Consider the following 56,550-nt stretch of genomic DNA (forward strand, 5'->3'; position numbering starts at 1 on the left):
TGGTCGAGCGAGTAGACGACCAGATCGGCCGCCATGCCGGGCGCCAGCGTGCCGGTCTGCGAGAGGCCGAGCACCGTGGCGCCGCCGGCCGTGCCCCACCGGATCACGTCCTCGACCGTGACGGCCGCGGCGCCGTCGCGGACGCGGTGCACGAGCCAGGCCATGTGGCTCTCGCAGATCATGTCGGCCGCCTCGTTGGAGCCGGCGCCGTCGACGCCGAGCGAGACGCGGCCGCCGAGTCGGGCCAGCTCCGGGGCGAACGCGATCCCCGAGCCGAGCCGGCAGTTCGACTGCGGGCAGTGCGCCATGCCGGTACCGGTCTGCGCCATCAGCCGGATCTCCTCGGGCTGCATGTGGCACAGATGAGCGAAGAACACGTCCGGCCCGACCCAGTCGTGGCGCCGCACGAACTCGAGCGGCGTGCAGCCGTGCACGTCGCGGCAGAAGTCGATGTAGTCGAGCGATTCCGACAGATGGCTGTGCAGCCCGATCCCCATCTTCCGCGCCGCCGCGGCGAACTCCGGGAGCTCGTGGGCATGGACCGACCAGGTCGGCGTGGTCGGTGCGAGAATCACCTTGCGCATCGCGTCGCCGCCCGCCTGATGAAAGCGGCCGACGTCGGTCTCGACGCTCGCCAGCATGTCGTCGAGCGTCTCGGGCCGTGCCTCCGGCGGCGGGTTCTTGTCGATCTCGCGCACCTTGGTGGCGCCGCCGCGCATCAGCACGAAGCGCACGCCGAATTGTTCGGCGAGCTCGAACAGCAGGGCCGAGCCGTCGAAGCCCATGCCGGGCCAGTAGGCGTAGTGATGGTCGGCGATGGTCGTGCAGCCGGACAGCACCAGCTCGGCGATGCCGATGGTGGCGGCGATGCGCAGCGTCTCGTCGTTCACGAAGCGGCGATAGGCGACCGGCACGGCCGAGAGCCACGGCGCGAGCTGCAGGTCGATGCCGGCCGGAATCCCCTTCATCAGCGACTGGAAGAGATGATGGTGGGTGTTGATCCAGCCCGGATAGACGACGCAATCGGTGGCGTCGAGCACGCGCTCGCCGGGCTCCGGCACGAGTGCGCCGATCGCCGCGATGCGGTCGCCGCGCAGGCGGATGTCGGGACCGGCCGCGCGGGCGGCCGGTCCCGCGCCACCGGTCATGATCGCGGTGGCATTGCGGATGACGAGGTCCATCAGGTCTCCGGAACGAGCTCGCTCTCGTGCCAGTCGCCGAGCGCCAGCTTGGAGAGCGTGACCATGATCAGGAACAACGCGACGCCGGTCAGCGTGATCAGGAGCAGCGCCGCGAACAGCAGCGGGATGTCGAGCTGGAAACCGGCCTGGAGGATCTGATAGGCGAGCCCCGCCGAGGTGCCGCCTGTGCCGGCGACGAACTCGGCGACCACGGCGCCGATCAGCGCGAGACCCGACGAGATGCGCAGGCCCCCGAAGAAGTAGGGCGCGGCGCTCGGGATGCGCAGCCGAACCAGCTCCTGCAACCGCGTCGCCTTGTTCATCCGGAAGAGGTTCAAGAGACCCGGATTGACGCTGCGCAGTCCCAGAATCGTGTTGGAGATGATCGGGAACAGCGCCACGATGGTGGCGCAGACGACGAGCGCCGCGGTCGGCTCCTTCACCCAGATGATGATCAGCGGGGCGATGGCGACCACGGGCGTCACCTGCAGCAGCACCGCATAGGGGAAGAACGACATCTCGATCAGCTTGCTCTGCGCGAACGCGAAGGCGATCAGCGTGCCGATCAGGACGGCGAAGAAGAACGCCATGAACGTCACCTTCAAGGTGACGAGCAGCGAGGCGAGCAGCATCGGCCCCTGCTCCCACAACGTCTGGGCGACCAGGATCGGCGAGGGCACCAGATATTTGGGCACCTGGAACCACCAGACGGCGCCCTGCCAGACGACCAGCATGACGACGCCGACCAGGACGGGGAGGACGACGCCCAGGGTTCTGTTGTTGGAATCGAGTGCCATGGTGGGTCTCGGTCGAGATGAAAACACGTCGTAAGCGGGGCGCGAAGGTTCAGGCTCGTCCTGGCCGGGCTCGTCCCGGCCATCCACGCCCTTCGTCTCGGGTCGGGTGAAAGACGTGGATGCCCGCGACGAGCGCGGGCATGACGGAGCTGGGTGTCACGCGTCTCACGGATGCGCCGCGCCGGCGCGGCTCGCCTCGGCGAGCAGGAGCTGAAGGTCGCGCGCATAGGCGGCGAATTTCTGCGACACCCGCCAGGCGTCGTCGCGCGGATAGGGCTCGTCGATGACGACCTCGCGCAGCACGCGGCCCGGCCGCGCCGCCATCACGACGACGCGGGTGGAGAGAAACACCGACTCGTAGATCGAGTGGGTGACGAACACCACGGTGAGCTTCTTCTCGAACCACAGATCCAGCAGATCCTGGTCGAGCTTGTTGCGGGTGATCTCGTCGAGCGCGCCGAACGGCTCGTCCATCAGGAGGAGGTTCGGCTCGGTGACCAGCGCGCGAGCGATCGAGACGCGCATCTGCATGCCGCCGGAGAGCTGGCGCGGATAGCTCGCGTCGAACCTCTCGAGCCCCACCATGGCCAGCGCCCGATCGACGCGGCTGTTTCCTTCGGACTTCGGCACGCCGGCGAGGTCGAGCGGCAGCCGCACATTGGCGCGCACCCGCGCCCACGGCATCAGGGTCGGATCCTGGAAGACGAACACGAGCTTCTTGCCGGGCTCGCCGACGTGATCGTAGTCGCGGCCCCACCACATCAGGCCGCCCGAGGTCGGCTCGATCAGGTTGGCGACCATCTTCAGGAGCGTCGACTTTCCGCAACCGGACGGGCCGAGCAGGGTGACGAACTCGCCCTGGTTCACGGTGAGCTCGATCGGCGTCAGCGCGCGCACGCCGTTGCTGAACACCTTCTCGGCGCCCAGCACCTCGATGGCGGGCGGGCCGGCGGGGGCGGGCGGTGCGTCGGTCACGTCGGCTCGCAGGGCCTGAACGGTGGTCATGAAGCGGTTTCCGGTTGCGACGGGCCCGCCGGAGCCGCGGACCCGCCCTCGCGAGGTGCCCTCGCAGGTCGGCCGGGCGGACGGCGTCGCCGCCCGCCGCCGGCTCACGGCATGATCTTGAGGTCTTTCACGAACTGCAGCGTGTAGGCGGCCTTCATGTCGACCTCGGGCTTCAGCAGCTTTTCCTTCACCATGAAGTCGTAGGTCGCCTTCCAGCGCGCGTCGGTCATGATGCCGATGCCCTGCGTCGCCGCGTCGCCGCCGACCAGCACCTTGCTCTCGCGCAGCTTGCCGATCGCGTAGGCGATCTGCTCGTCGCTCATCTTCGGGTTGTCCTTCTTGATGAGCGCGTTCGCCGGCGACGGATCGCCGTAGAGATAGCTCTTCCAGCCCTCCATCGACGCCTTGACGAAACGCTGCACCATGTCGGGCTTCTCGTCGACGATCTTCTTCAGCGTCACGATCGTGGTGCCGTAGGGTGGGTAGCCGTCGTTGGCGAAGAGGAAGAAGTTGACCTTGGCGCCGCTCTGCTGCGCGGCGAACGGCTCCGACGACATGTAGGCCTGCATGGCGGCGTTCGGGTCCGCCAGGAACGGCTGCAGGTTGAACGTGTAGGTGCGGGTCTGGTCGTCCGTGTAGCCGAACTTGGTCTTCATCCACGGCCACCAGTTGGAGCGGCCGGCGGTGGCGACGTAGATGGTCTTGCCCTTCAGATCGGCGAGGCTCTTCACGTCCGGATGGGTCATCAGGCCCTGCAGGTCGGACTGGAACGAGGTCGCGACCGTGACGGCCGGGACGCCCTGCTCCAACGCCTTGTAGACCGAGAAGTCGTAGCTCATCAGGAACTCGGTCTGGCCGGCGCCGAGGATCTGCATGCCGTTGACCTGCGGCCCGCCCATCCGGATCGTCACGTCGAGGCCGTACTTCTTGTAGATGCCGGTGGCGACCGCCTGATAGAAGCCGCCGTGCTCGGCCTGAGCGTACCAGCTCGTGAGCATCGAGACCTTGTCCTCGGCCCGCGCCGGGGCGGCGCCGAGCGCGACGGCGGCCGTGCCGGCGAGGCAGGCGAGAACGGCATACGGACGCGCGAAAGCAAGCATGGAGACCTCATCCTCTGGCGGATGTCGGGGGGCGACATCGGGTGGCGATCGGGACGGACGATGACGGGCGATGCGGACGTTACGGCGACGGGGGGTTCCGACGTGACGGCGTGACTGGGTCTGGCGGCGTGTATGGACGTGCGTTGCACCCGGCTCGACGATCCGCGCATCCTTGCCATCCCGCCAGCGCCGCTCGCCGTGAAAGGCCGGGCGCGACCGACATGCGGTGTGCCGCATGCCCCGGATGACGCGGCTTGCGAGGCTCGCAAGCTGTCGAGTGCACACGATTAGGGACACTGCCCGAAGCATTGTCAATCGAGAGGCTCGTCCAGAATCTAAGCAGCTGCCTGATTTTGCGGCGCAAATGGTCGGCCCGGACCGGCCGGAGCCGTTGCGGTCGTCGCCGTGCCCTTCCCGTATCATGTTGCCTTTTCAGGCGGTCCACCGTTCGGCGGCGGAGCCGGGCTGCTCGGCCGACGGCCTCGATCTGCAGCGGCATGTCGCACACGCCGGCCCTGCATGGCTCGCGGCGGCGAGCCCACGAGCCGGCCGGCAGTTGGGTTGCCGCGGACGGCGCGCGCGGATCCTCCCGGCCGATCCGGTGACGTCACCGGGGATCCGGCAAGTCGACCGGTCCCGTGTAGATTCCATTTACCAAGCAAGGCTTTATCCGATCGATCGGGGCGCTGCCGCGGCGTGATCCGGGCGCGGCGCTTGACATTTGCGAAGAACTGACGATTTTTGATATTCGTCAATTGTCATTCATCAGTGGTCCTCGCATGCGCCGGTTCGCAACCCCCGCCCCCCTGCTGTCCGGACGTGTCGGATCCCTGCTCGGCGCCCGAAAGGGTGCCGTCGAGACCGCCGCCGTCGCTCCCGCCGTCCAACCGTCCCCAACGGGCGGCGTGCGGGCGGCGGCGGTGGTGCCTCTTCTGCTGGTGTTGGGTGGCGCTTTCGGGCTCGCCGGCTGCGACGCGAGCAATGGCGGCACCGGCAAGGACGCGCGGGTGCTCGACCGCCCGGTGCTCAGCGAGACGGTCCGGTTCGAGGATCTCACCGAGACCCGCACCTTCGCGGCGACCATCAAGCCCCGCATCGAGAGCGATCTCGGGTTTCGGGTGAACGGCAAGGTGGCGAAGCGCCTCGTGCAGAACGGCGACCGTGTCGCGAAGGGCCAGCCGCTCCTGGTGCTCGACACCAACGATCTCGAGTTGCAGCTCCAGCAGGCCGAGGCCGAGGTGCGGGCCGCGCGCACCAACCTGGTGCAGGCCGAGGCCGACGAGGCGCGCGCGACCGAATTGCAGAAGAAGGGCTGGACGGCCGCGGCGACGCTCGAAAAGTCGCGCGCCACCGCCGAGGAGGCGCGCGGCCGCCTGACCCGGGCCCAGCGCTCGCTCGACCTCGCCAAGAACTCGCTCGACTACGCGACCCTGGAGGCCGACGCCGACGGCGTCATCACGGCGACTCCGGTCGAGCCCGGCCAGGTCGTCGCCTCCGGCCAGGCGGCGGTGCGGCTCGCGCGGCTCGCCGAGGTGGAGGCGCTGGTCGCCCTGCCCGAGACCTTCGTGGAGCGCGCCCGCCGGGCGACCGGAACCTTGTCGCTGTGGTCGCTGCCCGACCGCACCTACGAGGTGCGGCTGCGCGAATTGTCGCCGGCCGCCGACGCGGCGACCCGCACCTATGCGGCCCGCTACAGCATCCCGAAGGCCGACGAGGCGGTGCGGCTCGGCATGAGCGCGACGCTGACGCTGCGCGAAGGCACCGGCACGCAGGCGGCCCGCCTGCCGCTCACCGCACTGCTCAATCAGGGCCACGGCCCGATCGTCTGGGTGGTCGACCGCGACGGCAAGCTCGAGCCGCGTCCGGTCGAGATCGCCCGCTACGAGGGCAAGAGCGTGCTGATCGCCGCCGGCGTGAAGGAGGGCGAGACCGTCGTCACGCTCGGCGCCCAGAAGCTCGATCCCGGCCTGATCGTCCGCCCGGTCGCGTCGCTGGCGTTCTGACCGGAGCCTCCGATGCGCCGCTTCAACGTCTCGGCCTGGGCGGTCGCCCATCCGACTCTCGTGCTGTTCCTGATCGTCATGCTCGGGGCGATCGGGGCGATGTCGTACCTGAAGCTCGGGCGCGACGAGGATCCCTCCTTCACGATCAAGATCGCCGTGGTGACGGCGGCCTGGCCGGGCGCGACCACCGAGGAGATGCAGTATCAGGTCGCCGACCGCATCGAGAAGAAGCTGCAGGAGCTGCCCTGGTTCGAGAAGGTGACGACCTACTCGAAGCCGGGCTTTTCGGCCGCCCTGATGGAGTTCCGCGACACCACGCCGCCCGGGCAGGTGCCGTATCTGTTCTACCTGGTCCGTCGCAAGATGGCGGATCTGAAGTCGGACCTGCCGACCGGCGTGATCGGCCCGAACATCAACGACGAGTACGGCGACGTCGACTCGATCCTCTACACCTTGCGCTCCGACGGCGCCGACTACGCCCAGATGAAGCGCATCGCCGAATCGATGCGCCAGCGCCTCCTCAAGGTGAAGGACGTCACCAAGGTGACGATCTACGGCACCCAGGAGGAGCGCATCTTCGTCGACTTCGACCACGTCAAGCTCGCCAATCTCGGCATCTCGACCCAGTCGATCTTCGACAGCCTGGCGAAGCAGAACGACCTGACGCCGGCCGGCACCGTGCAGTCGACGGCGCGCATTCCGCTGCGCGTCACCGGCGCCTTCGACGGCGTCGAGACCGTCAAGGAGACGCCGGTCGCGGCGTCGAACGGCACCGTGGTCCGGCTCGGTGACATCGCCACGGTGACGCGCGGCTACGTCGATCCGCCCGACTACCTGGTCCGCCAGCGCGGCGCGCCGGCGCTCGCCATCGGCGTCGTCATGCAGAAAGGCGCCAACATCCTGCATCTCGGCGAGGCGGTCGACGCCGCGATGGCCGAGATCGAGCGCGCGACGCCGGTCGGCTTCGTCTACGAGCGCATCGCCAATCAGCCGAAGATCGTCGAGGAGGCGGTCGGCGACTTCATGCGGTCGTTCGTCGAGGCGCTCGCCATCGTGCTCGGCGTCTCGTTCCTGTCGCTCGGCTGGCGCACCGGCATCGTCGTCGCGCTCTCGGTGCCGTTGGTGCTCGCCATCGTGTTCGGCGTCATGCTGACGATGGGGCTCGATCTGCACCGCGTCACGCTCGGCGCCCTGATCATCGCGCTCGGCCTGCTGGTCGACGACGCCATCATCGCGGTCGAGATGATGGTGGTGAAGATGGAGCAGGGCTGGGACCGCGCCCGCGCCGCCTCCTTCGCCTGGACCTCGACCGCCTTCCCGATGCTCACGGGCACGCTGGTGACGGCGGCGGGCTTCCTGCCGGTCGGCTTCGCCGCGTCGTCGACGGGCGAATATGCGGGCGGCATCTTCTGGGTGGTGTCGATCGCGCTCATCGCCTCGTGGGTCGTCGCGGTGCTGTTCACGCCCTATCTGGGCGTCAAGCTGCTGCCGACCATCGCGGTGCATCACGACGGCGACCTGAACGCCGTCTATCAAGGGCCGATCTATCGATGGCTGCGCGCCGTGGTCGGCTGGTGCGTGCGCCGGCGCGGGCTCGTCGTCGCCGTGACGGCCGTGCTGTTCGTCGCCGCCGTGCTCGGCTTCGGCAAGGTGTCGCAGCAGTTCTTCCCGCTGTCCGACCGCACCGAGCTGTTCGTCGCGATCAGGATGCCGGAGGGCACCGCGATCGCGACGACGCTCGACGCCGCCCGCGAGGCGGAGCGCCTGATCGACGGCGATCCGGACGTCGCCACCGCCACCACCTATGTGGGCCAGGGGCCGCCCCGCTTCTGGCTCGGCATCAGCCCGGCGCTGCCCAACGAGGCCTATGCCGAGCTCGTCGTCATCGCCAAGGACGTGCCGGCGCGCGAACGCCTGAAGGCGAAGTTCGAGGGCGCCCTCGCCAAAGGCGCGCTCGCCGCGGCCCGCGTGCGGGTGAGCCGGCTCGACTTCGGCCCGCCGGTCGGCTTCCCGGTCCAGTTCCGGGTGATCGGCACGGATCCGAACACCGTGCGGGAGATCGCCTATCAGGTCCGCGACATCATGCGGACCAGCCCCGACGCCGTCGATCCCCAGCTCGACTGGAACGAGCAGATGCCGTCGGTGCGTCTGGTGCTCGACCAGGACCGCGCCCGCGCGCTCGGCCTCGACCCGCAGACCGTCGCCCAGACGCTGCAGACGTTGGTCACCGGCCTCACCGTGACGACGGTGCGGGATCGCACCGAGAAGGTCGCCGTGGTGGCGCGTGCCATCGCGCCCCAGCGCGGTGACCTCGGCGCCATCGGGGATCTGACCGTGATGTCGCGAAACGGCGTGCCGGTGCCGCTCTCCCAGGTCGCCCGCATCGAGCAGGGTCACGAGGAGGCGATCCTGTGGCGGCGCAGCCGCGACATGGCGATCACGGTGCGCACCGACATCCGCGACGGCGTTCAGGCGCCGGACGTGTCGACCGCGATCTGGGGCAAGCTCGCGGAGCTGCGCGGCGGCCTGCCCGCCGGCTATCGCATCGAGATGGGCGGCGCCATCGAGGAGTCGTCCAAGGCCAACGCCTCGCTGTTCGCCGTCTTCCCGTTCATGCTGGCCGCCATGCTGACCATCCTGATGGTGCAGCTCCAGAGTTTCTCGCGGTTGTGGCTGGTGCTCCTCACCGCGCCGCTCGGGCTGATCGGGGCGACGCTGGGACTTCTCGTGTCCGGCATGCCGTTCGGCTTCGTGGCGTTGCTCGGGCTGATCGCGCTCGCCGGGATGATCATCCGCAACACCGTCATCCTGGTCGACCAGATCGAGCAGGACGTGGCGGCCGGCTCGACCCGGGCGACCGCCATCGTCGACGCCACGGTGCGGCGTGCCCGGCCCGTGGTGCTCACGGCGCTCGCCGCCGTGCTGGCCATGATCCCGCTGTCGCGCTCCGGCTTCTGGGGCCCGATGGCCGTCACCATCATGGGCGGCCTCCTGGTCGCCACGGCGCTGACGCTGCTGTTCCTGCCCGCCCTCTACGCCTTGTGGTTCCGCCGCTCGCTCGACGCGTGCGGCCCGGGCCTGCCGGACGAGGCCGAGACGGAGACCGGGGCCGAGGCGCCCGTGACGCCCGATGCGCCGCGCCTCGCTCCGGCCGTGCCGGGCGGGCATCCGCAAGAACCATGAGACATCTGCGCAAGGTTTTCGATAAGCTGTGTCCCGAGGCAGGCGGACAACCGCCGCGCGAGGGAGGCGTGAAGGTGAGCGACGCGACGCGGGCCGAGGCGCGGGAGGCCGACACCCGCACCCGCATCATCACCACGGCGGACCGGCTGTACCGGCAGATGGGGTTCCAGAAGACCACGGTCGCCGACATCGCCCGCGAGCTCGGCATGTCGCCGGCCAACGTCTATCGGTTCTTCCGCTCCAAGGACGAGATCAACGAGGCGGTCGGCCGGCAGCTTCTCGGCGAGGTGCTGGCGGCCGGACTGGAGATCGCCGGCCGCGACGGCCCGGCGGCGGAGCGTCTGCACGCGCTGTTCACGACGGTCGAGCGGATGAACACCGAGCGCTTCACGGTCGAGAAGAAGCTGCACGACCTCGTCGCGCTCGCCCTAACCGAGAACTGGCAGATCGTGTTCGACTATGTCGAGCGGATGGACGCGGTGATCGCCCGGATCATCGCCGACGGCATGAACCGCGGCGAGTTCCGTGCCGGCGATCCGCAGCAGGCGGCGCGCTGCCTGCACACGGCGCTGATCCGCTACTCGCATCCGCGCCTGATGGTGGAATGCGCCGAGTTCGAGGATCCGACCCTCGAGCAGATGATCAAGTTCGGGATCGCAGCTCTGCGATGACCACGCGGGGTCGTCTCCCCGCGGGCGTCCGCGTCACCGGCGCGCAACTCGCGCGGCGCGACGGCCGTGCGGACGAGCAGGCGTTCGGACCGCCGGCACGCGGGCCTCTCACGTCGGCATTCTCGCATCCACGTGCTCACGTCCGCATGGCGTCGATGGCGCGGACGAGCTGCTCGACGAACACGGCGGCCGGGATCGGCAGGTTTCGGTTGCGGAGCTGGCCGACGACCAGGGCCGCGGTCGGCACGTCGCGTGGATCGAGCGGGCGGGCGACGACGCCGGGCGTCGCGCCGGGAACGGCGCCGTCGGTGTCGAGATCGGCACCGATCTCCACCTGGAACGAGAGGACGCCGTCGCGCCGCACCAGGCCGCGCAGCATCTCGAACGAGTTCGATTCGGCGACCACCCGCAGACCCACGCCGGTGCGGGCGCAGGCGGCGTCGAGGAGCTGACGGCCGCCGAGCGAACGGTCGGCGAGCGCACACGGGTGGCCGGCGCAATCGCGCAGCCGCAGCGTCGCCTGCGCGGCGAGCGGATGAGCGGCCGGCATCAGCACGACCAGGCGCTGCTCCACCGTCATCAGCGGCCGGAAGCTCGCGTGGAAGGACGGCCGGTAGACGGCGACCAGATCAACCTCGTAGGCCTCCAGCAGCGCCATCGCCTGGTCGTGGTCGGCGACCCGCACGTCGAACGTCACATAGGGGTGGCGGGCCCGGTAGGTGGCGATCTCGCGTGGCAGGAAGTCGTAGGCGAGCGCCTGGCTGCAGGCGATGCTGACGACACCGCGCTTGAGGCCGCGCAGATCCTCGATCTGCGACTTCATCCGCTCGACGTCGGCGGCCTGCTCGCGGACATAGCGCACGAACACCTCGCCGGCCGCGGTGAGGCGCACGCCGCGCGGCTTGCGCTCGAACAGTGTGGCGCCGAGCTCCTCCTCGAGATCCATGATCCGCCGGTTGACGGCCGAGGCCGTGACGGCGAGCCGCTCGGCCGCCTTGCGGATCGAGCCGGTGCGGGCGACCTCGTCGACGTAACGCAAAAGGCGGAGATGGCGCATGGGTGTCTTTCTGCGGCGCGATGCCTCGGCGGCCGTCGTTCCGGGGGCGGGCCGAGCCCCCTGCCCCTCCGAGCCCGTCATGCCCGGCCTCGTGCCGGGCATCCACGCTTTCGGCGCCGCGAGGGCTGCTGCGTGGATGGCCGGGACGAGCCGGCCACGACGAAGGCGGGGGACCGCGGCGGCGGAGAGTGAAGCCTTTTCGGCAACGATAGAGCAAAAAATCAGCAGCAGAAGTCAACGCCTGGTTTGGCTAGCGTGATCGAGCCGGACCGCGACCGGCCGGCCTCCGGCCCTGTCTCGGGACTGGACGTCGCCTCTGAACCTCTCTGTAGACGACAGAAACGCTTCGCCCGAACCCCGAGAGTGCCCCCGCCGATGCCCTTCGCCGCTTCCGGTCCGATTCCCGGCGCTCCATACACCTCCCTGGTGCGCCCGCGCCGGCCGGAGCGCATCGTCCGCTTTCCGGCCTCGGCCGGCGGAACCGTGGCGATCGACCTCGGCCGCACCGCGCTCGTGGTCGTCGACATGCAGAACGACTTCCTGCATCCCGACGGCTGGTTCCCACGGGCCGGCATCGACACGGCGCCGGCGCTCTCCATCGTGCCCGGCATCGTCGCGCTCGCGGCGGCGCTGCGCCGTGTCGGCGCGCCCGTGATCTTCGTCAACTGGGGCGTGCGGGCCGATGTCGCCAACCTCTCCGCCTCGCTGCTCGACAAGGGCCGGCGCGGCGGCACCCGCCCCGGCTATGCCGAGCCGGCGCCGAGCGGCCGGGGCCGCATCCTCGTCCAGGGCGACTGGGGGGCCGCGACCATCGCGGCGCTGCCGGTCGAGGCCGGCGACCTCGTCGTCCACAAGCACCGCTACTCGGGCTTCCACGACAACGAGCTCGACTCGATCCTTCGCGCCCGCGACGTGACGACGCTGCTGCTCGCCGGCATCAACACCGACCGCTGCGTGTTCGCGACGCTGACCGACGCGAGCTTTCGCGGCTACGACTGCGTGCTGCTCGCCGACCTGTGCGCCACCGTGGCGCGGCCGGGCGTCAGCGACATGATCCTCGAGCTCGTCGACCTGCTCTACGGCACGGTCGCGACCGGCGCCGCGCTGGTCGCCGCGCTCGACGGCACGCCGTCTGCGTCGTCCGCGTCCTCCGCCCCCTCCGCCCCCTCCGCTCCCCCCACCCGACAGGAGACTTCTCGATGAGGCTCGCCTCCCTGCGCACCGCTCTGATGGCGGCCGCCGCGCTCGCCGCCGCGGCGCTGCCCTCCGCCGCCTCGGCGGAGACCAAGCTGAAGATGGTGCTCAATTGGAAGTACCAGGGGCCGCAGGGCTTCTTCTTCGTCGCGGAGGACAAGGGGTACTTCAAGGCCGAGGGCCTCGACGTGACCATCGACCAGGGCGACGGCTCGGCCGCCGCGGTGCCGAAGGTGGCGAGCGGCGCCTACGACATCGGCTTCGGCGACCTCAACGCGCTGATCGAGTTCGCCGCCAAGAAGCCCGAGGAGGCGCCGGTCGCCGTCTATGTGATGTTCAACCGCCCGCCCTTCACGGTCGCCGTGAAGGCCGACAGCCCGATCAAGACCCCGAAGGACTTCGAGGGCAAGACGCTCGGCGGTGCGGCCAACGACGGGGCGTTGAAGCTGTTCCCGGCGCTGTGCAAGTCCGCCAAGATCGACTGCACGAAGGTGAACATCACCAACATGGCGCCGAACCTGCGCGAGCAGATGCTGATGCGCGGCCAGGTCGACGGCGTGTTCGGCTACGTCAACACGATCCGGTTCTCCGCCAAGCTGATCGGCGTGAAGGACGACCAGATCCGCTACATCAACTACGGCGACTACGGCATGGACCTCTACTCCAACGCCATCATCGTCTCCAAGAAGCTGATCAAGGAGAACCCGGCGGCCGTGAAGGGCTTCCTGCGCGCGCTCAACAAGGGCGTGATCGAGTCGCTGAAGGATCCGAAAGCCTCGGTCGCGAGCGTTGCCAAGCGCGAGCCGCTGATCAAGACCGACGTCGAGCTGGAGCGATTCGACGCCACCGTGAAGGACGAGATGAACCACCCGGAGATCGCCGAGATCGGGCTCGGCAGCATCGATCCGGCGCGGTTGAAGACGTCGATCGACATCCTGGTCGAGGCGAACGGCCTGCCGCGCACGCCGGCGACGAGCGAGATCTTCGACCCCTCGTTCCTGCCGCCGGCGTCCGAGCTGCCGAAGAAGCTGTTCTGAGGCCCGTGACTGCTGGTCATTCCCGGGCGTCGCACTCGGGTCGGCGCTTCGCGCCGCCCGAGCACAGGCTCCGCGACGAATCCGGACTCCGGCCGCGATTTACCCGTTTGCCGCCGGGTTCCGGGTCCGGCGCGATGCGCCGGCCCGGAACGAGGGCGGTGCCAGTTCCAGCCCAACAAGAAGAACCCGCATGAATCTCGATCTCGCCGGCCACGTCGTCCTCGTCACCGGACCCGCCAAGGGAATGGGCGCCGCCATCTCGCTCGCCTTCGCGGACGAAGGCTGCCGGCTCGCGCTGGTCGGCCGCGACACCGCCGCGATCGTACCGGTGGCGGCCGAGGCGAAGGAGCGCGGCGCCGACGCGATCGTGATCGCCTGCGACGTCACCGACGCGACGCAATGCGAGGCGGCGGTGGCCACGGCCTGCGAGACGTTCGGGCGGGTCGACGTGCTGGTCAACGTCGCCGGCGGCTCGGGGCCGATCGGCAAGACCGGTGCGCAGACGACGCCGCAAGAGTTCGACGAGATCGTGAAGCTCAACATGGGCGGCTGCTTCAATACCATCCGGGCCGTGCTGCCCGGCATGATGGCGCGGCGCTCCGGCAAGATCGTCAATGTGGGCGGCACGTTCGGGCTGCGCGGCCGCGCCGGGCGGCTCGCCTACTCGGCGTCCAAATGGGGACTGCGCGGCATCACCAAGAGCTTCGCGCTGGAGGCCGGTCCTTATAACATCAACGTCAACTGCGTCGCCCCCGGCATGGTCGAGGGGCCGCGCTTCCGTGAGAAAGTGTGCGCCGACATGGCCAAGACGCTCGGCATCTCGGTCGAGGAGGCGGCGACGCGCCATGCCGCGGACTATGCGCTGAAGCGCGTCTCGACCGACCAGGACGTCGCCAACGCCTGCCTGTTCCTGGCCAGCGACGTCTCCCGCCAGATCACCGGCGTCGACCTGCCGGTCGACGGTGGCTGGGCGATGCTGTGAGCGATCTCGTCAAGGAGACCATCATGACGGCCGATCTCGTCATCCACGGTGGCACCGTGGTCACCGACACGACGACGTTTCCGGCGAGCGTCGCCATCAAGGACGGCCGCGTCCTCTCGGTCGGCGCCCGCGAGGCGATGCCGAACGCGGCCGAGACGCTCGACGCGACCGGCTTGCACGTCCTGCCCGGCGCCATCGACGTGCACGTGCATTTCCGCGAGCCCGGCTACACCCACAAGGAGGATTTCGGCACCGGCACGGCGGCGGCGGCGTTCGGCGGCGTGACGACCGTGTTCGACATGCCGAACGTGATCCCGCCGACCGGCACGGCCGAGGCGCTGGCGGCGAAGCACGCGCTCGCGAGCGAGAAGGCCTATGTCGATTACGGCCTCTATGGGCTCCTGGGCGAGGACACGATCGCGCATGTGCCGGACCTCGTCGCCGGCGGCGTGATCGGCTTCAAGCTCTACATGGGCAACACCTTCGGCAACATTCCCTCGCCGACCACGGGCGGCATGCTGGAGGCGTTCGAGGTGGTCGCGCCTACGGCCAAGCGCGTCTCGCTGCATGCCGAAACCGCGTCGATCATGGCGCGGCGTGAATCACGACTTCGCGCGGCGGGACGCAAGGATCCGCTGGCGCATCTCGCGGCGCGGCCCGCCGTCGTCGCCGTCGAGGCGGTCTCGCGCGCGGCGGTTCTGTCCGAATGGACCGGCTGCCGGATTCACGTTCTGCATATTTCTTCTGCGGAAGAGCTGCGGCCACTCGCCGAAGCGAAAGCGCGCGGCGTCGACGTGACGGGCGAGACCTGCCCGCAGTATCTGCTGCTCGGCGCCGAGGACTACGACCGCATCGGCCCGGTGATCCGCGTCAACCCGCCGGTGCGCGAGGCGCGCAACCAGGCGCCGCTGTGGGCAGCCCTCGCGAGCGGCGTCGTCGACATGATCGCCACCGATCACGCTCCGCACATTCCGGACGAGAAGGTGCGCGACGACATCTTCACGGTGGATTGCGGTTTCCCCGGCGTCGAGACCCAGATGCCGCTGATGCTGACCGAAGTCGCGGCCGGCCGCATGTCGATCAGCGACTATGTGCGCTGGAGCGCCGTCAATCCGGCGAAGGCGTGGGGCCTCCATCCGCACAAAGGGATTCTGCAACCCGGCGCGCATGCCGACATCGCGATCGTCGATCTGAAGCGCGCCTGGACGATCGACGACGCGGCGCTCCAGTCGCGCGCAAAGATCACGCCCTGGCATGGGCGCGCCGTCACGGGCCTGCCGATCCACACGCTGGTGCGTGGCCGCTTCGTGATGAAGGATCGGACGCTGGTCGAGAGCGCGCGCGGCACCGGCCGCTCCGTGCACACGGTCCAGGACATGCCGGCGCCGCGTGTCGCCAACCCCGACGCCACCATGACCGAGATCGTCAAGATCCCCGCCCCCTCGCGCGGCGCCGCCGCGACCGGAGCCGCCGCATGAGCGCCGCCGTCGTTCCGCTCGGGAAGGAACCGTCCGTCCTGCCGTCGCTCGCCGACGGTGCGGCCGCCGAGCCGATCCATCTCGATTCCTACGTCGAGCTCGAGCGCACCACCGTCACGTATGGGCGCGCGCCGAATGTCGTGCACGCGCTCGCCGAGACGAATCTCAGGATCGCCAAGGGCGACTTCGTCGCGCTGGTCGGCCCGAGCGGCTGCGGCAAGTCGACCATTCTCAAGCTGGTCGGCGGGATTCTGCGCGCGTCGTCCGGCTACGTCTATGTCGCTGGGCGCGAGGTCGAGGCCGAGCCGGTGCGCATCGGCATGGCGTTCCAGAATCCGACCATGCTGCCGTGGCTGACGATCCGCGACAACGTGATGATGCCGCTGAAGATCGTTCCGCCGTTCCGGGCCGAGTACCGCCGGAAGCGCAAGGGCGAGTTCCGCGACCGTGTCGAGGCGCTGCTCGCGCAGGTCGGCCTCAAGGGCTTCGGTGACAAGCATCCCTGGCAGCTCTCGGGCGGCATGCTGCAGCGCGCCTCGCTGTGCCGGGCGCTGGTTCACGATCCGCAGCTCCTGCTGCTCGACGAGCCGTTCGGCGCGCTCGACCAGTTCACCCGTGAGGAGCTGTGGTCGATCATGCAGCAGCTCTGGATCACCCGGCGGCCGACCGTGCTGCTGGTGACGCACGATCTGCGCGAGGCCGGCTATCTCGCCAACCGCATCTGCGTGATGAGCGCGCGCCCCGGCCGCATCATCGACGACAAGGTGTTCGAGGCGCCGCGCCCGCGCACCCTCGCCATGACCTACGAGCCCGACTTCGTCGCCATGACCCAGCGCCTGCGCGCGCTGATCGTCGAGGCCCGCACCGACGAGCCGGAGGTGTGATGCACCTGATCTCTGCATTACGCGGACGGCCCCGCTCTCACCCTCTCCCTGAGGGAGAGGGTCGGGCGCGAGCGCAGCTCGCGACCGGGGTGAGGGTTTACGGCGCTGGTGACGGACCTCGGCACCCCCTCACCCGGAGCCCGCGCGATGCGCGGTCTCCGACCTCTCCCCGCAGGGGAGAGGTGACGTCCCTCGCCAGGCCATCCGACCGGAGTGTCGCGCCATGAACTCCAACCTCCGACGAAAGATCGCATCCGTCGTCCTGATCGTCGGCCTGTTCGTCGTGTGGGAGGTGTTGTGCCTCGCCTTCGGGGTGAGCGACACGGTGCTGCCGCGCCCGAGCCAGATCGTCGCGACGCTGTGGCAGCGCTTCCCGGCGCTGTGGCCGCACACGCTGCAGACCCTCTACACGACGCTGCTCGGCTTCGTGCTGGGAGTCGGGATCGGCATCGTCGTCGGCGTGCTGATCGGCTGGTCGAAGCTCGCCTACGACGTCGCCTATCCGCTGCTCGTCGGCTTCTCGTCGATCCCGAAGGTCGCCGTGGTGCCGATCTTCGTGCTCTATTTCGGCGCCGGCACGGTGCCGGCCGTGCTCACCGCGCTGATCATGAGCATCTTCCCCGTGGTCGTGAACGTCGCGACCGGGCTCGCGACCACCGAGCCGGAACTCGAGGACGTGATGAAGACGCTGCGGGCGACCAAGTTCGACATCCTGTGGAACGTCGGGCTGCCGCGCGCGATGCCGTACTTCTTCGCTTCGTTGAAGGTCGCCGTGACGCTCGCCTTCGTCGGCTCGGTGATCTCCGAGACCGTGGCGTCGAACCGCGGCATCGGCAACATGATGATGATCGCCTCGTCGTCCTTCGACGTGCCGCTCGTCTTCGCCGGCCTGTTCATCCTGGCCGCGCTCGGCATCATCCTCTACGGCGTCTTCTCGCTGATCGAGGGTCGCATCACCGGCTGGGCTCACCGCAAGACCGAGTTCGCGATGGGGTGAGGGGGCTTCTCGCCACGCAGGAGCTTTCGACATGACCACGCTCGACGCCGCCGAGGTGATCGCCGGGCCGGATGGTGCGACGCTCGCCGACCGGACGATCATGCTCGCCGACGGTCGCGTCGCCGCGATGGCGCCGTCCGCGGCGGCGGCCCGCAGCGGACGGCTGGTGATGCCGGCGCTGGTCAACGCGCACGATCATGCGCGCGTGGTGCGATCGAGCCAGATCGGCAATGTCGACGTGGCGCTGGAGGCGTGGCTGCCGCATCTCGCCGCCATCCCGGCGGTCGATCCCTGGCTCACGGCGGCCGTCGCGTTCGGGCGCAGCGCGCGCGCCGGCATCGCGGTCGAGATGGCGCACTACACCCGCGTCCAAGGGCTGACCGCCTATCTGGACGAAGCCCGCGCGGTGGCGAAGGCGGCACGCGACGTCGGCATCCGGATCGCGTTCGCGGTACAGTGTCGTGACAGGAACCCGCTGGTCTACGGGCCGCACGGCGATCTGCTCCGCCGCCTGTCGCCGTCCGCCTGCGCTTGCGTGACGGAGAAGCTCACGCGGGCGCCGCTCCCTGCCGCCGACCAGATCGCGCTGGTCGAGGCGACGGCCGCGGCGATCGCGGGCGAGGGCGTCACGGTGCAGTACGGGCCGGCCGGCCCGCAATGGTGCAGCGACGATCTGCTCGGCCGCATCGCGCAGAGCGCCGCCGCGCACGGCCGGCGCGTCCACATGCATCTGCTGGAGAGCCGCTACCAGCGCGCCTGGGCCGACGCGACCTATCCGCACGGCCTGTTGAATCACCTCGATGCGCTCGGCCTGGTGAACGAGCGCATCTCGTTCGCGCACGGCACCTGGCTGCGGCCTGACGAGATGGAGCTGATCGCGGCGCGCGACGCCACCATCGTCGTCAACACCTCCTCCAATCTGGTGCTGCGCTCCGGCGTCGCGCCGGTCGCCGAGATGCTGAAGCGCGGCTGCCGCGTCGCCATGGGGCTCGACGGCGTCGCGCTCGACGAGCAGGAGGATCCGCTCGCCGAATTGCAGCTCGCCTATCTGCTGCACAAGGGCGAGGGCTTTTCCACGGCGATGTCGCGCGGCGATCTTTTGGCGTTCGCGTTGCGTAACGGCCGCTTCGCCGTGCTCGGCGAGGACGCCGGCGGCACGATCGCGCCCGGCGCACCGGCCGACCTCCTGGGGCTCGATTGGGACGCGTTGACGGCCGACCGGCTCGACGACACGGTGCCGCCGCTGGAGACGCTTTTGGCACGCGCCCGGCGGTGCCACATCAAGGAGCTCTATGTCGCCGGCCGGCAGGTGGTGCGCGACGGCACCGTCACCGGCGTCGACCTGCCCGCCCTGGAAACCGAGCTGCTGGCGATCCTGAAGGCGCGCTTCGGCACCACGTCCGAGATTCGCGGGGCCTTGCCGGAGCTGCGCGCCGCGCTCGCCGGTTATTACGCAGCCGACACGTTCATCTGCTCCTGATCCTCCCCATCCGATCATTTCGAGTGTCGATCATGACCCGCCGTGCCTATGTCCACCGCATCGCCGCTGCCGCGCCCGACGACGTGTCCGGCATCGAGAACGCCATCTCGGACGGCCGTATCGATCCGGCCGGCATCGTCGCCATCTTCGGCAAGACCGAGGGGAACGGCTGCGTCAACGATTTCGCCCGCGGCTTCGCGACCCAGTCGCTCGGCCTGATGCTGCAGCGGCATATGAGTGCCGAGGCCGCGCACGCCGTCTGCCTGGTGATGTCGGGCGGCACCGAGGGCGGGATGTCGCCGCACTGGACCGTGTTCGAGCGGCGCGACACCGTCGAGGGGCCGAACGGGGTGGCGCTCGCCATCGGCCGCACCCGCACGCCGGTGCTGCCCTTCGGCGATCTCGGCCGCGTCGCCGAGGTCGACATGGTGGCGGCGGGTGTGCGGGCCGCGATGGCGGATGCCGGCATCACGGATCCGGCCGACGTTCACTTCGTCCAGATCAAGTGCCCGCTGCTCACGCTCCGCCGCATCGGCGAGGCCGAGGCGAAAGGCGAGACGGTTTCGACCCGCGACACGCTCAAGTCGATGGGGCTGTCGCGCGCCGCGAGTGCGCTGGGGGTCGCCGTCGCGCTCGGCGAGATCGCACGTGATCAGATCACGGACGACAAGATCGCGACCGACTGGTCGCTGTGGTCCGGCCGCGCCTCGTGCTCGTCCGGCATCGAGCTTCTGGATCACGAGATCGTCGTGCTCGGGTCGTCTCCGGCCTGGGCCGGGCCGCTGGTGATCGATCACGCCGTGATGGCCGACGGCATCGACGTCGAGCCGGTGCGCGCCGCGCTGCGCCGCCTCGGCTTTTCGGCCGACGGCCAGCTCTCGCCCGCCGAGCGCGGTCGCCTCGTCGCGCTGCTCTCGAAGGCCGAGGCGAGCCACGACGGCAAGATCCGCGGCCACCGCCACACCATGCTGGACGATTCCGACATCTCCGCCACCCGCCACGCCCGCGCCTTCGTCTGTGGCGCGCTCGCCGGCCTGGTCGGCCACGCCGAGATCTACGTCTCCGGCGGCGCCGAGCATCAGGGCCCCGATGGCGGCGGCCCGGTCGCCGTCATCGCCACGCGGGCGGGGTGACCGGGTCACTGGTGGAAGAAGCCAAAGGATTCGTCATGGCCGGGCTCGTCCCGGCCATCCACGATCTTTCATTATAGGCGCCGCAAGACGTGGATGCCCGCGAGGAGCGCGGGCATGACGAGCTCCGGGGGCGGCGATGAGTCTGCTCATCCCGTCTGGGGCTGCTCGCCGGCGATGAAGCGGCGCAGCTTGGCGAGCTCGGCGGCGAGGAAATCGAGGAACACCCGCACCCGGGCGGCGTGGCGGAGATCCGGATGGGTCAAGAGCCAGAGATCGGCCGCAAGCGCCGGGTCGGGCGGCGCGAGGCGGACGAGGGCCGGCCGGGCGTCGCCGATCAGGCAGGGCAGGTGGCCGATGCCGAGCCCGCTCTCCACCGCCTCGGCGAGCCCCAGCACCGAGTTCACCCGGTAGGCGACGCGCTCCGGTGCCACGTTGGCGCGGACATACTTGACGGCCTGCAGGGCGGCGAGGTGCTCGCCGAGCGCGATCCAGTCGCGCCCGTGCAGCGCTTCCGCGTCGGCGGGCGCGCCCTCCGGGAAGTCGACGGCGCGGCCGTAGAGTGCCCAGGCGATGGTCGCGGCGCGCCGGCCGACCAGGGTCTCGGGCGGCTGGTCGGTCGCCCGGATCGCCACGTCGGCGTCGCGCTTGGAGAGGTTGAGGGCCTGGTTGGTCAGCACGATGTCGAGCCGCACGTCCGGGCAGGCGATGCGGAACTTGGCGAACAGCGGCGTGAGCAGATGGACGAGCAGCGAGTCGTTGGTCGTCACTCGCAGCTCGCCCGAGGGCGTCACGGCCTGGCCGGCGAGCCGACGCGTGACGGCGGCGACGTCCTCGTCCATGCGGCGGGCGAGCGCGATCATCTCCTCGCCGGCCGCGGTCGCGGCGTAGCCGGAGCGATGGCGCTCGAACAGCGGCGTGCCGAGAGCCTCCTCGATCTGACCGAGCCTTCGGAACACGGTCGAGTGGTTGATGCCGAGCAGCCCGGCCGCGGCCGGCAGGGTGCCGGCGTCGGCGATCGCCTTGATCAGGCGAAAGTCGTCCCAGGCCAGGGATTTTTGGGAGTCGGGCATCGGGGGTGCCTCGCTGTTTCCGTGGCCGCAATACAGCAGGCGGTTCTGCACTTCAAGGATTGCGTCGACGCAATGGCGCGGCGGCGGTCGGGCTGCCATCTTGGGCGGGACAGAAGCGGGCGAGCCCGCGCCGGGACATCCCGGCATCCCCGGAGACACCCGCGGAGACACCTGGAGATCACCCCCATGGCCCACGGCATTCATCATGTGACCATCATGGCTGGTCGCGCCCACCGCAACCTCGACACCTACACGCGGACGCTCGGCCTGCGGCTGGTCAAGAAGACCGTCAACTTCGACGATCCCGGCACCTATCACTTCTATTACGGCGACGAGACCGGCCGGCCCGGCACCATCGTCACGTTCTTCCCGTGGGAGCACACCGCCCCCGGCCAGTCGGGCGTCGGCGAGACGATCGAGACGGCGCTGCGCATCCCGGAGACGGCGATCGCGTTCTGGACGCACCGGCTGGTCGAGGCGGGGCTTCGCCACGAGGCGCCGGCGAAGCGCTTCGGCGAGACCGTGATCCGCTTCCGCGATCCGGACGGCACCCGGCTCGCCCTCGTCGGCGTGCCCGGCATCGAACGCGAGCCGGCGTGGAGCACGGCCGAGATCCCGGCCGAGGTGGCGATCCGCGGGGTCCATTCGGTCGGCCTCCTGGTCGCCGACACGGCGCCGACGGGCGCGATCCTAACCGGCGTGCTCGGCTTCGCGGAAGTCGCCCGCGACGAGGACGTGGTGCGCTATCGCGCGGCGGACGCCTCCGATGACACGCCGGGCGCCATCGTCGACCTGCACCGGGCCGGCGCTCCGTTCCGCGGCCGGCTCGGCGCCGGCTCGGTCCACCATGTCGCCTTCCGGGCGGCCGACGACGCGGCGCAGGCCGCGATGGTGACGCGGCTTTCGGCCGAGCACGGGCTGCGCACCACCGAGCAGCGCGACCGCAACTACTTCCGCTCGGTCTATTTCCGCGAGCCGGGCGGCGTGCTGTTCGAGATCGCGACCGATGTGCCCGGCTTCGCCGTGGACGAGCCGGTCGCGGCCCTCGGCACGGCGCTCAAGCTGCCGGCCCGATACGAGGGCCGGCGCGCCGCCATCGAGGCCGTGCTGCCGCAGGTGGCGTGACGGCCCGAACCGGTGCGACGCGGTCCCTCTCCCCGCGCGCGGGGAGAGGGTGGCCCGGACCGAAGGTCCGAGTCGGGTGAGGGGGCGCTTCCGCAAGGCAGAGAGCTGGATGCTGAGACTCAGACGCAGAGACTCGCGGCGACGCCCCCTCACCCGCCGTCCGCGCTGATCGCGCGAACGTCGACCTCTCCCCGCAGGCGGGGAGAGGTGAGCCGCGCCGGTTTGTGAATCCACTTCATCACATGACCCTCACCCCCGAGGCCGAAATGTCCGTCGCAACGACCAAGACCTCCGCGCTCGATCTGCATGTCCACCGCTTCGTTCCGGCCACCCGACCGGGCCGGCCGCCGCTGTTGCTGCTGCACGGCACCGGCGGCGACGAGACCGATCTGATCGGGCTCGGGCAGTCGCTGGCGCCCGGGGCGGCGCTGCTGTCGCCGCGCGGCAACGTGCTGGAGGGGCGGGCGCCGCGCTTCTTTCGACGTCTCGCCGAGGGCGTGCTCGACCAGGACGACGTGCGCCGCCGCGCCGCCGACCTCGCCATGTTCGTCGGCGCGGCGCGGGAAAAATACGGGATCGCCGCGCCCGTCGCGCTCGGCTTCTCCAACGGCGCGAACATCGCGGCGGCGCTGCTGCAGCTTCACCCCGGCGTGCTGTCGGGTGCCGTGCTGTTGCGCGCCATGGTGCCGCTCGACCCGGCGCCCGCCGCGACCGGGCTCGCCGGCACGCCGGTGCTGATCGTCGCCGGCGACGCCGACCCGATCATGCCGCCGGGCGATCCGGAGAAGCTCGCGGCGACCCTGACGGCGGCCGGTGCCGACGTGACGCTGCGCACCGTGCCGGCCGGCCACGGTCTCGGCCGCGCCGACCTTGCGCTTGCGGCCCAGTTCCTGGCGCGGCTCGGCTGAGCCGCCCACCGACCCGTGACCCACGATTCAAAGCCCGATACGGACTCAGAAAGGCACCCCCCATGCAGCTCACCGGCATCCATCATCTCACTGCCGTGACGGCGGACGCGCCCGGCAACCACGCCTTCTACACGGGCACGCTCGGAATGCGGCTCGTGAAAAAGACCGTGAATCAGGACGACGTCTCGGCCTATCACCTGTTCTATGCCGACGGCCTCGCCTCGCCCGGCTCCGACCTCACCTTTTTCGACTGGCCGGTCGGGCGGGAGCAGCGCGGCACCCACAGCATCACCGGCACCGGCCTGCGGGTCGCCGGCGAGGCGAGCCTCGTCTGGTGGAAGGCGCGGCTCGCCGCCGCCGGCGTGACGCATGGCGACATCGTGCTGCGCGACGGCCGCGCGACGCTCGACCTCGAGGACTTCGAGGGCCAACGCCTCAGCCTCATCGACGACGGCGGCGCCGGCGACGCGCATGCCTGGGCCGGCAGCCCGGTGCCGGCCGCGCACCAGATTCGCGGGCTCGGGCCGATCACGATCTCGGTGCCGGATCTCGGCCCCACCGATGCGGTGCTGACCGCGCTGATGAACATGCGGCGCGAGCGCGACTACGAGACGCCCGGCCATCCCGGCTCCCGGACGCATGTCTATGCGATGGGGCCGGGCGGACCGGCCGCCGAGCTGCATGTCGCGGTCGAGCCCGGGCGGCCGGTCGCCGGACCCGGCGCCGGTGGCGTTCACCACGTCGCGTTCCGGGTGCCGGACGAGGCCTATCAGGACTGGGCCGAGCGGCTGCGCCGCATGCGCGTGCCGTCGAGCGGCCCGGTCGACCGCTACTACTTCCGCAGCCTCTATTTCCGCGAGCCGAACGGCATCCTGTTCGAGATCGCCACCGACGGGCCGGGCTTCGCGGTCGACGAGCCCCTGGAGGTCTTGGGCGAGCGGCTCGCGCTGCCGCCGTTCCTCGAGCCGCGGCGGGCCGAGATCGAGGCCGGCCTCACGCCCTTGTGACGGTCCGGCCGCTCCGGATTCGGCTCTGCATCGCCCGCCGCGACGGAACGCCGCGACGGGCGATTTCTCCATTCCGTCCGAGGTATGTTAGTATGACTTAAACCGGATCGGGGAATCATCGTCCGGTCGATTCGAACATGGGCCGGCGCGGGTCCGGCCCGGTGAAATTTGCCGACGCCTCGGATTTGGAGTGTTCTATGAATATCATCTACGCGCTTGCCGTCGTGGTGCTGACCCTCGTCGCCGTCTTCAAGATGCCCTATCCGGGCGCCAAGACCCTCGCCGTGTCGCCGAATCCGGTGTCCGCCGCGGTCGCCGCCCCGACGCCGAGCGAGCCTGTCGTCGCCGCCAAGCCCGAGCCGCCGCGCATCCAGTATGTCAGCACCAGACAGTGCAACCGCACCGCCTGGGGCAACATGAACTGCACCGAGATCACCACGGTGAAGCGCGGCTCCTGACGGGCTGTTCGAACACGAGATTCCGACACGACGACGGGCGTGGCGGCTCTCCGGGCCGCCGGATGTCCGTGAGCGCCGTGCCGTGATTTGCCGATCGCGTGTCGATTTGTCGAGCTGACGTCCGCCGCGGTCATGGCCGGCGCGTCTCGGTCATTCTCCCGCCGCTTCGGTGCCGGCACCCTGTTTCGGCGTCGGCATCGGATCGTGGATGTCCGCGACGTGCGGGCACGACCCGCATGAGGCGCGGTCGCGCGGCCGGTCGGCGGCCGCCGTGCCGTGCTCGCCTCGGCCTCGGGCGCCGCCGGTCCCCTGAACCACCTCGCCGATCCCGCCGCATGCCGGGCAGACGCCGCCGTCCCGCTTGCCGGAGCCTTCCGATCCGGGCCGATCGCCTCGCCGGTGCCGGGTGTGCCGGCCGGCGCCTCGTCGGGACGACCGCCGTCGTCGCACCCGGTTCGTGAGAGACGTCCCGTCGTTCCTTCCCGTCCGATCGGGCCCGCGGCGGCGGTCGCACGGGACCGACGCGTCGTCGCACCGACGCGGCGGGCCGCGACGCTGCGCGACCAGCGGCGTTGTCCGAACGCGACACCATCAAATCACGATCTCGATCATCACGTGATCTGTTCGACAGCATCGTCATCCGACGTATGACGTAAGACGAGAAGTGGCTCGCAGACAGGCCATCGACTTCCTCGACGGAATGATCGACCATGAGCACGCGGTCATCCGGATTCCGAAGTTCGCTGGCCCGGACTAGATCCGAACGACTCGACCCGTCCGACTTTCGACGTGGTCGCGCGCTCGACGACAGATCCGTCCTCCGACGTCTTGATCCCTACTCCTGCTCCCTTCGTTCCGCTCTCTCGCCCTGCTCGTCGTCGCTCCGCACGTCCGCTCGTCGACACCGTCTTCCATCCGACCGGCCATCACGAGGACGCATATGATCAGATCGTTGGGTTTCGTCGTCGCCGCGGCGCTCGCCGGCGCGGCCCTGTTGCCGGCGCCCGCCGAGGCGCAGCAGACCTTCAGTCGCGCGGTGCGCATCGTGGTGCCCTACGCGCCCGGCGGCACCTCCGACATCCTGGCGCGCCTGATCGCGCCCAAGCTGCAGGAGGCGATCGGTCAGGCCGTGGTCGTCGAGAACAAGCCGGGCGGCTCCGGCAATATCGGCGCCGACGCGGTCGCCAAGGCGCCGAAGGACGGCCATTCGCTGCTGCTGCTCGACGTCGGCACGCTGGCGCTGGCCCCGAGCCTGTTCCCCGACCTCACCTTCGATCCGCAGAAGGATCTGGCTCCGGTCGGCATGATCATGTTCGCGCCCTATGTGCTGGCCGTCAGCCCGGCGACGCCGGCCAAGTCGGTCGCCGAGCTGATCAGCTGGGCCAAGGCCAATCCGGGCAAGCTCGCGGTCGCCAACTCCGGCATCGGCGGCATGAATCACGTCACCCCGATCCGCATCGCCAAGGCGCTCGGCATCGAGTGGAAGAACGTGCCGTATCGCGGCGGCGCCGCCGCGACCCGCGCCGTGGTGTCGGGCGAGAGCCAGGTGATCTTCAACGGCGTCACGGCGACGCTGCCTTTCGTCAAGAACAACCAGCTCGTCGGTCTCGCGGTTTCCGGCCCCGAGCGGCTGAAGTCCGCGCCGGATCTCCCGACCTTCGACGAGGCCAAGCTGCCGGCCGGTGACGCCGGCACCTGGCAGGGCCTGATGGTGACGGCCGGCTCGCCGCCCGAGCTCGTCGCCAAGCTCGACACCGAGCTGAAGAAGATCCTCGCGAGCCCGGACATCGCCCAGAAGATCGCCGATCTCGGCGGCACCGTGAAGGCCGACGGCCCGGCGGCGTTCCGCACCTGGTTCGCCGACAACGTGAAGACTCTCGGCGCGGTCGTTCGCGAGAACGGCATCAAGGGCGAGTGAGGGAGCGCGAAGCGCCATGGATGGCCGCCGGATCGATCTGCAGGATCTGCTGTTCGGCCTGTTCCTGGTGGCGGTCGCCGTGTTCACGGGGATCGCGACCTGGAGCTTGCGGGTCGGAACGGCGGCCAACATGGGGCCGGGCTACATGCCGCGGGCGATCGCCGTCGCGGTGCTCGGCTTCGGCTTGTTCTTCGTCGTGCGCGGGCTTCTCGCGCCGTTCAAGCGCATCGCGCCGCCACAGGCGCGCGCCGTCGTGTTCATCCTCACGGCGGTCGCCGCCTTCGCGCTGCTCGTCACCACGGCGGGACTGATGATCGCGTCGGTCGTCACCATCGTGATCGCCGGCTTCGCCAGCCGCGAGACGCGGCCGCTGGAGACCGTGCTGTTCGGCAGCGCCATGGCGGTCGGGGCCGTGCTCCTGTTCGTCCAAGCCCTGAAGCTTCCGGTGCCGATCTGGCCCTGGTGAGGAGACGACCGCCATGGACCTGTTCGGCAATCTCGCGCTCGGCCTCGCCACCGCGGTCGAGCCGATCAACCTGCTCTACTGCCTGATCGGCGTGATCATCGGCACCGCCATCGGGGTGCTGCCCGGCATCGGCCCGATCCCGACCGTCGCGCTCCTGCTGCCGTTCACGTTCGGGCTCGCGCCGACCTCGGCCTTCATCATGCTGGCCGGCATCTTCTACGGCGCTCAGTACGGCGGCTCGACCACGGCCATTCTGGTCAACGTGCCGGGCGAGACCTCGTCGGTCGTCACCTGCCTGGACGGCCACAAGATGGCGCAGAACGGCCGCGCCGGGCCGGCGCTGGCGATCGCCGCCATCTCCTCGTTCTATGCCGGCACCATCGCGACCGTCGTAATCTGTCTGCTCAGCCTGCCGTTGTCGGTGCTGGCGCTGAAGTTCACGGCGGTCGAGTACTTCTCGCTCCTGGTGCTCGGCCTGCTCGCCGCCGTGATCCTCGCGCACGGCTCGGTCATGAAAGCGCTCGCCATGGTGCTGCTCGGCCTGCTGCTCGGGCTGATCGGCATCGACGTCTCGTCCGGCGCGGCTCGCATGACCTTCGGGGTCGCCGAGCTCGGCGACGGTATCGACTTCGTCCCGGTCGCCATGGGCCTGTTCGGGCTGGGCGAGATCATGGCCAATCTGGAACGGCCGCCGATGCGTCAGGTGGTCAGCCAGAAGGTGCGCGACCTGATCCCGAGCCGCGCCGACCTCGAGGCGGCATTCCCGGCGATGACGCGCGGCACCCTGATCGGCTCGATCCTCGGCGTGCTGCCCGGCGGCGGCGCCGCGCTGCCGCCGTTCACGGCCTATGCGCTGGAGAAGAAGATCTCGAAGAACAAGGCGATGTTCGGCCACGGCGCGATCGAGGGCGTCGCGGCGCCCGAGGCCGCCAACAATGCCGGCGCGCAGACGAGCTTCATCCCGCTCCTGACGCTGGGCATTCCGGCGAACGCCTTGATGGCCCTGATGATCGGCGCCCTGATGATGCACGGCATCCAGCCGGGCCCGCAGATCATGACCGAGCAGCCGCAGCTCGTCTGGGGCGTCATCGCCTCGATGTGGGTCGGCAACCTGATGCTCCTGATCATCAACCTGCCGCTGGTCGGGATCTGGGTGTCGATGCTGAAGATCCCCTACCGGCTGCTGTTCCCGGCGATCGCGCTTTTGTGCTGCATCGGCACCTACGGCATCGCCAACAGCGTGTTCAACATCTGGCTGATGCTGGCCTGCGGGCTGATCGGCTACTTCTTCATCAAGGTCGGGGCGGAGCCGGCGCCGCTGCTGCTCGGCCTCGTGCTCGGGCCGCAGCTCGAGGAGAACTTCCGCCGCGCCATGATGCTGTCCGACGGCGATTTCGCCGTGTTCGTGCAGCGGCCGATCAGCGCGACCCTGCTCGGCGTCGCGGCGCTGCTGATCCTGGTGCTGCTGTCGCCGACCGTCTTCAAGAAGCGCAAGGAGGCGCTGGCGGAGTAGGCGGCGACGGGACCACCGCCTTCGCGGGATGAACGGCGTGCGGGGGGATCTCGTTGCCCGTGACGCAGGAGGTCGCCGCGCGCACAATGGCGACTGCCGTCGTCCCGGAGGTCGCCATGCCGTGCCGTCTCGTCGTCTTGCCGACCGTCGTCTTGCCGGCTCTGGGCCTGCTCGCCGCCCTCGCGCCGGACATCGCCCTGGCCCAGCTCACCACGACGCCGGGGCCGGGCGGCATGCCGATCGCGCCGGGCGCGCCCGTGCAGGGCTGGACGCCGGGCGGCGTCGGCATCGGCGGCGGCCGCATCGCGCCGGGACCGGCCGCCCGCGACGTGCCGATGTACCGGCGTGGACCGGGCGACGTCCCGGTTCTGGTCTCGCCGCCGGCCCGCGAGCGGCGCGGTGCTGCGGCCGGGGCGGGGGCTGCCGAAGCCGCGACGATCGGCGCCGGGGCGGTGCTCGGCGGCGCCGCGCCCGACTGCGGCACCGGGGGCTGCCTGCCGAGCAGCCTGCGGCTCACCATCGACACCGCGAAGACGCCGGACGCCGCGCCGCCCGACGGGCCGGTCGATACGGTGCAGACGCTGTTCGCGGCGCTGCGCGCCTGCTGGACGCCGCCGGCCGAGAGCGAGCGCAAGCCCGGCATGGAGATGACGGTGCGGTTCGGCCTCTCTCGTGACGGCCGCCTGATGGGACCGCCCTCCGTCACCTACGCCACCAAAGGAGCCTCGAAGGAGACCCGCGAGGCTTATCGCGCCGCCATCACGGCGAGCCTCGACGGCTGCGAGCGGCTGCGGTTCTCGCAGGGGTTCGGCCGCGGCCTCGCCGGGCGCCCGCTGTTCGTCCGCTACATCGACGGGCGTGCCGACTGAGCGGTCCGAGAGTCGAGTCCGCCCGGCGCTGTCACCTCATGCGTCGGAGAACCGGGCTCGGAGGATCGGCCATGCTGCTGGCGTCGGGACCGAAGCTCACCGCGGCCGCGCGCGCCGGGCCGCTGGTGGCCGGTGGCGTCGCGTTTCTGGCCCTCCCGGCGCCGCCGGAGCTGCCGCACGAGACCGGCCCGACGGCGCCGCAGTCGGTCGGCCGTTTTGGCAGCAATGCGAAGGGGCTCGCCGCCGTCGCCGGCAACGTGTGGGCGTGGACCGAGATCTGCGTCGCGTGGGCCGCGCTCGACGCCTCGGGCGAGACGCGGCCGACCACGGTCGATTGCGGCGTGCCGCCCGCCAATCTCGGCTTCCGCCTGGTGGTCGAGATCGGCCCGGTCGATCGGCCGGCCGGCCTTCGAACGATGGTCCGGACCCTGGTCGGCGGCTGATCAGGACCAGGACGCGCCGGCCGCGTCGGCGGCCCGGCAGGCGACCGCGTGGAGCGGGTCGTCCTTCGGGCATTGGTCCGTGACGGTCTGCCGGGTCGGCGCGAGGCCGATCCAGGCGTCGACGAGAGCCGGGTCGAAGCCCGCCTCGCGGCGCTCGCCGACCTGCATCAGCGGCCGGCGGATCAGCAGCGGATCGGCGAGCATCAGGGCGATCGCCGTCTCGGCGGTCTGCAGGGCCGGCACCACCTCGCCGGACTTCACCCGCGGCGACGAGCCGTTGAACCACGCCGTCACGGGCCGCTCGCCGAAGAAGGGGCGCAGTCGCTCCGCCGTCCACGGCTCGCCGAGCAGATCACGAACCTCGACCTCGTGGCCCGAGGCGCGCAGCAGCGCCTTCTGGCGCGCATTGCCGCCGCAGCCGGGCTTCTCCCAGAAGACCACCGTCGCCATTGTCGCAAACCCTCCATCCGGCCGCTGCCCGAGAGCCGGAGAAGCAAGCGACGGGCCGGCGGGTCGCGGCGGGTGTTCCGCGTCAACGGGGCCGAAATGGCAAAGGGCCCCGAGGAGACCTCGGAGCCCTTGCCGTTTCACCCGACGCGGCCTCTGTTGGGACTTCGGCCCGGAGGGTCGGAGTCGCGGTCGACCGTGTCAGTAGCGCGCCATCACCGGGGCGCCCATCCCGCCGAACCGGTAGTTCAGGCCGATCTTGGCGGTGTGGATGCCGCCGACGTCCTGCGAGAAGCAGCCGACGACTGCCGTGGTCGAGCCGCAGGCGCCCTGCGTCTCGTCGAGGCCGATATACATGTACTCGGCCTTGACGCTCCAGTTCATGTCGAACGCCCACTCGAGGCCGCCGCCGACCGTCCAGGTGGCGACCGTGTCGCTGATCGACACCGACGCGGTCGGGATCGTGTAGGTGCTCTCGACGCCCACGAAGGCGACGCCGCCCTTGGCGTAGAGGAGCGCCTGGCCGAACGAGTAGCCGAGCCGGCCGGTGATCATGCCGTACCAGTCGCCGGCCTTGCTGGACGCCCAGTAGCCAGTGCCGCGCAGCGGATCGTAGGCCGAGCCTTCGACACTCAGGTAGCCGAGCTCGCCCTCGAGGCCGAGCACGAAGGGCGAGCCGACCGGCTGCCAGTTGCAGCCCACCGTGCCGCCGCCGATGAAGCTCGAGTCGGTGTTGTAGGCATAGCCATAGGCGTTGGCGAAGCCGGCCGTGTACGGGTAGGCGGTCGAGTCGCTGCCCGACCAGGCGCCGCCGACATAGCCGCCGATGTAGCAGCCGGTCCACGAGAACACCGGCGCCATCACGGGCGGCGGGGCCTTCACGGGCATGCGGGCCGAGAGGTCCGCGGCGCCGGCGACGCCAATCGACATGACGGTCGCGACCGTCGCCATCAGAATCTTCTTCATTGGTCCAACCCCTCGTTCTCAGGTGGACGCAATCTGACTCGAACCGTCGAAAAATTGGTGTCAATTTTGCCACACCGGGGCGCATCCCCAGGCGTAGTTAATGGAGCGTTAACAAGGGGTTGAGGAATGTGCGCGATGATCGAGGTGGGCGGTCTCGGCGCCCGCGCCCCGCGCCCCGCGCCCCGCGTCGCCCGGCGCGGACACGGGAGCCGTCACAGATGCATGGCGCCGAAGCCGATCCGCTCATGATTGGTGAGCTGATGCATGGCGGAGTCGCCGTAGGCGGCGATCGCCAGCCACCTGCCGTCCGACACGATGGCGACCTTGATCTTCAGGCTGGAGCTGTCGACGACGGCGTGGGTGAGCCCGTGCCAGGCCTCCAGCCCGGCGTGAATGATCGCGTGGATCGGCCCGGCCCGCTCCGGCACCGTGTCGGCCTTGAGGGCGGCGCCGATCAGCGAGCGCACGAACACCCGCTCGATGTCGCCCTTGCGGCCGCTCACATAGGTGACGGTGAGACGGAGATGCGGGTCGTCCTTCAGCGAGTTTTTGATTCGGACTTCTTCGTCGTCGCTCGACATGGCCGTGATCAGAGCCAGCTTGCCGATGCGGTCGGTGGCGATGTCCATGGAGATCACCTTCGGGATCGGGGGAGCGAGGCGCCGTCCCGTCACGGCGTGGCGCGATTGATAGCGCTCCCGAGCGCGCCGAAGAAGTCGCATTCCTGCTGATCATCGCGGCCGTGCGTTTTTCGCCGGGCTCGTCGAAACAGCTCGAAAAATCAGGGACACCGGATTCGCCCCATCCGTGATTCTGCTTGCCCGACCGCTGATTGACAGTCCGGGTCGACAGGAACAGATTGCCGTCGTCCCGTGACGGATGGCCGCGCTCACGGAGCACGCGAAACTCAGAGATCGGCCACGACAGTTCCTGCGGCTCCTTCGAGCGGCGAGTCCCGAGACCCTGGTCCGACGACGCGACGCCCGAAGCGATCCGATCCCCGCCAAGTGACCACGCGAACCTAGCGACGGCGTTTCTCCAGCCGTGACGTGCCTTCCGGCACGCGCGCTGCGCCCTTTGCCGCGTCCGACGACGACGTCGTCCGGACCCGCGAGCGCAGGAGTGTCGTCGTGGGTTGCTCTCCCGTCCTTCCGGACACGCCCGTCTGTCCCGCTCTGCTCGACGCCGCCGCCTGGCGGATCGGGTCGGCGGCGCTCGCCGGGCTGCTCCTCGAGGTCTGCTCCCACCCGAAACCCGGCCTGGTGACGCCGCGCTCCATGGGTGCGCACGCCGACATGGACGTGCGCACCTTCATGCTCTCCTCGGCCGCGATCGCGCCCTGCCTGTTCCAGTGCGCCGCGCTCGGTCGCTCGCATCGCGGCCGGCTCCGCGATCTGCTGCCGGCCGTCCGCGCCGTCGGACGTGATCACGATGCCGCGCTGCTCGGCGCCACCAACGGCGTCAACACCCAGCGCGGCGCGCTGTTCTGCGCGGGCCTGCTCGCCGCCGCGGCCGGCTGCGTCAGCCGGACCACCGACATGCCGCGCGCCGAGGACGTGCTGCGGACGGTCGGCGCCATCACCGAAGGCCTGTGCGCCCGCGAGCTGCACGGCCGCACCGGCACGCCGCGCACCGCTGGCGAGATCCTGTTCCGTCGTCACGGCACGCTCGGCATCCGCGGCGAGGTCGAGGCCGGCTTCCCCACCGTGCTCGATTGCGGCCTGCCGGCGTTGCGCACCGCGCTCGCCGCCGGCCACGGTCTCGACCGCGCGCTCGTCCATGCGCTGATCGCGCTGATCGCGGTCGCCGACGACACCACCGTGATGTGGCGCGGCGGCCCGGCGGCGCTCGACTTCGTCCGCGCCGAGGCGCGCCGCGTGATGGACCTCGGCGGTGCCCTGACGCCCGCCGGCGTCGCCGCGATCGAGCGGCTCGACGCGGCCTGCATCGCCCGGCGCATCAGCCCCGGCGGCGCCGCGGATCTGCTCTCCGTGACGGTCGGCGCGCATCTGATCGAGCACGGCACCTTTCCCGAATCCGCGACGCGGAGCTTCTGCCTCGGCGGCGCGGAGCGCCACATCTCATCGAACGGAGACCGACCATGAACGTCATCGTCTACACGCTCGCGGCCTACGCGATCACGGCCGTGATCTCGTACGCCGTGATCGGCGTGATCGTGCTGCTGAACAAGGCCCTGAATCGAGGCGGGGAGGCGTGAGCCGCCCCGTCCGCCGGCCCGCCCGGGTCGTCTGATACTGACAAGGACAATACGATGTTGGAGCAACTCTTCGCGGTCTTCCCGGGCATCGCCACGATGTTCGTCCAGGAGCCGATCATCGCAGTGACGCGGGTGGCGTTGATCGCCATGGGATTCGGTCTCGCCTATCTGGGCTTCAAGCGCACGCTCGAGCCCCTGATCATGGTGCCGATGGGCGTCGCCATGATGTGCGTGAACGCCGGCGTGATGTTCCTCGAGGGCCAGAAGATCGGCACCTTGATGCTGTCGCCGCTGATCGCCGATCCGTCCGAGCTCGTGAACGCGATGCAGATCTACTTCCTGCAGCCGATCTACAACTTCACGTTCTCGAACTCGCTCGTCGCCTGCATGCTGTTCTTCGGCATCGGCTCGATGTCCGACATCACCTTCATCCTGGCGCGGCCCTGGGCTTCGATCACGATCGCGATCTTCGCCGAGCTCGGCACCTTCGTGACGCTCGTTATCGGCTACTACTGCGGTCTGACCCCCGGCCAGGCGGCGGCGGTCGGCTCGATCGGCGGCGCCGACGGCCCGATGGTGCTGTTCGCCTCGCTCGTGATGGCGAAGGATCTCTTCGTTCCGATCTCCATCATCGCCTATCTGTACCTGTCTCTCACCTATGCGGGCTATCCCTACCTGATCAAGCTTCTCGTCCCGGCGAAGTATCGCGGCGCGGAGATCGAGATGGAGTTCCCCGAGGTCTCGCAGAAGTCGAAGTTCATCTTCACGATCGTCGCCGCCGCACTGCTCTGCCTGCTGCTGCCGGTCGCCGCGCCGCTGATCCTCTCCTTCTTCCTCGGTGTCGCCATCAAGGAGGCCGAGATCGAGCCCTACCAGGAGCTCCTGGAGAAGACGATCACCTACATGTCGACCCTGATCCTCGGCCTGGTGCTCGGCATCCTGTGCGAAGCCTCCACCCTGCTCGACGTCCGCGTCCTGCTGCTGCTCGTGCTCGGCATGACGGCGCTCCTGGTCTCCGGCATCGGCGGTCTCGCCGGCGGCTGGCTGGTCTGGGCGCTCTCGGGCGGCCGGTTCAACCCGGTGGTCGGCATCGCCGGCGTGTCCTGCGTGCCCACCACGGCGAAGATCGCCCAAAAGGTGGTCGGCGAGGCCAATCCCTACGCCATGATCCTGCCTGTCGCGATGGGCGCCAATGTCTGCGGCCTCATCGTCTCGGCGATCGCCGTGGGCGTCTTCGCCTCGACGATCAGCCTCGTGGCGCCGCACTGAGACGAAGGACTCCGCACCGTGCACGCCCCGGTTCACGATAGGCTCGTCGCGCCGTTCTGCTCGGCCGATCGCCCGGACCGCAGGATCGGTCGTACCGTCCTGCGCATCCCGGTCGCCGACTCGACGAATGCGATGCTGATCGAGCTGGGGCGTGCCGGTGCGGTGGACGGAACCGTCCTGGTCGCCGACGAGCAGGTCGCCGGACGCGGCAAGGGCGAGCGCAGCTGGTTCTCGAGTCGCGACGAGAGCCTCTGCGTCTCGCTCCTGCTGCGGCGGGTGCCCGGACGTGATCTGTCCAAGACGACCCTGCTGGCGGCCGTCGCGCTGCACGACGCGGTGACGCGGCTCGGCGTGGCGGCTTCGATCAAGTGGCCGAACGACATCCTGATCGGCGACCGCAAGGTCTGCGGCATTCTCGCCGAGGCGGCGACGACGACGGACGGCGACGTCGACTTCGTCGTCGTCGGCTTCGGCCTCAACGTCGCGATCGCCGCCGAGACGTTTCCGCCGGAGCTGCGCGGCATCGCCACCTCGCTCGCACAGGCGACCGGTCGGGCGTTCGACTGCGCCACGGTTCTCGACGCCTGTCTCGACTCGTTCTCGACCTGGGTCGCGATCCTCGAGGATCGCGGCTTCGCGCCGATCGCCGATGCCTGGCGGCGCGGTGCCAGCACGCTGGGCCGCCGCGTCGTCGTGTCTGATTCGGCCGTGCCGCTCGCCGGCACGGCCGTCGCGCTCGCCGACGACGGCGCTCTCGTGCTGCGCGATGCCGCCGGGCACGAGCACCTCGTCCATTCCGGAGACATCAGTCACGCCCGGGCGCCGGTCGCGGCGGCCACGGTGGACCGATGATCACGTCCTCAAGGGGGTTCTACATGAAAGTCGAACGTCAATGGAACACGCTGGCGCGTGACACGGCGCAGCGGATGGAAGCCGCGGCCCGCTTCATCGGGGCCGGCAAGCAGGTGAAGCCCGAGGACATCGTCCCGCTGCTCGAGGCCGTGATCCGGCCCGGCGACAAGGTCAATGTCGAGGGCAACAACCAGAAGCAGGCCGACTTCCTGGCCGAGGCGCTCTGCAAGGTCGATCCCGCGAAGATCCACGACCTGCACATGGTGCAGTCCTCGGTGCCGCTCGCCGCTCATCTGGACGTGTTCGAGAAGGGCATCGCCAAGAAGCTCGACTTCGCCTTCGGCGGCCCGCAGTCCGGCCGCGTCGCCAAGTTCATCCGCGAGGGCAAGCTCGAGCTCGGCGCGATCCACACCTATCTCGAGCTGTTCGGCCGCTACTGCCTCGATCTGACGCCGCGCGTCTCGCTGATCTGCGCCTACGAGGCCGATCGCGAGGGCAACCTCTACACGGGCTTCAACACCGAGGACACGCCCGTCATCGTCGAGGCGACCAAGTTCCGCAAGGGCATCGTCATCGCCCAGGTGAACAAGATCGTCGACAAGCTGCCGCGCGTCGACATCCCGGCCGACTGGATCGACGCGGTCGTGCAGTCGCCGAAGCCGTTCTTCATCGAGCCGCTGTTCACCCGTGACCCGGGCCTCCTCTCCGAGCGCCACGTGCTGCTCGCGATGATGTGCTTGAAGGGCATCTACGCCGAATACGGCGTGAAGCGCATCAATCACGGCATCGGCTTCCTCACCTCGGCGATCGAGCTTCTGCTGCCGACCTACGGCGAGGAGCTGGGCCTCAAGGGCAAGGCCTGCACCGAGCTGGTCCTCAACCCCCACCCGACCATGATCCCGGCGATCGAGTCCGGCTTCATCGACACGATCTACTGCTTCGGCGGCGAGCTCGGCATGGAGGAGTACGTGCGGGCGCGCTCGGACGTGTTCTTCACCGGTCCGGACGGCTCGCTGCGCTCCAACCGCGCGCTCGCCCAGACGGCCGGCCACTACGCGCTCGACATGTTCATCGGCTCGACCCTGCAGATCGATCGCTTCGGCAACTCCTCGACCGCGACCGCCAACCGCGTCGCCGGCTTCGGCGGTGCGCCGAACATGGGTTGCGACGCCAAAGGCCGCCGCCACTCGACCGATTCGTGGATCAAGTGCGGCCGCGAGGTACCCAACATGCACGAGCTGATCGGCGACATGCCGCGCGGCAAGCGGCTCGTCGTGCAGGGCATGGAGACGTTCGGCGAGGCGCGCGCGCCGGCCTTCGTCGACAAGCTCGACGCCTGGAAGCTCGCCGAGAACGCCAAGCTCGATCTGCCGCCCGTGATGATCTACGGCGACGACGTCACCCACATCGTCACCGAGGAAGGCATCGCCTACCTCAACCGCTGCGGCAATCTCGACACCCGCATGGCGGCGATCCGCGCGGTCGCCGGCTACACCGAGATCGGCCTCGAGGCGAAGCCCGAGGAGACGCGCCGGCTGCGCGACCAGGGCATCGTCAAGACGGCCGAGGATCTCGGCATCGATCCCGACACCGCCACCCGCGATCGCCTCGCGGCCCGCAACATGCGCGAGCTCGTCGACTGGTCGGGTGGCCTCTACAACCCGCCGGCCCGTTTCCGGAACTGGTGAGCCACGGAGAATCACGATGGCCCTCAACACTCTCGAATTCGATTGCAAGGCCGAGGCCGCCGCGGTGCGGCTCGCGGCGCCCGTGCACTACGGCGTGGTCGGCTCCGGCGACCTCGAGGTGATCCTCGAGCCGTGCGACCTCGGCGGCGCCGTGAAGGTGAAGGTGACGACGCCGGTCGGTGGCTTCGACGCGGTGTGGCGCAAGGTCGTCCAGACCTTCGTGAACCGCGCCAAGCTCGCCGACGTCGCCATCGACATCAACGACAACAACGCCTCGCCCGCCGTCGTCTCCATGCGGCTGCAGCAGGCGCTCGCCGAGACCGCGGCGTGACGCCGGAGGAGAACTGACATGCCGAACTGGAGCAAACTGCAGACCCGTAGCTTCCTCGAGTCGAGCGCGCGCGACCGCGCGATCGGCCTCGTCGACGAGGGCACCTTCACCGAGCTCGCCGGTCCGTTCGACCGGATGTCGAGCCCGCATCTGGTCGCGCTCGGCGAAGCCGTCGAGTTCGACGACGGCGTCGTCACCGGCGTCGGCAAGATCGGGCGGCGGCCGATCTTCGTAATCTCCCAGGAAGGCCGCTTCATCGGCGGCGCCGTCGGCGAGGTCGGCGGCGCCAAGATGGTGACGACGATCGATCTGGCGATCGCCTTCGCGGACGAGCTGAAGGCGAAGAGCCCGTCGATCGCGCCCGAGCTGCTGCCCATGGTGGTGATCTCGTTCGAGACCGGCGGCGTGCGGCTGCACGAGTCGAACGCCGGCCTGCTCGCCCATGCCGAGGTGATGGACGCCTTCCAGCGCGCCCGCGGCAAGGTGCCGGTGGTCGCGCTGATCGGCTCGCGCATCGGCTGCTTCGGAGGCATGGGCTTCGTCGCCGCCGCCACCGACGTGATCGTGATGAGCGAGTTCGGCCGCCTCGGCCTCACCGGCCCCGAGGTGATCGAGGAGGAGATGGGCAAGGACGAGTTCGACGCCTCCAACCGCGCGCTCGTCTATCGCACCACCGGCGGTCGCCACAAGTTCATCATGGGCGACTGCAACTTCCTGGTCGACGACCGCATCGCCGCGTTCCGCGCCCAGGTCGCCGAGCTCGGCAAGCTGCCGGTCGGCGAGTTCGAGCAGTTCCGCCGCATCGGCTCGGCCGCGCTGGTCGAGAAGCAGATGCGTCTGGTCGCGCTCGCCGCCGAGATGCAGCCGAAGGACGCCTACGACGTGTGGCGCCGCGCCGGCAACAACGATCCGGCCGGGCTCGGCGACGCGCCCGTCGACGACTTCCGCAAGCAGGCGCAGCGGCTCTCGGTCTGAGCCCGCGCCGCGCAGCAGCAATCAGGAGATCACCATGGACACGCTGATCGGGCAAGGCCTGGTCGCCCTCGAGATGATCGTCGATCCCGGCTCCTTCCAGCGGGACGTCGTCGGCGCCAAGCAGTTCACCGACGAGAGCTACGGCCCCGGCGCCGTGGTCGGCACCGCGAAGCTCGCCGGCGAGACCGTCACGGTCATCGCCTCCGACGCCGAAGCGTTCAACGAGAAGTTCCCGGTCGTCTATGCCGGCATCATCGGCATGGAGGAAGGGTACAAGATGGCGTCCGCCGTCTACGCCTCCATCGCGGCCGACGCCGACAAGCCGGCCACGAAGAAGCGCCCGCTGGTGCTGGTCGTCGACACGCCCGGGAACGGTCCCGGCAAGGTCGAGGAAATCTTCGGCATGAACAAGTCGACGGGCGCCTATCAGCTGGCGCTCGCCGAGGCCCGCCTCGCCGGCCATCCGATCGTCGCCGCCGTCGTCGGCCGTGCCATCTCGGGCGCCTTCCTGTGCCACGGCCTGCAGGCCGATCGCATCGTCGCGCTCGACGCCAAGTTCGGCACGATGATCCACGTGATGCCGCTCACCAGCGTGTCGCGCATCATCAAGAAGGACATCGAGGTGCTGGAGGAGCTCTCCAAGAGCAATCCGGTGTTCGCGGCCGGCCCGCAGTTCTTCTTCAAGCTCGGCGGCGTCGAGGCGCTGGTGCCGGAGATCGCCGATCTCCGCGGTGTCGTCGTCGCGCAGGTCGCCGAGCTGCGTGCCGCCAAGGCGAAGGGCGAGGCGACCGGTCCGCAGGGCCGCGCCGCGCTCGGCGCCGCCCGCGGCGGTCGCGTCACCCGTCCGCAGGTCGCCGCCAAGATGGCGGCGGAGTTCGCGGCCGTGGCCGACACGTACCGGCCGCAGACCACCTGATCCGTAGGTTCCGGAGGCCCCGTGATGTCCGACCCGCTCGACGATCTGGAAGAGATGGCGAACGCCTTCGCGACGGTGCCGTCGCTTCGCGAGATGCCGCGCCGGACGCTCGCCGACAAGGGCATCGCGGGGCCGACGGCGGCCCATGTGATCGAGGAGGTCCACACGCCTCTCAATCTCGCCTACCTGACCTTCACGACCGGATCGTCGGCGTTCCAGAACATCGTCGGCGTGACGTTCAGCGAGATCGAGGAGCGCTGCGCCGTCGCGCGCCGCGTCCTCGAAACGGTCGGCGCGACGGCGGGACAGCGGATGCTGGTCACCTATCCGCCGCTCGTGAACGTGTTCTCGCGGGAGGGACTGCAGCGCGCCGGGATCGACTGGTTCTTCCTGGAGCGTTCCAGCCGCGAGGCGTTCATCGTCGCGCTCTGCCGGCACCGGCCGGCCCTCGTGCTCGGGGAGTCGTCGTTCGTCCGTGCCAGCCTGGAAGAGGCCTCCAGGCTCGGCCTTGCGGACCGGCTTCCCGAGCACCTCGTCATCATGGTCGCGGGCACGCCCCTCGACCTCGACCTGCTGCCGGTCGCCGAGCGGCGCGACTACAAGGTCCACGATCTCTACGGCTGTCAGGAGTACGGCTGGCTGACGCTCGACGGCGTGCCGCTGCGCGACGACGTCGGTCTCGTCGCCTCGCCGGCCGGCGAGGGATTTCGCGAGCTGATCGTCGGCGGCCTGCCCACCGCCGACAGCTTTCCCTATGCGGAGAGCGGCCACGTCTGCAATCCGAAAGGCCGCATCATCACCTATCGGCGCCGCCGCACGCATCCCGAATACGAGGTGCTAGTGCGCGCGACGCCGCACGCCGCCGAGACGGTGGAGCGCACCGCCCGCACCGTCCTGCGCATCAAGGGGCGGGTCGTGAAGGTGCCGCCCGGTCTGGTCACCGGCGCCGCCGCGACCGAACTCGAGCTGGTGCCGAGCCTGCCGGCCGCCGACGGCACCGCCGCCGCACCGATCCGCATCGTCGGGCCGGTCGCGACGAAGCTGTTCGACGATCTGGTGCAGGCTCAGATCGACCTCCAGGCGACCGCCAAGACCGATCCGGTCTGGCGCAAGACGCGGTGACGGGGCCATGACCTATCCCCGCCACACTCTGGTCTTCCTCGGCCGCGCGGCGCGCGAGGATCTCGCCGAGGCGGTCGCCGCCGGCGTCCTGCCGCCGTTCCGTCGCGCCCCGCTGCCGACCTGGGCCGCCGCCGCCTTCGCCGACAACGACATTCCCGGCATCGCCTGCCGGGCCGAGGGCGACGTGCCGGCCGGCCACGTCCAGCTCGGCGTCGCCTTCCCGTTCCGTCACGACGGCTCGCGCGTGCGCGCCCGCATCACGGCGCCGCTCGCCGCCGTCGCGACGACCTTCACGCCCTACGAGGTGCTGGCCGGTCCGCGGCCTCGCACCCTGGCGGTCGGTCCGGCGCTCGACGCGCTGCTCGACGCCGCCGGCCGGCACGGCATCGCGCTCGGCGTGTTCGGCTCGACCGCGCTCCAGCTCGCCACCCGCCTCGCCTATCTCGAGACGAGCTCCGATCTCGACCTCGTCGTCAAGGCCCCCGACGAAGCGGCGCTCGCCGGCTTCGCCGCGGCCGCTTCTGCGATCGCGGAGCGGTACGCGCTGCGGCTCGACGCCGAGGTCGATCTCGCCAACGGCTTCGGCGTCAAGCTCGCCGAGCTGCTCTCGGGAACGCGCACCGTGCTGGGCCGCGGCCTGGCCGACGTGCGTCTCCTCGACCGTGACGAAGCGCTGCGGGCGCTCGGCTCCGGACCGTGTCCGGCGACGTCCCGCGCTCCGAACCCCGCACTCGAACTTCAACCAGGAGTCTGACACATGGATCTGAAAGCCAAGATGCCGTCGAAGGTGGAGGCCGTGAAGGTGGCCGTCGGCGACACCGTCGCCAAGGGCACCGAGGTCGCCGTGATCGAGGCGATGAAGATGAAGACGCCGCTGGTGTCGCCGGTCGACGGCACCGTCAAGTCGATCAGTGTCGCGGTCGGCGATCGGCTGAAGCCGGGCGCGCTGATCATGGTGATCGAATAACAAGCGATCGGTCCGGAGCCGAGCTCCGGACCACGATCCTCGAAACGGCCATCTGGGGGTAAAGACAATGGTCATCTACGGGGTAATGATACTCGGGATCTGCATGTTCCTGGGCACGGCCGTCGGCCTCGCCCTCGGCAAGCTGATCGGCATTCCGGGCGACATCGGCGGCGTGGGCTTCGCCATGCTGTTCCTGGTGTTCCTGACGAACTGGCTCAAGACCAAGGGCATGATGCCCAAGACGACCGAGCAGGGCATCCTGTTCTGGAACGCCATGTACATTCCGGTCGTCATCGCGATGGCATCGATCCAGAACGTCGTCTCCGCGATGAACGGCGGTCTCGTCGCGCTGCTCGCCGGCATCGTGTCGGTGGTGGTGCTGTTCCCGCTCATCCGCATTTTGTCCGCCATGGCGGGCGCCGCCACGTCGACGTTCGGCGACGAGGAGGGCGACGCGCCGGTCGGCGCCCAGCCCAAGAAAGCCTGAGGAGCGCGTCATGGACCAGTCTTACGCCTTCCTCCTCGAGGTGACGAAGCCGCGGGCGCTCATCTTCGCCTTCGTGTTCGTCGGTGCCCTGAGCTGGCTCTGCTATCAGTTCTCGGCCAAGGTCACGCGCGGCCGGGTGCACGGCTCCGCCATCGCCATCCTGGTCGGCCTCGCGCTGGCGCTCGTCGGCGGCCTGATGACCAAGGGCAAGAACGGCATCGCCGACGTTCCGCTGTTCGCCGGCTTCGCCCTGATGGGCGGCGCCATGCTGCGCGACTTCTGCATCATCTCGACCGCCTACGGCGTGCGGATGGAGGAGCTCAAGAAGGCCGGTCTCGCCGGGGGCCTGTCCCTCGTCGTCGGCACCTTCGTGGCCTTCGCGGTCGGCGTCGTGATCGCCTATGCGTTCGGGTACCGTGGCACCGCGGAGCTCACCACGATCGGCGCCGGCGCCGTGACCTTCGTCGTCGGACCCGTGACGGGCAGTGCGCTCGGAGTGTCGTCGGACATCATCGCCCTGTCGATCGCGGCCGGCGTCGTCAAATCGATCGCCGTGATGATCCTGACGCCGTTCCTGGCCAAGCCGTTCGGCCTGACGAACCCGGCGGCCGCCATGGTCTATGGCGGGCTGATGGGCACCACCAGCGGCACCGCCGCCGGCCTGGCCGCCACGGATCCCCGCCTGGTGCCTTACGGCGCCCTGACGGCCACCTTCTATACGGGTTTCGGCTGTCTGGTCTGCCCGTCGATCTGCTATATCATCATGCGGATGATCTTCGGGTGATCCGCCAATCAGCTGTGCCGACGCCCGCCGGCACGTTCGGATAGCGTAGCGGATCGAAAATCCGTAAGAACCCGTCGGCGGCCGGGGGATCGACCCCCGTATCCCGGCCGTCGACACGACAAAATCAGGTCTCGCCCCATGGACGATCGTACTGTCATCATCCCCACCGATCTCGCCTCGAGCGTCGCGCCCGGCGTCGGCGGCATCGTTCGCAACGACTGGACGCGGGCCGAGATTCGCGCGCTCTTCGACCTGCCGTTCCCCAGCCTGATGTTCGAGGCGCAGCGGGTGCACCGGCAGAATTTCGACCCGCACGAGATCCAGGTCTCGTCGCTCCTGTCGATCAAGACCGGCGGCTGCCCGGAAGATTGCGGCTACTGCCCGCAGAGCGCCCGCCACAAGGACAAGCTCCCGGCCGAGAAGCTGATGGAGGTCGAGAAGGTGCTGGCCGAGGCGCGCCGCGCCAAGGCGGCCGGCTCGACGCGGTTCTGCATGGGCGCCGCCTGGCGCAGCCCCAAGGACCGCGACCTCGACGTCGTCTGCGCCATGGTCGAAGGCGTCAAGGAGCTCGGCATGGAGACCTGCATGACGCTCGGCATGCTGTCTCCCGAGCAGGCGCTCCGCCTCAAGGAGTCGGGCCTCGACTACTACAACCACAACATCGACACCTCGCCGGAGTTCTACGGCAACATCATCACCACCCGCACGTTCCAGGATCGCCTCGACACGCTGGCGGCGGTGCGCGAGGCCGGCATCAACGTCTGCTCGGGCGGCATCGTCGGCATGGGCGAGGCGCGCGAGGACCGGGTCGGCATGATCCACTCGCTCGCCACCATGCCGGAGCATCCGCAGTCGGTGCCGATCAACATGCTGGTGAAGGTGAAGGGCACGCCGCTGGAGGACGAGAAGGACTTCGACGCCTTCGAGTTCGTCCGCACCATCGCGGTCGCTCGCATCGTCATGCCGAAGTCGTTCGTGCGCCTCTCGGCCGGTCGCGAGAAGATGAGCGAGGAGATCCAGGCGCTTTGTTTCCTCGCCGGCGCCAACTCGATCTTCTACGGCCCGAAGCTGCTGACCACGCCGAACCCCGGCCCCGATCACGACCTCGCGTTGCTGGCCAAGCTCGGCATGAGCCCGATGGGCGGCCTTTCGGCGGACGCCGAGGCGTCCGAGGCGGAAGCCGAGGCCTGCGGCTGCGGCGACGCGCCGATGCTGACCGGGCGGGCCTGCCACGGCTGAGGCGAGCGAACCGGCTGCGGGAGAGTACACGATGGACGCGAGATCGCTGCTGACGCGGCGCACCGTGACGGCGGGTGGCCTGGCGGCCGCCGCCGCCGGCATCGTCGCCGCGACGGTGAGGGCGAGCGGCCCGACCACCTGGCCGGACCGGCCCGTCCACGTCATCGTGCCCTATCCGGCGGGCGGTTCGGTCGATCTCCTCACCCGCATCGTCGCGGAGCGGCTGGAGGCGCGCTTCGGCCAGACCTTCGTGATCGAGAATCGGCCGGGTGCCGCCGGCAACATCGGCGTCGCCGCCATGGTGGCGAGCCGGCCGGACGGCTACACGATCGCGGCCGCGACGGTCGGCCACTTCGCCATCAACCCGTTCATCGACGGCCCGGCGGCCGCCGATCCGGACCGCGACTTCGCGCCCGTGTCGCTGATCTACGAGCTGCCCAACGCGCTGGTGATCCCGGCCCGCGTGCCGGCCACCACGGTGGCCGCGTTCGTCGCCTGGGCGAAGCAGCAGGGCAAGCTCGCCTTCGGGAGCTCCGGGGTGGGCACCTCGACGCATCTGTTCCCGACCCTGTTCGCGGCCCGCACCGGGATCGACGCCACGCACGTGCCGTTCCGCGGCGCCGCCCAGACGATTCCCGCGATGCTGTCCGGCGACGTCGCCTTCGCCATCGACAATCTCACGTCCTACATGGCGTATATCGAGAGCGGACAGATCCGCCCGCTCGCCCTCACCGGCACGCAGCGCTGGCCGGCCTTGCCCGACGTTCCCACCATGGCCGAGGCCGGCATGCGGGACTTCGACATGACGTCCTGGGCGGCTTTCGCCGTCCCGGCCGGCACGCCGCGTGCGGTCGTCGACCGGCTCGCCGAGGCGATGCGCGACATCGCCGCCGACGAGACGGTGCGCCGCCGCTTCGCGATCGTCGGGGCGCGCGCCCTCTCGTCGACGCCCGAGCAGGTGGCCGCGCGGGCCGCCCGCGAGCGGCCGATCTGGAAGGAGACGGTCCGGCTCGCCGGGCTGGCGGGCTGAACCACCCGCCTGCGCCCGGCCGACCCCCGGCCGACCATCGATCATGGACATCTTCGAATCTCTGAGCGGCGTGTTCAGCTGCATGCTGATGATCGCGCTCGGCACTTGGCTCACGCATCGCGGCTGGTTCGACGAGGCGACCGGGCGGCTGTTCTCGCGGCTCGCCATGACCGTCGCGATCCCGTGCTACATGATCGTCAGCATGACGAAGTCCTACACGCGGCAGGATCTCGTGCAGGCCGGCACGGCCGCGGCCGTGCCGCTCGTCGTGATGCTCACGGTCTGGGCGATCGGCGTTTCGGTGTCGTATCTGGCGCGGGTGCCGGCGCAGCGCCGTGGCGCCTTCCAGGCGATGTTCTTCGTCTCCAACAGCGGCTTCATCGGCTTTCCGGTGAACGTCGCGCTGTTCGGCGAGGCGGCGCTGCCCTACGCCGTGATCTACTATCTCGTGCAGACGCTGCTGTTCTGGACGATCGGCGTCCATGGGCTGAGCCTCGACGGACCGCGCTTCGCGGCGCAGCGTGACGGCTCGATGGTCGTGGTGCCGCGACCGGCTTTCGGGCTCTCGACTCTGCGCAACGTCGTGACGCCGCCGCTGATCGGTTCGGTGCTCGCCGTCGTGCTGATCCTCGGTGGCATCAAGCTGCCGACCTTCCTGTCGAGCACGCTCGGCTATCTCGGCGGCATGACGACGCCGCTCGCCATGCTGTTCCTCGGCATCGCCATCTACGTGTCGAATCTGAGGTCGGTGCGGATGAGCCGCGACATGTGGATCCTGGTCGCGGCCCGCTTCCTGATCGCGCCGGCCGTCGTGCTCCTGGTCACGTCGCTGATCGAGGTGCCGGATCTGATGCGCAAAGTCTACGTCATCGAGGCCGCCATGCCGGTGATGACGCAGGTGTCGATCGCGGCGCGCGCCTACAACGCCGACGCCGGCTACATCGCGGTGATGACCGGGCTCACCACCGTGATGGGCCTGTTCACGATTCCCGCCTATTTCCTGTTGCTGCAGTTCGGCGTCCTGTGACGCGGAGAACGACGATGTCACGACGAACCGCCACGCTTCGCCGCCCGCGCTGGACCGGTCTCGCTTCGGTGCCGGAGAGCGCGCAGGCCGCGCCCGCCTGGCATGCGGACGGGCTCGCCCATGTCTGGCTGCCTTATGCGCAGATGAAGACGGCGGCGCCGCCGCTGCCGGTCGCGGCGACCCGTGGCAGCCGCATCGTGCTCGCCGACGGGCGCGAGCTGGTCGACGGCGTGGCGTCGTGGTGGACGGCCTGCCACGGCTACAATCACCCGCACATCGCCGCGGCGGTGGCGCGTCAGCTCGCCACCATGCCGCACGTGATGCTCGGCGGCCTGCTGCACGAGCCGGCGGCGCGCCTCGCGACCCGGCTGGCGGCGCTGCTGCCCGGCGATCTCGATCGCGTCTTCTTCACCGACTCCGGCTCGGTCGCCGTCGAGGTCGCGATGAAGATGGCGGTGCAGTACTGGATCAACAGCGGCGTGCGCGGCCGGACGAAGTTCGTCGCGTTCCGGGGCGGCTATCACGGCGACACCACCGGCACGATGGCGGTGTGCGATCCCGACGAGGGCATGCACCGGCTGTTCCACGGGCTGCTGCCGGAGCAGTTCATCGCCGACCTGCCGTGCGACGACGAGAGCACGGCGGCGCTCGACCGCCTGCTGGGTGAACGAGCCGACGAGGTTGCCGGCATCATCGTCGAGCCCTTGGTGCAGGGCGCGGGCGGCATGCTGTTCCACGACGCGGCGGTGCTGCAGCGGCTGCGCGCCGCGGCGGACAAGCACGGCACGCTCCTGATCTTCGACGAGGTGTTCACCGGCTTCGGCCGCACCGGGACGATGTTCGCCTGCGCGCAGGCCGGTGTGGTGCCCGACATCCTCACGTTGTCGAAGGCGCTCACCGGCGGCACGATGCCGCTCGCCGCGACGGTCGCGTCGCGTCGCGTGTTCGAGGCCTTCTGGTCCGACGATCCGATGCACGCGCTGATGCACGGGCCGACCTTCATGGGCAACCCACTCGCCTGCGCGGCCGCCAACGCGTCGCTGGATCTGTTCGCGCGCGAGCCGCGGCTCGCCCAGGTGGCGGCGATCGCGGCGCAGTTGACCGAGCAGCTCGCGCCGTGCCGCGATCTGCCGGGTGTCGTCGACGTGCGGGTGCGCGGCGCCATCGGCGCCGTCGAGCTCGAGACGATCGACATCCCGGCCCTCAAGGCACGCTTCGTCGAGGCCGGGGTCTATGTCCGGCCGTTCGGCAGGATCGTCTACCTGACGCCGGCCTTCACGATCGGCGAGGCCGATCTGGCGCGTCTCACCGGCGCGATCGTCCGGGTGCTGGGCACGCGCTGACTCCGGCGCGGCGCCGTGCTCACGCGCCCGCTGTCGTGAGAAAACGCTCGACCATCGATCGGTAGCCGGCGCCGAACAGGCGCAGATGCACGAGCGCCGGCCACAGGCTGTAGATCGCCAGCCGCTCGTCGTGGCCGGGCGCGAGGTCGCCGTAGGCGTCGAAGAAGGCGCGGCTCGGCCGGCCGAACAGGCTCAACATCGCGATGTCGACCTCGCCGTGGCCGTGATAGCAGGCCGGGTCGATCAATCCAGTGATGCGGCCGCCGTCGGCCAGCACGTTGCCGGTCCACAGATCGCCGTGCAGCAACGATGCGGGTGGGTGCGCCGGAAGCCGGTTCTTCAGATCCGCGGCAAGCGATTCGATGCGGTGGGCGAGGGCGGCCGGGACGTGCGGGACGTTCACCAGAAGCCGCCGCTCGCCCCAGAAGGTCGGCCAGTCGTCGGCGAAGGCGTTGACGATGGCGACCGGGCCGAAGGCGTAATCCTCCGGCCAGCCGTAGCGCGCGCCCGTGGTGGCGTGCAGACGGGCGAGGAGGCGGCCGAGATCGCCCCAGGCCTGCTCGACGCCGCCGCCGGCCGGCAGCACCTCGATCACCAGCGCGGCGTCGCTGACCGCCAGCACGGCCGGGGCCGGCGCGCCGGCCGCCGCGATCGCCTGCAGCATGGACGCCTCGGTGCGCGGTGCCGGTCCGGACTTGACGAGGGCCGTGCGGCCGTCGGCGAGCCGGATGCGGACGATCTCGGAGAGGTCGCCGCCGCCGAGCGGCCGTGTCTCGACCAGGCGGCCGCCGAGCAGGGCCGCGCCGGTGGCGGCGAGCACGCTCATCCGCCGACGATCCGGCGGGCGAGGGCCGCGGCACCGCTGGTCACGTCGGCCCAGGTGGTCTCGAAGCCGTCGTCGCCGCCGTAATACGGATCGGCGACGCTCTCTCCGGCGCGGCCGTCGACATAGTCGAGCAGCAGCGCCACCTCGGCCGCGGCATCGCGCGGGCGAAGGCGCCGGAGCGTGACCAGCACGGATTCGTCGAGTGCGACAACATGGGTGAACCGGGAAAAATCCTCGCGGGTGACCTGCCGCGCCCGGCACCGGCCGATGTCGACACCATAGCGGCGCGCCACCGCCTGGGCGCGCCGGTCGGGCGGCTCGCCGACATGCCAGCTCCCGGTCCCGGCCGAATCGATCTCCACATCGAGCCCGAGGCGGGCGGCCTCGACCCGGAAGGCCGCTTCGGCGAGCGGGGAGCGACAGATGTTGCCGAGGCAGACGAACAGGACGGCGGGCTTTTGCGGCTGCGGCGACACGGGATGGCCTTCGATGCGGTTCGACGGTGCCACTATGCCGCGCCGTCGGCGCGCCGCAAGCTGCGCTCTCCGGTTGTGTCGAGTTGTGCCGCGCCGCCTCGCGGCGCCCGCAGCGGGTCCGTACACCCGTGAGGAGCGCCGTTGTATCCGGCGCGTCCGGAACCGACGACCCGAACGCTCAGCTCCGCGCGGCGCGCTTCGCCTCGCCCGTGCCCATCACGACCTCGGTCGCCACCTCGTCGATGCTGAAGCAGCGGAAGCAGTCGTACATGATGCGGGTTCCGAGATCGCGGGTGTAGCCCTGGCCGATCTTCTTGCCGCACACGCTGCAGTCGAGCTCGGCGCGCGGCTCCCGGTCGTTCACGATGATGGCAGTCAGCATCGGGGGTCTCCTGGTGTCTTTCCGACAGCTATGCAAGTTCCACGCAAGCGCATCCGGGGCCATCTGACGGGCCGGTATGCGTTTCGGGCTCCACAGCATCGGCGGGCGGTGGTGCGGGTGTCGTCCTCCCTGAGCCTTGTCGAACGGTCGCGGTCGGTGCCGAGGCCGACGCCGATCGCCTCTTGCACGCTCAGTCTCCGACGACTTGCCTAACAACCGGTTTTCATCCGAACCGGCGTGCGGCTTCGCCGGGCGAGACGCGCGTGCAAGCGCGCCCGTCTCCATGTAAGAGAGTCGCCTCGGTGACCTAACCCGCGGATATCACGATGCAGAGCCTCGCCGACTTCCTGAACGCGCTTCCCGACAGCGAAAAGCTCGTGATCAGCACCCCGACCGACCTCGATTTCCTGCCGACCGCGCTGGTGCTGGAGCTCGAGGCGCAGAAGCGTGCGCCGGTCGTGATCATCGAGCGGCCGGAGGGGTTTTCGGGGCCGGTGGTGTCGAACCTGTTCGCCGACCGTGCGCGCATCGCCCGCATGGCCGGGGCGTCCCCGACCGGCTTCGCCCAGGCCTGGACCGAGGCGATGGCGGGCCTCGTGCCGGCGGTCGTGACGTCGGGACCGGCGCCCGTGCACGACGTGGTCGCGCTCGGCAACGAGGCGGACGCCGCGACGCTGCCGATCTCGCGCCACTTTCAGGCGGATGCGGGACGCTACATCGGCTCCGGCATCCTGGTCTGCAAGGATCCCGATACCGGCGTGCGCAATCTCAGCTTCCAGCGCATGCAGCTCAAGGGGCCGCGGAAGTTCGGCGTCAGCCTGCATTCGCGCGGCCACATCTGGGATCATCTGCAGCGCTGCGAGGCGCGCGGCGAGAATCTCGAGGTCGCGGTCGTGATCGGGTGTCATCCGGCCATCTACATCGCGGCCGGCGCCAAGGTCGCCATGGAGGTCGACGAGTTCGCGGTCGCCGGCGCGCTGATGAAGCAGCCGGTCGAGCTGGTGAAGTGCAGAACCATCGACGTCGAGGTGCCGGCGAACGCCGAATACGTGATCGAGGGCGAGATCCTCGCCGGCGTGCACGAGGACGAAGGGCCCTACGGCGAATACACCGGCTACTCGACCTATCGGTCGACCCGCAACGTGTTCCAGGTGAAGGCGATCACGCACCGGGCGAAGCCGATCTTCCTCGACATCATCCCGGGCTACTCGGCCGAGCATCTGCTGCTCAGCCGCTGCACCCGCGAGGCGCATGTGTTCCACCGACTCAAGGAGATGGTGCCGACCCTGAAGGCGCTGAACTATCCGAAGTCCGGCACGCATTTCCACGCCTTCATGTCGTTCAAGAAGACGGCGGAGGGCCAGGCGCGGCAGGCCCTGATGCTACTGATGGGGCTCGACAGCTACATCAAGCTCGCCGTTGCCGTGGACGACGACATCGACGTCTTCGACGAGACCGAGGTGATGTGGGCACTCGCCACCCGGTTCCAGGCCGACACCGACATGTTCATGGTGCCGAAGGTGTTCTGCAATCGGCTCGACCCGTCCTCGGTCGAAGGCATGTCGGCGAAGCTCGCGCTCGACGCGACGCGGCCGATGAATTTCGAGGGCGAGCGCACCAGCCTGCCGCAGAGCGCGCTCGACTGGGCCCGCGACGTGATCGCCAAGACGCGCTGACCAGCCGCCACGCTGATCACGTCCGGGATTCCGGCAATTCGTCCACGCGGCCTGACGGAATTTCGGATTTCGACCTCGGCCGAGGTGGAGACCGCGGCGCGTGATGGCGGCTATGCAGACGCACCCGCGGTCTTCCGCTCGACTTGTCGGGCGGAGCCGAGCCCTCGCCGATAATCGCCTCGATCCAACCGGGCGAAGCCGCGGATCGCACGGATTTTCGGGCGCTTCCGCGACCCCGTCACGACCATGTCACGTCGCGTCGGCTGTCGGAATCGTCCTGATCAGGACTATGATCACGGCCGAGCCGTGGCGATCCTCTGCCCGAAACTCATATCCGCGACGAGCCGCGGAGAGTTGACACGGCGCGGCCGCGGCGCGACGTACACGCGTGTCGCCGCGATTCCACGCTTGATCCGCGGCACGGCAATCGGTGCCGGTCCGTCCGCGGCAGGTGTCGCGGAATCTGCCGCGCCGGCTCACGGTCGGGCAAGCCTGCGTCGGCCGTGACGCACCCCCACCAAGGCGAGACGCGAGCGGGCAGGAGGCATCATGCGCATGGTCGATCGATCCGGATACGAATTGTTGACGAACCCGATCCTCAACAAGGGGACGGCGTTCACGGAGCACGAGCGCGACGTGTTCGAGCTGCACGGCCTCCTGCCGCCGCATGTCGCCAGCCTCGACCAGCAGGTCCAGCGCCGCATCACGGCGTTCCGCGAGCTGCCCGACGATCTCGCCCGCTACGTCTTCCTGCGCGGCCTGCAGGACATCAACGAGACGCTGCACTACGCGCTGCTGACCCGGCATCTCGAGGAGATGCTGCCGATCGTCTACACGCCGACCGTCGGGCTCGGCTGCCAGAAGTTCAGCCAGGTGTTCCGGCGGCCGCGCGGCCTCTTCCTCAGCCCGCCCTACAAGGATCAGATCGGAAAGATCCTCGGCCAGCGCCGCTTCGACAACGTCCAGGTCATCGTCGTCACGGACGGCGAGCGCATCCTCGGCCTCGGCGACCAGGGTGCCGGCGGCATGGGCATCCCGATCGGCAAGCTGTCGCTCTACACGGCGGCGGGCGGCATCGATCCGTCCCGCACGCTGCCGATCATGCTCGACGTCGGCACCGACAATCAGGCGCGCCGCGAGGATCCGCTCTACATCGGCTGGCGTCATGAGCGTCTGCGCGGCCCCGACTACGACGACTTCGTCGAGGCCTTCGTCGACGCCGTGGCGAAGCGCTGGCCGCACGTGCTGCTGCAGTTCGAGGATTTCGCCGGCCCGAATGCGGCGCGCCTGCTCGAGCGCTATCGCGACCGGCTCTGCACGTTCAACGACGACATCCAGGGCACCGCGGCGGTCGTCTGCGGCGCGCTCTTGTCGGCCGTCCGGGCCGCCGGCCAGACTCTGAAGGAGCAGCGCATCGTGATGGCCGGCTCGGGGGGCGCCGGCTCCGGCATCGCCTCGCTGCTGGTCAAGGCGATGGTGCAGGACGGCCTGTCCGAGGACGAGGCGCGCCGGCGCTTCTATCTGCTCGGTAGCCGCGGCCTGCTGCTCGAGGGCAGCAACCGGCTGCAACCTTATCAGGTGCCGTTCGCCCACACGCGCGAGCACGTCGCCGGCTGGACCGTCGAGAGTCGCGAGGCGATCAGCCTCGAGGAGGTGGTCCGCCACGTGAAGCCGACCATGCTGATCGGCACCAGCGGCCAGACCGGGCTGTTCAGCGAGACGGTGGTGCGCGAGATGGCGAAGCACGTCGCGCGGCCCGTGGTGTTCCCGCTCTCCAATCCGACCTCGCAGAGCGAGGCGGTGCCGGCCGACGTGATGGCCTGGACCGAGGGCCGCGCCGTGATCGGGACCGGCAGCCCGTTCGCGCCCGTACCGGTGAACGGCCGCACGGTGCACATCGATCAGGTCAACAACTCCTACATCTTCCCCGGCATGGGGCTCGGCATCGTGACGGCGCGGGCGCGCCGCGTCACCGACACGATGTTCCTGGCCGCGGCGCGGGCGCTCGCCGACCTGTCGCCGGCGCGCAGCGATCCGACCGGCACGTTGCTGCCGCCGGTGAGCGCGCTGCGGGAGGTGTCGGCGAAGGTCGGCGTCGCGGTCGCGCTGCAGGCCTACGAGGAGGGGCTGGCACCGGGCCTCGATCCGGCCCGGGCCGACGAGTTGGTGCGGGAGCAGATGTGGGAGCCGCGCTACGAGTCGTATCGGCGCGCCGGCTGATCGCCGGGTCTGGGTATTGCCCACACGGGCGCGCTCGCGCGGAAGCACCCGCGATCACGATCACGCCACGACGATCGCGGGTGCGCCGGCTTCTGCCGGCGCGCCCGGCCCCGCGAAGGGCTTCGCGGATCGGACGACGACGCGGCGCGCCTGCGCCGCCTCACCGCTCGATGGTGAACTCCCAGTTCGCGAAGCCGTAGGTGTTCTCCTCGGACGGCGGGAACACGCCGCTGGCGATATAGGCGCGCACCAGGCGCTCGATGATCACCTGCTCCTCGGGCGTCGGCCCTTCGACGATCTGGCTCGGCGAGCGATCCTCGGGCAGCTCGATCTCGGCCGCGACCTCGATGGCGACTCCGACGGCCGGATGCAGGCCGTGCCGCTCGATCCAGTCGCGGGAGATGTAGGCGACGTCGCGCAGATAGTTCGGACGAAGATGTTCCACGTGTTGTGCTCCATCGGCATGCGGTGCGGTCGTGGATCTCGTCGACCCCGATCGAACCGGTCGGATCACCGCATCGCGGCGCCCGCCCTCTGACACGAAAGGCGCCGTGCCGAGCCGAACAACTCCGGCCTACGGCACGGAAGCGGCGATGCCGTGAGGCGATGCCGCTCTCTCGCGGCCGTCGCGTCGCGCACCACCGTCGCAGGGGTCCGGCTTCTTGCCCTGCTGGTCCGTCGGTCCGCGCCGTCTCGTGTCGCAATGCAACAGCCGATACGACGGCCGTGCCCTGCTCGACTGCGGCTCGGGCGATCCGCATCCGGACCGCGCTCGCCCTCGGCACCGATCGTCCCGCGGTCCTCTCGACCGCACAGGCGTCGCGGCTCTGCCGCAGCGCATGGTCACGTTTCGTCTGCACAAAAAAATCGCAGACACGACAGCATCTGCGAGTGTCGAGATACAGGAAACACGTATCTCACGGTATCCGGGAGACCACCGAGGCCGATCAACACATGATTGTCACGGTCTGCGTGACGGATCTTCTCACGTCGACGCGCGCGTTCCGCCGACGCATCACGGTCGGACCGGCACGGTGCGTGCCGCAGCCGGATCGGCGCGGTGTAACGAGATGTTCATCATCGCTCCGACGAGGCGCGGCGTGATTCTGCTTCGAAATCTCCGGCGCGTCAGAATCTCGCGCCGCGCCTGTTCTTGACCGCTCCGGGGCGTTCGTCTATGCAACGCGAACGTCGGTAGAAGCGGTCAGCCGAACATTGTAACACTTGCGCCACCCGCGCGCGAGTGCCGGTTCGGTCGGAGATTGCTGACAGACACGTGAAGTTCGCACTGCTCGTTCGCACTGCCGAATTTCGCTCTCGTCGCAACTCGTCTCGACCGGACGCTCACCGTGCCGTCCACCCGGTTTCGTGATCTTCGCGTGCGTGATTTTCGCGTACGTGAATGTCGTGCAAGTCGTCCGCGCCGGTCGTGCATCCGCACGGCCGGTGGCGGCGTGGCCTCGACACGGTCCGCGTTCCGTCCCGCCTGCGACCCCTGCGATCCGCAAGGAGTGATCTGATGATCATCGATATCAGCTGCTACCCGACGAACCTCGTCGACCTCGCCTGGCGGCACGACGGCGAGCCGTTCACGGGCGAGCGTCTGCTGAAGATGATGGACGGCCCCTACTGGGTGAACGGCAAGCCGCGCCGCGTCGACAAGGCCTTCATCCAGCCGCCCCAGGGCAACACGCTCTACACCGACGGTGTGCTCGAGAAGGCCGGCCGCGACGGCATCGACGAGTACATGGCCTACACGCTCGAGCTGGTGCGCAAGTATCCGGATCGGTTCATCGGCTGCTTCGTCTACAATCCGCGCTACGGCGTGAAGAACGGCGTCGAGGCGATCGAGCGTTACGTCAAGCAGCACGGCTTCAAGATGGTGCAGTTCCAGGCGAACATGCACTGCTATCGCCCCGACCGCGCCATGGACTGGCTCCAGCCCGCGATGGAGAAGTGCGCCGAGCTCGGCGTGTTGGTGAAGCTCCACACCGGTGACGGCCCCTACTCGATCCCCAACGAGTGGACGCCGATCATGTACAAGTACAAGACCGTCAACTTCATCATGGCGCATTTCGGCGTGCAGACCGGCGGCGTCTACTGCTTCGAGCCGTTCCAGCTCGCCATGGACAACCCGAACGTCTTCTGCGAGTCCGGCTGGTGCCTGCAGTCGCGCATCGTCGAGTTCTCCAAGGATCTGCCCAAGAACAAGATCCTGTTCGGCACCGACACGCCGCCGAACGAGCCCGGCATGTGGCTGCGCCACCTCGAGGTGCTGTGCACCGAGCCGCCGCAGGGCCTCAACCTCGACGAGGACACGCTCGAGGACTACTTCGGCAACAACGTCGCCCGGATGATCGGGCTCGAGCCGACCGCTCCGCCGAAGAGCCGCGAGGAGGCCGAGGCCTACCTCGCCGCCTGCAAGCAGCGCGAAGCGGCCTGACGCATTTCGGAGAGAGCCCGATGATCATCGACACCCACCTGCATCCCACCAATCTGGTCGACGAGGCGTGGCGCCACACCGGCACGCCCTTCACGGGCGAGCGCCTGCTGAAGATGATGGACGGCCCCTACATGATCAACGGCAAGCCGCGCCGGATCGACATGGGCTTCATCCAGCCGCCGCCCGGCAACACCGGCTACCGCGACGGCAACCGCATGGGTCGCGAGGGCATCCGCGACTACATGAGCTACATCGCGGAGCTGTGCCAGAAGTATCCGGACCGCTTCATCGGCAACTTCACGTTCAACCCGCGCTGGGGCCCGGAGAACGGCGCCGCCGAGCTCGAGTTCCACGTGAAGGAGTACGGCTTCAAGATGCTGAAGCTGCACGCCAACATGCACGGCTACCGGCCCGACCGCGCGCTCGACTGGCTGCGGCCCGCGATGAAGAAGTGCGCCGAGCTCGGCGTCGTCGTGCTGATCCACACGGGTGACGGCCCGTACACGATCCCGACCATGTTCTATCCGGTGATCCGCGAGTTCCCGATGGTGAACTTCATCATCGGTCACTTCGGCATCCAGACCGGCGGCAACTACTCGTTCGAGGCGTTCTGGATGGCGATGGACACGCCGAACGTCGTCTGCGAGTCGGGCTGGTGCTTCCAGTCGCGCATCGTCGAGTTCGCCCGCGAGCTGCCGCGCCACAAGATCGTGTTCGGCACCGACTCGCCGCCCAACGAGCCCGGCATGTGGCTGCGCGAGCTCGAGGTGCTGTGCTCGCCGCCGCCCCACGGGATGAATCTCGACGAGGACGGCCTCGAGGACTACATGGGCAACAACATCGCCCGTATCTGCGGCATTCCGACGACGCTGCCGCCGCGCACCCAGGAGGAAGCGCTGGCCCGTCT

Annotated in this window: 53 protein-coding genes (2 of these 53 running past the window's edge); 40 read left to right on the plus strand and 13 right to left on the minus strand. The window is 69.5% G+C overall.

What is annotated here, in order from left to right; all coding sequences use genetic code 11:
- The 4 genes from ACFSOX_RS16625 to ACFSOX_RS16640 form a co-directional block, all read right to left on the minus strand.
- Positions 1–1,181: the 5' portion of an amidohydrolase family protein gene (locus ACFSOX_RS16625; protein WP_378478930.1), read on the minus strand. Its footprint begins 181 nt before the window's first position; 1,181 of the gene's 1,362 nt are visible here — the first part of the coding sequence; it begins with the start codon at positions 1,179–1,181; its stop codon lies off the left edge, out of view.
- Entirely contained in the window at positions 1,181–1,978 is a 798-nt protein-coding gene (locus ACFSOX_RS16630; protein ID WP_378478931.1) for an ABC transporter permease, read from the minus strand. Before ACFSOX_RS16630 ends, ACFSOX_RS16625 begins: the two co-directional genes overlap by 1 nt.
- A gap of 165 nt (positions 1,979–2,143) precedes the next feature.
- The gene (locus tag ACFSOX_RS16635; RefSeq protein WP_378478932.1) at positions 2,144–2,983 is read right to left on the minus strand and encodes an ABC transporter ATP-binding protein; all 840 of its coding nucleotides are present in this window, start codon (positions 2,981–2,983) and stop codon (positions 2,144–2,146) included.
- Positions 2,984–3,087: 104 nt separating this feature from the next.
- Positions 3,088–4,083: an ABC transporter substrate-binding protein gene (locus ACFSOX_RS16640; RefSeq protein ID WP_378478933.1), complete on the minus strand. Its 996-nt coding sequence runs from the start codon at positions 4,081–4,083 to the stop codon at positions 3,088–3,090.
- Between the two features lie 920 nt (positions 4,084–5,003).
- Here ACFSOX_RS16640 and ACFSOX_RS16645 point away from each other — a divergent pair.
- From ACFSOX_RS16645 to ACFSOX_RS16655, 3 genes are all read left to right on the plus strand, one after another.
- Positions 5,004–6,086: an efflux RND transporter periplasmic adaptor subunit gene (locus ACFSOX_RS16645; protein ID WP_378478934.1), complete on the plus strand. Its 1,083-nt coding sequence runs from the start codon at positions 5,004–5,006 to the stop codon at positions 6,084–6,086.
- 12 nt (positions 6,087–6,098) lie between these two features.
- Positions 6,099–9,269 carry an efflux RND transporter permease subunit gene (locus ACFSOX_RS16650; RefSeq protein WP_378478935.1) on the plus strand — a complete coding sequence of 1,057 codons (3,171 nt, stop codon included), beginning with the start codon at positions 6,099–6,101 and terminating at the stop codon, positions 9,267–9,269.
- Between the two features lie 74 nt (positions 9,270–9,343).
- A complete protein-coding gene (locus ACFSOX_RS16655) occupies positions 9,344–9,940 on the plus strand; it encodes a TetR/AcrR family transcriptional regulator (RefSeq protein WP_378478936.1) in 597 nt (198 codons plus the stop codon).
- A gap of 136 nt (positions 9,941–10,076) precedes the next feature.
- Here the strand turns inward: ACFSOX_RS16655 and ACFSOX_RS16660 are convergent, their stop codons facing one another.
- Positions 10,077–10,997: a LysR family transcriptional regulator gene (locus ACFSOX_RS16660; protein WP_378478937.1), complete on the minus strand. Its 921-nt coding sequence runs from the start codon at positions 10,995–10,997 to the stop codon at positions 10,077–10,079.
- Positions 10,998–11,372: 375 nt separating this feature from the next.
- Between ACFSOX_RS16660 and ACFSOX_RS16665 the strand changes: the two genes are divergently transcribed.
- From ACFSOX_RS16665 to atzD, 8 genes are all read left to right on the plus strand, one after another.
- Entirely contained in the window at positions 11,373–12,200 is an 828-nt protein-coding gene (locus tag ACFSOX_RS16665; protein WP_378478938.1) for a cysteine hydrolase family protein, read from the plus strand.
- The gene (locus tag ACFSOX_RS16670) at positions 12,197–13,228 is read left to right on the plus strand and encodes an ABC transporter substrate-binding protein (protein ID WP_378478939.1); all 1,032 of its coding nucleotides are present in this window, start codon (positions 12,197–12,199) and stop codon (positions 13,226–13,228) included. Before ACFSOX_RS16665 ends, ACFSOX_RS16670 begins: the two co-directional genes overlap by 4 nt.
- A 190-nt stretch (positions 13,229–13,418) precedes the next feature.
- A complete protein-coding gene (locus tag ACFSOX_RS16675; RefSeq protein ID WP_378478940.1) occupies positions 13,419–14,210 on the plus strand; it encodes an SDR family NAD(P)-dependent oxidoreductase in 792 nt (263 codons plus the stop codon).
- 23 nt (positions 14,211–14,233) lie between these two features.
- Positions 14,234–15,688, plus strand: a complete 1,455-nt coding sequence (allB, locus tag ACFSOX_RS16680; RefSeq protein WP_378478941.1) for an allantoinase AllB — start codon at positions 14,234–14,236, stop codon at positions 15,686–15,688.
- Entirely contained in the window at positions 15,685–16,572 is an 888-nt protein-coding gene (locus ACFSOX_RS16685) for an ABC transporter ATP-binding protein (protein ID WP_378478942.1), read from the plus strand. Before allB ends, ACFSOX_RS16685 begins: the two co-directional genes overlap by 4 nt.
- A gap of 223 nt (positions 16,573–16,795) precedes the next feature.
- Entirely contained in the window at positions 16,796–17,569 is a 774-nt protein-coding gene (locus ACFSOX_RS16690) for an ABC transporter permease (RefSeq protein ID WP_378478943.1), read from the plus strand.
- Between the two features lie 31 nt (positions 17,570–17,600).
- Positions 17,601–19,049: an amidohydrolase family protein gene (locus ACFSOX_RS16695; protein WP_378478944.1), complete on the plus strand. Its 1,449-nt coding sequence runs from the start codon at positions 17,601–17,603 to the stop codon at positions 19,047–19,049.
- Between the two features lie 32 nt (positions 19,050–19,081).
- Positions 19,082–20,182: a cyanuric acid amidohydrolase gene (gene atzD / locus ACFSOX_RS16700; protein WP_378478945.1), complete on the plus strand. Its 1,101-nt coding sequence runs from the start codon at positions 19,082–19,084 to the stop codon at positions 20,180–20,182.
- 146 nt (positions 20,183–20,328) lie between these two features.
- Here atzD and ACFSOX_RS16705 read toward each other — a convergent pair whose 3' ends face one another.
- Complete coding sequence (locus ACFSOX_RS16705; RefSeq protein WP_378478946.1) at positions 20,329–21,252, minus strand: LysR family transcriptional regulator; 924 nt, start codon at positions 21,250–21,252, stop codon at positions 20,329–20,331.
- Positions 21,253–21,438: 186 nt separating this feature from the next.
- On the opposite strand from ACFSOX_RS16705, the gene ACFSOX_RS16710 reads away from it, so the two are divergent.
- The 9 genes from ACFSOX_RS16710 (at position 21,439) to ACFSOX_RS16750 (ending at position 29,959) form a co-directional block, all read left to right on the plus strand.
- Positions 21,439–22,377: a ring-cleaving dioxygenase gene (locus ACFSOX_RS16710; protein ID WP_378478947.1), complete on the plus strand. Its 939-nt coding sequence runs from the start codon at positions 21,439–21,441 to the stop codon at positions 22,375–22,377.
- 266 nt (positions 22,378–22,643) lie between these two features.
- Positions 22,644–23,285 (plus strand): alpha/beta hydrolase, encoded by a 642-nt coding sequence (locus tag ACFSOX_RS16715; RefSeq protein ID WP_378478948.1) that lies wholly within the window; start codon positions 22,644–22,646, stop codon positions 23,283–23,285.
- A gap of 62 nt (positions 23,286–23,347) precedes the next feature.
- Positions 23,348–24,292 (plus strand): ring-cleaving dioxygenase, encoded by a 945-nt coding sequence (locus ACFSOX_RS16720; protein ID WP_378478949.1) that lies wholly within the window; start codon positions 23,348–23,350, stop codon positions 24,290–24,292.
- A 197-nt stretch (positions 24,293–24,489) separates the two neighbouring features.
- The gene (locus ACFSOX_RS16725; RefSeq protein ID WP_378478950.1) at positions 24,490–24,750 is read left to right on the plus strand and encodes a hypothetical protein; all 261 of its coding nucleotides are present in this window, start codon (positions 24,490–24,492) and stop codon (positions 24,748–24,750) included.
- 940 nt (positions 24,751–25,690) lie between these two features.
- Entirely contained in the window at positions 25,691–26,668 is a 978-nt protein-coding gene (locus ACFSOX_RS16730; protein WP_378478951.1) for a Bug family tripartite tricarboxylate transporter substrate binding protein, read from the plus strand.
- Positions 26,669–26,684: 16 nt separating this feature from the next.
- Positions 26,685–27,134: a tripartite tricarboxylate transporter TctB family protein gene (locus tag ACFSOX_RS16735; RefSeq protein WP_378478952.1), complete on the plus strand. Its 450-nt coding sequence runs from the start codon at positions 26,685–26,687 to the stop codon at positions 27,132–27,134.
- A 13-nt stretch (positions 27,135–27,147) separates the two neighbouring features.
- Positions 27,148–28,647, plus strand: coding sequence for a tripartite tricarboxylate transporter permease (locus ACFSOX_RS16740; RefSeq protein WP_378478953.1), 1,500 nt, complete (start codon positions 27,148–27,150; stop codon positions 28,645–28,647).
- Positions 28,648–28,733: 86 nt separating this feature from the next.
- Positions 28,734–29,516 (plus strand): hypothetical protein, encoded by a 783-nt coding sequence (locus ACFSOX_RS16745; protein ID WP_378478954.1) that lies wholly within the window; start codon positions 28,734–28,736, stop codon positions 29,514–29,516.
- Between the two features lie 71 nt (positions 29,517–29,587).
- Positions 29,588–29,959: a hypothetical protein gene (locus ACFSOX_RS16750; protein ID WP_378478955.1), complete on the plus strand. Its 372-nt coding sequence runs from the start codon at positions 29,588–29,590 to the stop codon at positions 29,957–29,959.
- On the opposite strand, the gene ACFSOX_RS16755 is transcribed toward ACFSOX_RS16750, so the two are convergent.
- From ACFSOX_RS16755 to ACFSOX_RS16765, 3 genes are all read right to left on the minus strand, one after another.
- Positions 29,960–30,409 (minus strand): ArsC/Spx/MgsR family protein, encoded by a 450-nt coding sequence (locus ACFSOX_RS16755; protein ID WP_378478956.1) that lies wholly within the window; start codon positions 30,407–30,409, stop codon positions 29,960–29,962. It lies immediately after the preceding gene.
- A 198-nt stretch (positions 30,410–30,607) separates the two neighbouring features.
- Positions 30,608–31,372: an outer membrane protein gene (locus ACFSOX_RS16760; protein WP_378478957.1), complete on the minus strand. Its 765-nt coding sequence runs from the start codon at positions 31,370–31,372 to the stop codon at positions 30,608–30,610.
- A gap of 212 nt (positions 31,373–31,584) precedes the next feature.
- Complete coding sequence (locus ACFSOX_RS16765) at positions 31,585–32,001, minus strand: HutP family protein (RefSeq protein WP_378478958.1); 417 nt, start codon at positions 31,999–32,001, stop codon at positions 31,585–31,587.
- Positions 32,002–32,502: 501 nt separating this feature from the next.
- Between ACFSOX_RS16765 and mdcB the strand changes: the two genes are divergently transcribed.
- From mdcB to ACFSOX_RS16845, 16 genes are all read left to right on the plus strand, one after another.
- The gene (mdcB, locus tag ACFSOX_RS16770; RefSeq protein WP_378478959.1) at positions 32,503–33,477 is read left to right on the plus strand and encodes a triphosphoribosyl-dephospho-CoA synthase MdcB; all 975 of its coding nucleotides are present in this window, start codon (positions 32,503–32,505) and stop codon (positions 33,475–33,477) included.
- Between the two features lie 167 nt (positions 33,478–33,644).
- A complete protein-coding gene (gene madB, locus ACFSOX_RS16775) occupies positions 33,645–34,859 on the plus strand; it encodes a Na+-transporting malonate decarboxylase, carboxybiotin decarboxylase subunit (protein WP_378478960.1) in 1,215 nt (404 codons plus the stop codon).
- Between the two features lie 18 nt (positions 34,860–34,877).
- Positions 34,878–35,711, plus strand: coding sequence for a biotin--[acetyl-CoA-carboxylase] ligase (locus ACFSOX_RS16780; protein ID WP_378478961.1), 834 nt, complete (start codon positions 34,878–34,880; stop codon positions 35,709–35,711).
- Between the two features lie 23 nt (positions 35,712–35,734).
- Positions 35,735–37,399 (plus strand): malonate decarboxylase subunit alpha, encoded by a 1,665-nt coding sequence (mdcA, locus tag ACFSOX_RS16785; protein ID WP_378478962.1) that lies wholly within the window; start codon positions 35,735–35,737, stop codon positions 37,397–37,399.
- 16 nt (positions 37,400–37,415) lie between these two features.
- Positions 37,416–37,730 (plus strand): malonate decarboxylase acyl carrier protein, encoded by a 315-nt coding sequence (mdcC, locus tag ACFSOX_RS16790; RefSeq protein ID WP_378478963.1) that lies wholly within the window; start codon positions 37,416–37,418, stop codon positions 37,728–37,730.
- 18 nt (positions 37,731–37,748) lie between these two features.
- Positions 37,749–38,705: a biotin-independent malonate decarboxylase subunit beta gene (locus ACFSOX_RS16795; protein WP_378478964.1), complete on the plus strand. Its 957-nt coding sequence runs from the start codon at positions 37,749–37,751 to the stop codon at positions 38,703–38,705.
- 34 nt (positions 38,706–38,739) lie between these two features.
- Positions 38,740–39,621 carry a biotin-independent malonate decarboxylase subunit gamma gene (gene mdcE / locus ACFSOX_RS16800; RefSeq protein ID WP_378478965.1) on the plus strand — a complete coding sequence of 294 codons (882 nt, stop codon included), beginning with the start codon at positions 38,740–38,742 and terminating at the stop codon, positions 39,619–39,621.
- Positions 39,622–39,645: 24 nt separating this feature from the next.
- Complete coding sequence (locus ACFSOX_RS16805; RefSeq protein WP_378478966.1) at positions 39,646–40,743, plus strand: acyl carrier protein; 1,098 nt, start codon at positions 39,646–39,648, stop codon at positions 40,741–40,743.
- A gap of 7 nt (positions 40,744–40,750) precedes the next feature.
- Positions 40,751–41,497 (plus strand): malonate decarboxylase holo-[acyl-carrier-protein] synthase, encoded by a 747-nt coding sequence (gene mdcG, locus ACFSOX_RS16810; protein ID WP_378478967.1) that lies wholly within the window; start codon positions 40,751–40,753, stop codon positions 41,495–41,497.
- 3 nt (positions 41,498–41,500) lie between these two features.
- On the plus strand, positions 41,501–41,710 hold the full coding sequence (locus ACFSOX_RS16815; RefSeq protein WP_378478968.1) for a biotin/lipoyl-containing protein: 210 nt from the start codon (positions 41,501–41,503) through the stop codon (positions 41,708–41,710).
- A 67-nt stretch (positions 41,711–41,777) separates the two neighbouring features.
- On the plus strand, positions 41,778–42,197 hold the full coding sequence (gene madL, locus ACFSOX_RS16820; RefSeq protein WP_378478969.1) for a malonate transporter subunit MadL: 420 nt from the start codon (positions 41,778–41,780) through the stop codon (positions 42,195–42,197).
- Positions 42,198–42,207: 10 nt separating this feature from the next.
- Positions 42,208–42,981 carry a malonate transporter subunit MadM gene (madM, locus tag ACFSOX_RS16825; RefSeq protein ID WP_378478970.1) on the plus strand — a complete coding sequence of 258 codons (774 nt, stop codon included), beginning with the start codon at positions 42,208–42,210 and terminating at the stop codon, positions 42,979–42,981.
- 138 nt (positions 42,982–43,119) lie between these two features.
- Entirely contained in the window at positions 43,120–44,220 is a 1,101-nt protein-coding gene (gene bioB / locus ACFSOX_RS16830) for a biotin synthase BioB (protein WP_378478971.1), read from the plus strand.
- A 31-nt stretch (positions 44,221–44,251) separates the two neighbouring features.
- Positions 44,252–45,250 carry a Bug family tripartite tricarboxylate transporter substrate binding protein gene (locus ACFSOX_RS16835; RefSeq protein WP_378478972.1) on the plus strand — a complete coding sequence of 333 codons (999 nt, stop codon included), beginning with the start codon at positions 44,252–44,254 and terminating at the stop codon, positions 45,248–45,250.
- A gap of 43 nt (positions 45,251–45,293) precedes the next feature.
- The gene (locus tag ACFSOX_RS16840; RefSeq protein ID WP_378478973.1) at positions 45,294–46,277 is read left to right on the plus strand and encodes an AEC family transporter; all 984 of its coding nucleotides are present in this window, start codon (positions 45,294–45,296) and stop codon (positions 46,275–46,277) included.
- Between the two features lie 14 nt (positions 46,278–46,291).
- Positions 46,292–47,620 carry an adenosylmethionine--8-amino-7-oxononanoate transaminase gene (locus ACFSOX_RS16845; RefSeq protein ID WP_378478974.1) on the plus strand — a complete coding sequence of 443 codons (1,329 nt, stop codon included), beginning with the start codon at positions 46,292–46,294 and terminating at the stop codon, positions 47,618–47,620.
- A gap of 19 nt (positions 47,621–47,639) precedes the next feature.
- Here the strand turns inward: ACFSOX_RS16845 and ACFSOX_RS16850 are convergent, their stop codons facing one another.
- The 3 genes from ACFSOX_RS16850 to ACFSOX_RS16860 all read right to left on the minus strand — a co-directional run bounded on the left by ACFSOX_RS16850 (position 47,640) and on the right by ACFSOX_RS16860 (position 49,304).
- Positions 47,640–48,446 carry a fructosamine kinase family protein gene (locus tag ACFSOX_RS16850; protein ID WP_378478975.1) on the minus strand — a complete coding sequence of 269 codons (807 nt, stop codon included), beginning with the start codon at positions 48,444–48,446 and terminating at the stop codon, positions 47,640–47,642.
- Positions 48,443–48,955, minus strand: a complete 513-nt coding sequence (locus ACFSOX_RS16855) for a low molecular weight protein-tyrosine-phosphatase (RefSeq protein ID WP_378478976.1) — start codon at positions 48,953–48,955, stop codon at positions 48,443–48,445. The genes ACFSOX_RS16850 and ACFSOX_RS16855 overlap by 4 nt, the downstream gene beginning before the upstream one ends.
- A gap of 145 nt (positions 48,956–49,100) precedes the next feature.
- Complete coding sequence (locus tag ACFSOX_RS16860) at positions 49,101–49,304, minus strand: LIM domain-containing protein (RefSeq protein ID WP_378478977.1); 204 nt, start codon at positions 49,302–49,304, stop codon at positions 49,101–49,103.
- A gap of 326 nt (positions 49,305–49,630) precedes the next feature.
- Here ACFSOX_RS16860 and ACFSOX_RS16865 point away from each other — a divergent pair, with 326 nt between their 5' ends.
- Both ACFSOX_RS16865 and ACFSOX_RS16870 read left to right on the plus strand, forming a co-directional pair.
- Positions 49,631–50,980: a UbiD family decarboxylase gene (locus ACFSOX_RS16865; RefSeq protein ID WP_378478978.1), complete on the plus strand. Its 1,350-nt coding sequence runs from the start codon at positions 49,631–49,633 to the stop codon at positions 50,978–50,980.
- A 555-nt stretch (positions 50,981–51,535) separates the two neighbouring features.
- Entirely contained in the window at positions 51,536–53,200 is a 1,665-nt protein-coding gene (locus ACFSOX_RS16870; RefSeq protein ID WP_378478979.1) for an NAD-dependent malic enzyme, read from the plus strand.
- 160 nt (positions 53,201–53,360) lie between these two features.
- On the opposite strand, the gene ACFSOX_RS16875 is transcribed toward ACFSOX_RS16870, so the two are convergent.
- On the minus strand, positions 53,361–53,645 hold the full coding sequence (locus ACFSOX_RS16875; protein ID WP_111358296.1) for a hypothetical protein: 285 nt from the start codon (positions 53,643–53,645) through the stop codon (positions 53,361–53,363).
- Positions 53,646–54,719: 1,074 nt separating this feature from the next.
- On the opposite strand from ACFSOX_RS16875, the gene ACFSOX_RS16880 reads away from it, so the two are divergent.
- Both ACFSOX_RS16880 and ACFSOX_RS16885 read left to right on the plus strand, forming a co-directional pair.
- Positions 54,720–55,643: an amidohydrolase family protein gene (locus ACFSOX_RS16880; RefSeq protein ID WP_378478980.1), complete on the plus strand. Its 924-nt coding sequence runs from the start codon at positions 54,720–54,722 to the stop codon at positions 55,641–55,643.
- Positions 55,644–55,663: 20 nt separating this feature from the next.
- Positions 55,664–56,550 carry the 5' portion of an amidohydrolase family protein gene (locus tag ACFSOX_RS16885; protein ID WP_378478981.1) on the plus strand. Its footprint extends 49 nt past the window's final position, so only the first 887 of its 936 coding nucleotides appear in the window; the start codon lies at positions 55,664–55,666; the stop codon falls past the right edge of the window.

This window comes from Rhodoplanes azumiensis (genome assembly GCF_042682915.1).
Classification (GTDB): Bacteria; Pseudomonadota; Alphaproteobacteria; order Rhizobiales; family Xanthobacteraceae; genus Rhodoplanes; species Rhodoplanes azumiensis.

Coding starts and splice junctions, on each gene's coding strand:
- ACFSOX_RS16880 (WP_378478980.1), top strand. CDS start 54,720: ATGATCATCGATATCAGCTGCTACCCGACGAACCTCGTCGACCTCGCC.
- ACFSOX_RS16835 (WP_378478972.1), top strand. CDS start 44,252: ATGGACGCGAGATCGCTGCTGACGCGGCGCACCGTGACGGCGGGTGGC.
- mdcA (WP_378478962.1), top strand. CDS start 35,735: ATGAAAGTCGAACGTCAATGGAACACGCTGGCGCGTGACACGGCGCAG.
- ACFSOX_RS16650 (WP_378478935.1), top strand. CDS start 6,099: ATGCGCCGCTTCAACGTCTCGGCCTGGGCGGTCGCCCATCCGACTCTC.
- ACFSOX_RS16640 (WP_378478933.1), bottom strand. CDS start 4,083: ATGCTTGCTTTCGCGCGTCCGTATGCCGTTCTCGCCTGCCTCGCCGGC.
- ACFSOX_RS16815 (WP_378478968.1), top strand. CDS start 41,501: ATGGATCTGAAAGCCAAGATGCCGTCGAAGGTGGAGGCCGTGAAGGTG.
- bioB (WP_378478971.1), top strand. CDS start 43,120: ATGGACGATCGTACTGTCATCATCCCCACCGATCTCGCCTCGAGCGTC.
- atzD (WP_378478945.1), top strand. CDS start 19,082: ATGACCCGCCGTGCCTATGTCCACCGCATCGCCGCTGCCGCGCCCGAC.
- ACFSOX_RS16630 (WP_378478931.1), bottom strand. CDS start 1,978: ATGGCACTCGATTCCAACAACAGAACCCTGGGCGTCGTCCTCCCCGTC.
- ACFSOX_RS16735 (WP_378478952.1), top strand. CDS start 26,685: ATGGATGGCCGCCGGATCGATCTGCAGGATCTGCTGTTCGGCCTGTTC.
- ACFSOX_RS16695 (WP_378478944.1), top strand. CDS start 17,601: ATGACCACGCTCGACGCCGCCGAGGTGATCGCCGGGCCGGATGGTGCG.
- ACFSOX_RS16705 (WP_378478946.1), bottom strand. CDS start 21,252: ATGCCCGACTCCCAAAAATCCCTGGCCTGGGACGACTTTCGCCTGATC.
- ACFSOX_RS16715 (WP_378478948.1), top strand. CDS start 22,644: ATGTCCGTCGCAACGACCAAGACCTCCGCGCTCGATCTGCATGTCCAC.
- ACFSOX_RS16860 (WP_378478977.1), bottom strand. CDS start 49,304: ATGCTGACTGCCATCATCGTGAACGACCGGGAGCCGCGCGCCGAGCTC.
- ACFSOX_RS16760 (WP_378478957.1), bottom strand. CDS start 31,372: ATGAAGAAGATTCTGATGGCGACGGTCGCGACCGTCATGTCGATTGGC.
- ACFSOX_RS16840 (WP_378478973.1), top strand. CDS start 45,294: ATGGACATCTTCGAATCTCTGAGCGGCGTGTTCAGCTGCATGCTGATG.
- allB (WP_378478941.1), top strand. CDS start 14,234: ATGACGGCCGATCTCGTCATCCACGGTGGCACCGTGGTCACCGACACG.
- ACFSOX_RS16725 (WP_378478950.1), top strand. CDS start 24,490: ATGAATATCATCTACGCGCTTGCCGTCGTGGTGCTGACCCTCGTCGCC.
- ACFSOX_RS16665 (WP_378478938.1), top strand. CDS start 11,373: ATGCCCTTCGCCGCTTCCGGTCCGATTCCCGGCGCTCCATACACCTCC.
- ACFSOX_RS16740 (WP_378478953.1), top strand. CDS start 27,148: ATGGACCTGTTCGGCAATCTCGCGCTCGGCCTCGCCACCGCGGTCGAG.
- ACFSOX_RS16720 (WP_378478949.1), top strand. CDS start 23,348: ATGCAGCTCACCGGCATCCATCATCTCACTGCCGTGACGGCGGACGCG.
- ACFSOX_RS16685 (WP_378478942.1), top strand. CDS start 15,685: ATGAGCGCCGCCGTCGTTCCGCTCGGGAAGGAACCGTCCGTCCTGCCG.
- madB (WP_378478960.1), top strand. CDS start 33,645: ATGTTGGAGCAACTCTTCGCGGTCTTCCCGGGCATCGCCACGATGTTC.
- ACFSOX_RS16795 (WP_378478964.1), top strand. CDS start 37,749: ATGCCGAACTGGAGCAAACTGCAGACCCGTAGCTTCCTCGAGTCGAGC.
- ACFSOX_RS16730 (WP_378478951.1), top strand. CDS start 25,691: ATGATCAGATCGTTGGGTTTCGTCGTCGCCGCGGCGCTCGCCGGCGCG.
- madL (WP_378478969.1), top strand. CDS start 41,778: ATGGTCATCTACGGGGTAATGATACTCGGGATCTGCATGTTCCTGGGC.
- ACFSOX_RS16660 (WP_378478937.1), bottom strand. CDS start 10,997: ATGCGCCATCTCCGCCTTTTGCGTTACGTCGACGAGGTCGCCCGCACC.
- ACFSOX_RS16635 (WP_378478932.1), bottom strand. CDS start 2,983: ATGACCACCGTTCAGGCCCTGCGAGCCGACGTGACCGACGCACCGCCC.
- ACFSOX_RS16675 (WP_378478940.1), top strand. CDS start 13,419: ATGAATCTCGATCTCGCCGGCCACGTCGTCCTCGTCACCGGACCCGCC.
- ACFSOX_RS16750 (WP_378478955.1), top strand. CDS start 29,588: ATGCTGCTGGCGTCGGGACCGAAGCTCACCGCGGCCGCGCGCGCCGGG.
- ACFSOX_RS16745 (WP_378478954.1), top strand. CDS start 28,734: ATGGCGACTGCCGTCGTCCCGGAGGTCGCCATGCCGTGCCGTCTCGTC.
- ACFSOX_RS16865 (WP_378478978.1), top strand. CDS start 49,631: ATGCAGAGCCTCGCCGACTTCCTGAACGCGCTTCCCGACAGCGAAAAG.
- madM (WP_378478970.1), top strand. CDS start 42,208: ATGGACCAGTCTTACGCCTTCCTCCTCGAGGTGACGAAGCCGCGGGCG.
- ACFSOX_RS16670 (WP_378478939.1), top strand. CDS start 12,197: ATGAGGCTCGCCTCCCTGCGCACCGCTCTGATGGCGGCCGCCGCGCTC.
- mdcG (WP_378478967.1), top strand. CDS start 40,751: ATGACCTATCCCCGCCACACTCTGGTCTTCCTCGGCCGCGCGGCGCGC.
- ACFSOX_RS16690 (WP_378478943.1), top strand. CDS start 16,796: ATGAACTCCAACCTCCGACGAAAGATCGCATCCGTCGTCCTGATCGTC.
- ACFSOX_RS16755 (WP_378478956.1), bottom strand. CDS start 30,409: ATGGCGACGGTGGTCTTCTGGGAGAAGCCCGGCTGCGGCGGCAATGCG.
- ACFSOX_RS16765 (WP_378478958.1), bottom strand. CDS start 32,001: ATGGACATCGCCACCGACCGCATCGGCAAGCTGGCTCTGATCACGGCC.
- ACFSOX_RS16845 (WP_378478974.1), top strand. CDS start 46,292: ATGTCACGACGAACCGCCACGCTTCGCCGCCCGCGCTGGACCGGTCTC.
- ACFSOX_RS16710 (WP_378478947.1), top strand. CDS start 21,439: ATGGCCCACGGCATTCATCATGTGACCATCATGGCTGGTCGCGCCCAC.
- ACFSOX_RS16805 (WP_378478966.1), top strand. CDS start 39,646: ATGTCCGACCCGCTCGACGATCTGGAAGAGATGGCGAACGCCTTCGCG.
- mdcE (WP_378478965.1), top strand. CDS start 38,740: ATGGACACGCTGATCGGGCAAGGCCTGGTCGCCCTCGAGATGATCGTC.
- mdcC (WP_378478963.1), top strand. CDS start 37,416: ATGGCCCTCAACACTCTCGAATTCGATTGCAAGGCCGAGGCCGCCGCG.
- ACFSOX_RS16870 (WP_378478979.1), top strand. CDS start 51,536: ATGGTCGATCGATCCGGATACGAATTGTTGACGAACCCGATCCTCAAC.
- ACFSOX_RS16850 (WP_378478975.1), bottom strand. CDS start 48,446: ATGAGCGTGCTCGCCGCCACCGGCGCGGCCCTGCTCGGCGGCCGCCTG.